Below are 57671 nucleotides of genomic sequence, written 5' to 3' on the forward strand. Positions count from 1 at the left end.
TTCTCAATGATCGAAAGCATGCTGGTAAACTGCGAGAATAATAATACGCGTCTGCCGTTTTCCTTTGCGGCATGAATCAGATCCTTTACTTGATCCAATTTTCCTGATCCGCCTTCATAGCCCTCAATAAAGAGACGCGGATCATCACAGATTTGGCGTAAGCGGGTCAGTCCTGCTAAAATGCTGACACGTTGCTTACGGAATGTTGCAGAGTCCATTTGATCGACCTCTTGGCGCATCCGCTTAAGGTATGCCAGATAAACAGTCTTTTGCTCCTCTGTCAGACTACTCAATACATTCGATTCAATTCGTTCCGGCAGTTCCTGCAAGACCGTATCCTTGTCGCGTCGTAAAACAAATGGTTGGATCATCTTGGCGATCTCTGAAACAGCTAATTGGCGGAAACGGCCAATCGGCGGGAAAAATCCCGGCATAACTGTTTGGAACAGTGACCACAGTTCTTCCAGATTGTTTTCAATCGGTGTACCGCTCAACGCAAAACGATGCGGTATCGATAAATTTCTTAAGGCGCTGGAGGTCTTGGTTGAAGCATTTTTCACCATTTGGGCTTCATCAAGGATCATGTATTGATACCCCATTTTTTCATGCAGGTCAATATCTTGTCGCAGACTGGCATACGAAGTAATCACGATCTCCCCCGCCTCAGAAAGCAGCTGCTCTCTTTCGCCGCGACTTCCTGAAATAACAATAGATTCCAAACTAGGAGCGAACTTCTTGATCTCTGCCTGCCAGTTATACACCAGACTTGCAGGAGTCACGATCAACGCTTTGATCGGCTGCTTCATCTTCTCAGCTAATAAGAAGGTGATGACCTGAATCGTTTTCCCAAGCCCCATTTCATCGGCTAAAATGCCACCGAAGCCATAGTCGCTCAGCATTTTCAACCAACGGAAGCCGGCTTCCTGATAGGGCCGCAAGGTTGCTTGAAGATTGTCCGGCATGGCTGCTTGATAGTTTTCTGGATGGGTCAAGTCCTCTACCATCGCAGTAAAGCTTTCGCTGAACTGGGCTTGTGGATTATCCTTCAATCGCTGCTCCAGCATAAGCCCTTGGCTCTTCGGTAAACGAATCAAGCCGTCTTTGGCACTGATTTTCTCCCGCAGCTGATTGATCATTTCACTGGTTTGTTGAAAGACCTCCGAATCAAAGGAAAGGACTTCTCCATTTTCCAATGCGTAGAAGCGATCCTTTCGCAACAAGCTGTTGAGCACCTGATCGATCTCATTATCTTTAATCCCCGTTACATCGAACTTAATATCGAGCCATGAGCCCTCTTGATTCACTTCGATCGACGGCTGAAATTCCTCGCCATCCAGGAATAGCTGTCGTAGTTTTTTCCCCATACGAACTTCAGCGTAACGCCTGAATTCCTCAACCTCTACTTTAAAGAAGTAATAAAGATTATCCTTGACCGGCAATTTTTTCTCAAAGCCAGTATCGATTTTTTCGTAGCGGTAGGTATCAAAAAGGTCTAAAATTTGTTTTTCCTTCTTGCGATCCCTTAATATTTCAACATTGTTCGGCAGCTTAGGCTGATGGGCTTCATTCGTAGAAAAGTAGGCATTGCCATAGTGAAACTCCGCTTCGGCCTTGATCATTCCTTTGATTTTTCGAAAGATCACTACCGCCCGCAATGGTTCTTCCTTCATAATTTCCGCTACATCCTCTGAGATGATCACGCGTCCGATTTTCCGCAAATAGGGAAAAACTTCCGTAAACAATTGTGAAAGCTGACGCTGCTCATAGGCAATCACTGGTTCCTTCAGCCGTTTCATTAATTGCTTCAGAGTGATGTATGTGTCCTGCTGCTCGTGAGTCATTAAATAGTAGGAATTTTCTACAAAGCCTAAGAAATAATTGCTGTAGTAATTCGTAAAGCCATCCTCGATCGTCAAGCCAAAATCATTTTCTCCACGTTTTTCTAGAGTGAAGGACAATGGCAATTCTTGACCTTCATGGACTTCTGAATACGTCTTTTCCCCCAAGCTTATGCTCAAGTTTCCCGTCTTTTCCATCGCCTCCAGCAACTCCTGCATACGATGAACTGGTAATAAAAGATAGCGCTTATCTAGTTTGCCCTTGACCTGCAATCCTGCTTTGCCCAACAGCTGATAGGTCTCACTGATTCCTACAAGATCCTCGATCAAGTCGCGGCATTTAGGATCAAAGGCCCCTGCCTCGATTTGAAATTTGTATTGTTTGTTGACTGTATAGGCCGAATCCGTTTGATAAGCGTGCAGAAAATCATACAAATTCTTCACGATATAGCTGCGCTTGCTGACATTACTGCCGATCCGCAGGGACACAGCTAAAACATCCAGCTCTGGATGATAAGGATTGGTTGGGATCGCTTCTACTACAAATTCAACAAATAAGGACTGCAGCGGTTCTGCTTCCTTCGCCAAGCGAGAAAAGCCCTGATTCAATAAATCCGCAAAGGAAATACTGCTTTCCATCTTCTTCGGCAATACTGTTTCTGGCTTGATCACGCGAGAGAGTCCCTTTTCTCGTAAATACAACTCGACTGCCACTGTATGCTTGCAATAACCATGCTCTTCCCAATATGGACAAGCACAAATATCATTTTCTTTTCCACTGCCATCTAAATCAACCAGATAAAGTTCGCTGCCTAATACTTCACCATGCCAAACGCGTCGAGCCGGATCTGCCTCAACGGACAAGACTCGCCCCTCTTTCAAGTAAGTTCTGCCGCGTTCGATCACTTTTTCTGGAATACTCCATCTCATTTACGCTTCACTCCATCCTTCTAGCTGGTAACGAATGCTACTGCGTCCCGTTCCGCTAGTTTCCACAATAATTTGTTGTGGGATACGTTCTTTCAATTCTCTGACGTGACTGATAATGCCGATCATCCGTCCCGCATTTTCAATCCCCTCTAAGGCTTCCATCGCCATCTCCAGCGCCTCTTCGTCTAAGGAACCGAAGCCTTCATCAATAAATAGCGCCTCGATAGCGATCCCGCCTGCTTGATTCTGAATCACTTCAGCTAAGCCCAATGCCAAAGACAGCGCGGCAATGAAGCTTTCGCCACCTGACAAAGTATGAGAGCTGCGCGCTGCGCCCGCATTGTCATCATACACATTGATCTCTAACCCGGTATTTCCTTTAGAGCGGCCGGTTTCTTGCTTCAGCTCAAAATGATAGCGTCCCTTTGTCAATTGATGAAGCTGCTGATTGGCACTCTGCAGGACCTCTGCCAAATACCATTGTAATACATAACGCTCTAGGCTGATTTTTTGCGGGTTGTCCCCGTTCATTGTTTGATACAGCTGGATCATTTGGCTCAGCTCATTCAATTGCTCCTTGCTTTGATCCTGCAGGGCCTCAATTTTTTCAATCAGCTCGCGCTGCTGCCGCAGTTGATTTTCCTTAGTATAATACTGCTGTTGAAATTGAGTAACCTCCGCCTCTTTTTCCGCCAGTAAAATTTGCATGGGTTCCAAATCAGGCTCCTGCTGCTCCTTGATCGTTTCGGCTAAGCGCTCCTGCCGATCCTTTAAAACTACAAGCTCTTGATCAAAAGCGGTGATCGCTTGTTCCAGCAGAGATAGATCGATTGGGGGCGCGGCTAATTGTTCGATCGCCACTCCCGCTTCCGCTAAGTGCTCCTGCAGCTGGTCTCGATACTTTTTAAGACCATCCGCTGTTTCCTGTTGCTGCTTAGCTAACAGCTTTTGATTTTCCTGTAAGCGAATCTGCTCCTGCTCGATTTCTTTCATCCGCTCTTGATGTACTCGCAGCTGCTTACGATAGTCATTTAAGCTTTCCGTTAACTCAGTAATCCGTGCTTCTAAAGAAGGCAACTGCCAATCGGCCGTCTGTTCCTCTAGACTAGCCAGCCTGCCTTGTAAAACCTGAAGTTCGCCATTAACGGTAGTCAGATTCGCTTCTACCTCTGCTTTTTGCGTTTGATCCGTTAAGATTTCTGCTATCAGCTGCTGAAGCGCCTGATTGCTTTCTGAGAGTTCCCTCAAAGCATCAGCCGTTTCCTTTTGACGTTCACTAAGAAACGTCTTCAGCTCTACCAGTTCAGCGGCCACCTCTAAGTGATAATAGTCTTCAACAGTCGTTTGGCAGCTTTTCACTTGTTGCTCCAGTGCCTCCTGAGCGGCCAATCGTTCATTTTGCAATTGGTCAAAGGCCTTCATCGCTACTTCATAGCGGGCTTCCGCCTGTTCTCGGATAACTTCCAACTGTTTGATCCGAGCCTCCTGCTGTTCAAGCGCAACCTGCAGCTGTCCCAAATTATCTGTTGACAGCTCAGCATGCTGCGCGGGATCAGGATGCTCCTTCGATCCGCAGACCGGACAAGGTTCGCCAGGCAGCAGATCCATACTTAAGCGAGCAATCTCTGCCGCTGCCCACTGACTTTTTAAGCTCTTGTAGTCAGCCGTCTCACTTGTTAATTGATTGCTGGTGCGGCTGGCGGTCTCGACTAGCTGAGCCAGCTTAATCTGCTGATCCTCTTCTTCCTCCTGCTGTTCAAAAATCTGCCTATCCAGCTCTTGCAGATGGGCGATTTTTTGCTGGAACTGTAGCTCTTCATAGCGGCGATCCTGCCAAGCTTTTTCAGTATCCTGTTTAGCCTCCAGCGCCTGTTTCTTTTCTTCGCGCGCCTTTACCTGTTCATTCACCTGAGTCAGACGAATTTGCTGCTGCGTCTGTTGGTTGAGCAGTTCTGTTTTTTGTTCTAGCAGCTGCTCTCTTTGCTTCACTAAAGGTAAAAAGGATTCCAAGCTTTGCAGCTCTTTCTCCTTGGCTTGCCAGTCTGCCTGATCCTTTTCAAACACTGCCGCTTGTTTCTGACAATCCCCGTAGTGTCGTTCCAGCTCTTCGGCCTTTTGGTGATTTTCATTTGCCGCTTGTGTTTGCTGAATCTGCCGCTTTTCTAATTCTTGCGTTCGCTCATAGGTTGGGCGGATGCGTTCTATTTTTTTCGCTTGAGCGAATTGCCGTCTGTTTTCTTCTTGCTCAGGAATGCGTTCTTCTAATTGCAAAAGCTGCTGCTGCGTTTCACGTGCTTGACGGAAGCTCTCAGCAAGCTCCTGCGCCTTTTGAAGCTTTTGCTGCAGCGCCTTTTGCTCAGTCTGCTTTTCAGCAAGTGCCCTTTGGCTTTTTGCCAGCTGCTGTTTCTCTTCCACTAAATAATCTTTAGCCAGATTTAAGGACTCCTCATAGGTAGCCCCCTTTTCACACACGACCTGCTGAAATAATTGGTCGATTCGTGTCGTCAGTTCGCCAACCGCTTTTTCGAGCTCCAGCTTTTGCAGCTTTAGATTATCAGTCAAATTACGGTAAAAATTCGTTCCGAACAAACTGCGCAAGACGGTTTCTTTCTCTGTACTGTTGGCGTTTAGGAAGGTTCGAAACTCGCCTTGGGGCAGCATCACAATCTGACGAAATTGATCCTTTTGCAAATGCAGAATCTGATAGATCACTTCATTCACCGCATCTACCTTCGTATACGCCTCCGCCTCTTGACCTGCGTCATTAAAAATACTTAGTTGAACCTTTTGATTTTTTGTCGTTTCGCCTTTGCCGTTCTTTTTGGCTAAGGTCTGCTTCGGCCAACGCTCGATAGAATAAAGCCGTCCTTGGTGCTCGAATAAAAATTGGACACGCGTTTCCTCCGTCGGTTCGGCAAAGGAGGAGCGAATCTCATTCGACGAGCGCACCCCTCCTGAAGCATCCCCATATAAGGCAAAGGTGATAGCGTCAAAAATGGTGGTCTTACCTGCACCGGTTTTCCCGCTGATCAAAAACAGCGGCGCTTCAGACATTTCTTCAAAATCCACTTCTTCACGCAGAAACGGACCAAAATTTTCCATAATGATTTTTTTTGGAAGCATCAGCTAGCGCCTCCTTTTTTTAGAATCGAATACAGTCCCTCTTCGATCCAATTTTTTTGCTGAGGTGTCAACTCATTTTGAGAAACTTCCGTAAAGAACTCCTCCGTCAGTGCAATCGGAGACTTTTCCTTGATATTCTCCGTTTTTAACCGTGTTTCGACCGCAGTCTCAAAGCCATTCGCTCGTTCCACCTGAATGATACGCGGATAAACCTGCCGCAGCTGATTCATCAGATTAGGGATCACTGCTCGATCCTCCAAAAGAATCGAGAGATAGTTCTCACGATCGATCGTTGAGTAAAAGGACGGCGTCAGCAATTTTTCAAAATCGGCCTGCAGCTCTTGAACTTCATGGAGCGGCGTCAATTCTCGAAATGAAAACGCCCCTGTTTCGGTCTCCACGATCCAAACGCCTTTTACCTGATCCTTTTCCGAAAGGGAATATTTTAACGGCGAGCCGCTGTAGCGTGCATTTGCCATCTTCAATGCATCCTTGCCGTGCAGGTGGCCTAGTGCCACATAATCAAAGTCCTCCAATAGCACGCCATTGATTCCATCAAGACCGCCTACCTCAATCTTGGTCTCAGAATCCGTCTTGCTGCTGCCTGCCACGAAAAAATGACTCACTAAAACATGCTTTTTCTGCGGATCAAAGCTTTCTTTAATTTTCGCGATAACTTTCGGCATGGCTGCCTGAATCGTCCGCAATTCTGGGTCTTCAAAATAAATACGCGCATCAACTGGTTCGAAATACGGCAACAGGAAAAATTGCGTATCCTTCATTTCGATCGCTGAAAAAGCTTCCTGCAATCGAGTATGAAGATGAAAATTCGCCTGATTGAACCAAGGAGCTCCCGTGGCCAAACGCGTAGCGCTGTCATGATTGCCTGAAATAGCTAATAACGGAAATTGCTCTGTCAGATTCCAATCTGCGATGGTTTGATTTAATAACCGAACGCTATCCTCAGAAGGGACGGAGCGGTCGTATAAGTCGCCTGCGATCACAATGGCCTCGACCGCTTCCTCCTTCGCGATTTTTTTGATTTGATCAAGAATGTATGCTTGATCTGGCAGCAGGTCATAGCCGTGGAGTTTCTTTCCAATATGCCAGTCAGCTGTATGTAAAACTTTCATTGATCCACCCTTTTCCTATTTTAGTCCTTCCCAAAAGTATAACACGATTTCCCATTTTTTTCTGCTCGGCAAGCGGATGTTGTCCCATAAAAGTCTTTCTCTTCAACGCATTTTAGGCTACGATAAGTGAGTGCAACAAAAAAAGGAGGAAGCTGTGTGCCAGTTGGTATTATTATTAATTCATTTTCAATTATTATTGGTGGTCTCTTAGGCGGGTTCCTAGGTCACCTGCTCTCTGAGGATTTTAAGGAACAGATTACGTTGATTTTTGGTGTGTGTTCGATGGCGATGGGAATTCCCAGCATCAGTCAAATGGCAAATATGCCTGCCGTGATCCTAGCTATCATTTTGGGAACTTCGCTAGGGCTGCTTTTACAATTCAATCAAAAAATCAATGGGGCGGCTCTGCTGCTGCAAAAACCGATCGCTAAGTTCCCGCAACCAGCGTTGAAGCTGTCCTACGATGATTATCTGAGTACTCTTGTGACAATCGTCGTCTTATTTTGTGCCAGCGGAACTGGAATTTTCGGCAGCCTGACAGAAGGTATGACGGGAGATCATACGATCTTGATTGCAAAATCAATTTTAGATTTCTTTACTGCCGCTATTTTTGCCTGCAATATCGGCTATGTGGTTTCTGTGATCGCGATTCCGCAATTCATTATCTTCTTCGGTCTATTTTTGTTTGCGACAGTCATTTTTCCATTAACTACTCCCGCAATGATTTTGGATTTCAAAGCCTGCGGCGGATTTTTAATGTTAGCGACCGGCTTTCGCATGATCAAAGTCAAGATGTTTCCTACCGCCGACATGATACCAGCGATGCTCCTTGTGATGCCGATCAGCTGGATTTGGTCGACCTGGATCATGCCTTTATTTGGATAAAGAAAAAAACGCTGAGAAATCAGCGTTTTTCTTTGGCAACATATTTATAGTTTGGATCGATCTCACGGTCAAGCTGATCAAAAGCACCTTGTACCCGTCTTTCTACTTCAGCTAAGCCTGCTTTGTCCATTTTTTTGATATCTGAAATATCAATAGGATCGCCAAAACGAATAATCACCGGTGTTCGTTTGAACAACTGCGAAAATTTCGTTGGCCCTTGATACACAGAAGGCACGATCGGCTTTTTCGATAAACGAGAAATCAAGGCCATCCCGCCCTTTAATTCTGACGAGTGGCGCGTTCCGCTTGGAAACATGATCAAGCCTTTATCGGATTCCTTTAACATCTTCACTGGCCGCTTCACAACACTAGGCCCCGGCTTATCCCGATCCACAGGAAAAGCGTTGAGATGAACCAGAATGAAACGCAGCACAGGATTTTTGAATAGTTCTGCTTTGGCCAAAAAACTGAATTGTTTTGGCGATGCGCCAAGTGCCATGTAGACTGGGTCCCACCAGGTACGGTGAGGAGCAACCAAAATATAATTTCCTTCTGGTAATTTCTCTTGATTTTGATAGTGAGCATTGCCATTCACAACAGCTAAGATTGCTCGAGCGATTACGCGAATAAATTTAAAAAACATTTTTTCTTCCTTTCAGTTACCTAACTAAACGTAGTATAATACAACAGTATGATTTTTTTAAGGGGGCAGAAGAAATTGTTAAGAAAAGGTGAACGAATCGATCAACTTTACGCAGAGGATATCCAGATCATCCAAAGCTCCGAAGTCTTCTCTTTTTCCATTGATGCTGTTTTATTAGCCAATTTCGCCCGTGTACCTAAACGTGGAAAAATCATCGATCTTTGCGCCGGAAACGGTGCGATCGGTCTTTTTTTAAGCCGTAAAACAGCAGCGGCCATCCATCAGATCGAATTGCAGCCGCGCCTAGCTGACATGGGGCAGCGCAGCATTACTCTGAATCATCTAGAAGAACAGCTGACCATGCATGAGCTGGACCTGAAAAACACCTTTGATGTCTTCAGAGCGGACTCTGCTGACCTAGTCGTCTGCAATCCGCCTTATTTTAAGGAGCTGCCTGCCAGTCAAAAGAATCCGAATCCCCACCTGGCGATTGCTCGTCATGAGATTCATGCCACCTTGGAGGATGTCGTTAGTGTCTCTGCAAAGCTGTTAAAAATGAATGGACGCTTCGCGATGGTTCATCGGCCCGACCGTTTTCTGGAGATTGTAGATTGTCTGCGCGCAAATCGCATCGCCCCCAAGCGAATCCAATTCGTTTATCCCAAACCAGGCAAAGAAGCAAATACCCTGCTGATCGAAGGGATCAAAGACGGCAAAAGTGAAGGACTGCGTTTTCTTCCACCATTATATACTTATGATCAATCCGGCAGCTACTCTGCCGATCTACAGGAGATGCTTTATGGCAACTGATCAATTTTTTTACGTATTGCTTTGCAACGACAAAAGCTTTTACGGCGGCTATACGACGGACCTAGCCCGTCGTTTAACCGAACACAATGCTGGTACTGGTGCAAAATACACCCATCCACAAAGTCGCCGACCCGTTCAAATGATTCATGCCGAACGCTTTGAAACACGCAGTGAGGCGACCAAGGCCGAATTCGCATTTAAAAAATTACCCCGCAGACAAAAAGAAAAATACCTGCGAGACAACCAAACAAAAAACGTTTTGTGAACTCACAAAACGTTTTTTTCTTTCTATCTATACGCCTTTTAAAATTTCCTTTGCAATCAAGTGGCAATAATGCGTAGAGCCGACATCATTCGGATGAACCTGATCGTCATAAAACCAGTCTGGATGATCATTACTGAAATCATACCAGTCAATCAGATGAACGTTCTTATATTCCTTCGATGCCGCTTCTAAGTTGGCATTCACATCATTTTGCCAACGACGAGTCGGAACATGGGTGTTGATAATAAAGACTTGATGCTTATTCCCCAAAACATTCATGATTTGAGCAAAATCGTCTTTACTAAATGCTCCGTTCGTACCTAGACTTAATAAGATCGTATCGCTCAACTCGCCCTTATCCTTCAGGGCCTGCAGCAATGGCGGACTATCCTTTAATTGTCGACCTACTTCGCCATCAACGACCATTTTAGGGAAAATTTCTGTCAGCCCTTTTGAACCAGCCAACAAGACAGAATCGCCAAATGCCGTCACCTTCAAGTTTTTAGCCTTAGTGATTTCACGATTGCTTAAATCATATTTGTCTGCTAGACTTTGCGGCTGCTCAGCGCTGCTGGCTTCGCCAGATTGAGCCGTACCGCTAGAATCCTCGACTGGAGGCTGCTCCGTTTTATTTGCAGCTTTTTTATTTTGTTCGATTTGCTTTTGCAAGGCCTGCTGATTCGCATCAATACTATTGGTCGGAGCAATAATCACCCCTACGACTGCGATCAACGTAATCAAGCTGGAGAAAATGAACCCGATTTTTCTGCGGCTCTTGATTGGCGCCCAAAATGATTCCTTGAGCGTCGCAAAGGTCTGGCGATAATTGAACGAACGTAACGGGCTTTCTACATAGCGATAAGACAGCTCCGTGACAAAAAGAATCAAAATAACTTCCATGATGGTATGAAGAAACGTATGATTCGCTACATTGACCTTTGCTTCATAAAAGATCATCACTGGGAACTGGTATAAATAGATTCCGTAGCTGCGTTTTCCGATCCAAGTAAAGACTGGATTCGTCAGCCAGCGATTCCAGCTGGCACCCGGATGAGCGGTGATCGCAACTAGTATCACACTCAAGAGACTCACTAAGAACATCCCGCCATAATAAACAAACGATAGATCATCTCGTAAAAAAAGGAATGCTAGAATCAACAATACTAGTGAGCCTAATCCGATGCCGTTCAAAATCTTCTTGGCCTGCGATGGTATTTTCGCCTTCAATCGTGTGCTTGGCCAAATGAACGCCAAAGCGCCACCCAATAGAATCGAAAACAACCGCGTGTCTGTTCCATAATAAACACGAGTAGGATCTTGTCCCGGTACAAATAGGACGGCCATCAAAATCGCTGAGAAAAGCGCCGCTCCTAGTATTCCCAGAAAGACTTTCCCCTTATTTTTCACCAGCTTCATCAAAAGGACAAAAACGATTGGCCAAAAAATGTAATTCTGCGTCTCGACAGCCAGTGACCAAATATGCGTAAATGGAGACTCGCCAGAAAAACGATCAAAATAGGACATGCCGTGATTGATCTGCCACCAGTTATTTACATAAAACAAACTGCTGATGACATTGCCTCGCAAATTATTCAAAAGATTTCGCTGAAACAATGTTATGTACGCTGAAGCACCGACTAGCATCGTGACCAATGCAGGATACAACCGTTTCATTCGACGGTAATAGAACTGCTTGATATCGATACGCCCGGTCTGCCTCCATTCCTGTACTAATAAATCCGTGATCAAGTAGCCTGAGACCACAAAAAAAACAGGAACCCCTAGATATCCGCCCCGCATTTGCGTAGGCATTAAGTGATATAATATTACGCCAATTACTGCCAAGGAACGAATCCCGTCAAAGCCAGTAATATAGCGACTATGCTTTAGTCTTTTTCCCATAATTTTACTTTCCAACTTTACTATAGAATGTCAAATTAACTATACGTATAAATTTAGCAAACTGCAACATTTTCTCAATAAAAAAAGCATTTCCTAAAAAAATAAGTTTTAATCACTATACTTTTTGATTAGAAAGTCTGATTCTGCCAAGTCTTCCCTAAATAAGACCGCTGTTCCTCCTTCTCATGTTGCAGCAAAGCTTTGGGATAGAACATAATCCTTTTTACGAACACCTTATCCCTCATTTCGAGCAGGTTGTGAAGGATGCGAAGACTCCGTTATCGGCTTATGCTACAATAAAAGGAATATGAGAGGTGGGGTTTTGTGGGGAAAGAATTAGCAGAAATGGGAGCGTTACTTCCTGAACTGGTTTATTGTGTTTTGGTTGTTATTGGCTATGTTGCTTTGCTGAAGGGGTTGAGTAAACGACAAAAGCAGCTCGCTGTGAAACACAAACAAAAAAACCAAGAATTTGCAAAACGAGCGAAAAAAGTTGTCGCCAAACATATTAGGAAAGAAGCAAAAAAAGAAAATATTCATAGAGGTAATGGCAAAGGATCTGATAGATATATAGAGACTAATTATGTATATCTGGATGTATATGAATACCTCATTAACAATAGACGGTACGAAGTGAAATATGCTGGTAAAGAGATTGATTATATTGAAGAAAGAGAACTGTATTATGAGGAAGGCATACCAGAAAAAGTATATGCTTCAATAGATATGTATCAACCGCATTTCTTAAGTAAAATCCGCTATTTTAAATTGAAAATTGTACTAACTATCCTCTATCTTGCGCTTGTCGGTTTTATCGGACAAGCACTCAATATCTTGTAATAGTTGCCCAAGTATAAAACTTTAAATCCCTCTTAAGCAAAAGGGATTTGAAGTTTTTTTGTACTGAGAAAACGAAACGTTCCAATGAAACGAGTCCATTACTTTTGAGTGAGAGTTTGCCCATACTGGACAAACAAAAAACGTGTCGAGAAATAATCTCAACACGCTTTTCCCTCTTATTACATCCCATTTCGTGGAATTTTTTTCTCCCAGGTCTTTGTATAAATGTGTTCCTCATTTTCTGAGACATCCATTTGACCCTTTAAATAGAAATAGTCTTTATCAGAATGCTGTGTCGTCCAAATATCCGCATTTGTCCACCAGCCTTCCCGTCCGATCCGCATATTTTGCGTAATCAAGTAATGGGCAGATAACGGATCACGATTCGATACAGTCAACTCTCGTTTCAAATTGTGCTCGACAGTCATATCAATCTCATCAAATCGATAGATTCCTTCTCCGAACACCCCGCCGATTCCGTTAGTCATACAGGTCCATGCATCATTTACTAAGTCATAGGTGATTTCTCGTTCAACTTTTCCTTCTGACAAAACAGTGATCGGCGTCAATGCTGCTGACTCTGGCGGCTCTCCAGGTCCCTCGGTATCTTCGCCGCTAAAGATCGGCAATGAGAACAGGGACTCTTTTAAATTCAGAGTCAATGAATAATCCTCTGGCATCGGCCAGAACATTGGCCAGGCATTATTCGCCAAGGATAGACGAATCCGATGGCCTGCCTTGAAGCGATGTCCGCAACAATCCAAACCAACCAAGGCCGAAACTTCTTCTCCCGGAGTTAATGGAACCACTTTGTCATGTCCTTTTAAATGGGTCAAATTCATAACCCCATAAGATACTCGTTCAGAGGAACCATCTGGCCCAACATCGCAAAGAGAGGCATAAATCATCGCGTTTGGCTTATCACTGGATAGCTTCAGCTCCACTTGAGGATAACCAAAAATTTCCAAATCCTCAGATAATACTTCAGAATCAAAGGTCATGGACAAACCATTATCAATGCGTTGATCCCCTGGCGATTCACCAGAAACTCCGGCACCCATCCACTCATTTGCCAGTAGAGTATGGGCTAATGGGGTATGGAGAAGGACCTTTTCTTCTTTTGGCTCACGTTCTTCAATTAGTCGGCCATAGGTCAGCTGATACTCTTTGAGTGAAACAGCTTTTGACGGCCAATCCTCGATCGCCACCCAGCGCCCATCACTGATCGGTCGGTTCGTTGAAGGCGGCATACTGTTTTCAATCCACGCTTGAATCATCGGACCATCTAACACACCATTTTCCTTCCCTTTCAACCAATGATCCCACCAGCGGACGCCTTCTCCTAAGAAATTGATGGCAGGCTCAGGGATGCCGTCATGGGCATACACATGTGCCCACGGTCCCAAGATTCCCTTTTTCGGAACATCTACATGTTGAAGCAAGCTCAATACCGTATTTGTATACGAATCAGCATACCCATCCACTGCAAAAATCGGTACTTCGATCGCACTGTAATCTTCACAAACTGAACCGTGCTGCCAATACTCATCCCGCGTTTGATGCTCTAACCAATCTCCCATCCAAAGCGGCATATTTTTTAAACGATTCAGCCACATCTCACGCCACCGCTCACCTACTATTTCTGGATCAATCGCCCGCGATTGATACCCAAGCATAATCGCTCCCCACCAGAAATTATCATTTAAGACAAGTCCGCCTTTATAATGAATGTCATTATTATAGCGATCATCTGTATAGCCTACGACCATGACCGCCTTTAATGCTGGCGGTCTTCTAGCAGCAATTTGCAGGGAGTTAAAGCCGCCCCATGATTTCCCCATCATAGCAACCTGCCCATCACACCATGGCTGCTTACTGATCCAATCAATAACTTCCAGAGCATCATCCTGCTCCTGCTTCAAATATTCATCTTCTAATAGACCATCCGACTCGCCTGTTCCGCGAATATCCACTCGAATAACATTGTAGCCGTGGCCTGAAAAATAACCATGCATCGGATTATCCCGTCCACGAGTTCCATCTCGCTTTCGGTAAGGCAAGTATTCTAAAATCGTTGGCAAAGGCTCTTTTGATACTGGGAGCCACAATCGATACGAAAGCTTTGTCCCGTCAGATAATGTGAACCAATCGTTCTCAATAATTTTTACTTCATAAGGAAATTCTGTAATGATCTTTTTCAAAACTTTATCCTCCCATACCTCTTATTAGTTATTCCTTGATCGCTGCTTCTTGTGCCTGAACCTCTTCTTTTAATCGCATTTCCTCTTTGTAAGCTTTTCCGTAAGTTCGATGCCAAATGATACATAAGATCGCACCGATTACTGCCATAATGATCATCAATGTAAAATAAATAAAATAACCAGAATTTCCAGCGTATCGGTCCAATACATTTCCGGCAACTAATGGCGCAAAGACTTCTGGTAAATACCCGAGAGTACTTGCCAAACCAATCGCTATACCTGACAGCCTTAGAGGAATCTTTCCCTCTGACATAAATGAAAAGAACAAACCATAATTGGAAAACATTGCTAAGTAGACAAGGCTTGCTGCTGTAATCAACAGAATCACTTGGATTTGTCCGCTCAATCCTGAAACGAAGATCATCAACCCTGTGCCTATCGCCATTACAATAAAACCGCCCATCATGATCGTGGATTTACTAATTCTATCTGCTAAAAAACCGCCAACAGGTGCGGCGACAAGTCGACAATACTGTGCCAGCATGCTGACAATCGCTGCAAACACCGCCGAGGTACCAATAATATTCGAAGCATACGGTGTAAAATAGTAAATCGACATATTAAAAGTATAGCTGGTGATCATCATTCCAATAATCAACCAAAGCGCAGGCATTTTCAGCACATCAAGAATATCCTTTAATTTCAGTTTCTCTTCCACCCCTGCTTCTTTCATTGGTGTAGGTTCTTTTACTAAAAATAAGAATGCCAAGCCGCATAAAATCGGAATGATCGAATAAAATATGATGATCCAGCGTAGCCCCATCGCTTCCGTCAATTGCTTTTGGAAGAAACCAAAAATAGCCGTAGCTACTGCCATATGGATGACGTTGGTGATTCCCCGCGTCCCCTCAAATATGCCATAAGCTCGACTTTGTTCATCTTCATTGGCTTGCATACGTACGATTTTCAGCAGTGCAGGCCAGAAGGTCAATAACGATGTGACTCCCCATAACGCATAAATCAAAAACAATGCAATATAACTTGTAAAGAACAGATGCAAAAAACCGCCCAAACCAGTCGCGATCAATGAACCGACCATCAACTTTTTCGCTGGAAAACGGTCTGCCAAAACACCGCCAATCAAATACGACACTAGTCCCATAAAACCATAAGCACTTCCAAGTGACCCCATTTGAGTATTCGTCAAATGATAGGTCGCCACATACGCATCATAATAATAATTTCGAAAATAGGCCAGTCCATAAATAATTGATCCAGCTATCGCCAACAATACTACGGTTAAAAAATTCTTTCGCAACCCTTGTTTCAATTCATTTGAATCCATAACCTGCCCTCCTAATGATTTTTCCGCTTCACATTCTTCCAGACGCTCCTTACAATGAACATACGCATAAAAACTAAGTTCTCCCGACTGTCTTAACCTTTTCTTAATAAAATCGTATCACTATATCAAATGTATAACAATATGAAATAGCGATTTTCAAGAAAAGAAATTGACCACAAAGAAAGGCTTCGCGAACTTGCTCAGTTTTTGAGCACCAAATAGGTACTGTTCCACATCAACGCCAAAGTACGATCGCTGTGGCTCACAGCAATAAGACCAAAATAGTTTTGCTTATTACCGATAAAGCAAGTTCGTGAAGCCGGACATGGATAGACCTGCTTTGTAGTCAAAAAAAAGCTGAGACAATCGTCCCAGCCTTCAATCCATTGATTCTTCGTAAAACCGACCCATGATGCGTACATTCTCTGAGATACTCACAAAGGCATCTGGATCATTTTCCCGCATGATTGATTCTAATAATGGCAGCTCAAAGCGTGTGACAACAGTAAACAGAACCGTCTGTTTATCGTGCTTATAAGCCCCTTCTGCTTCATTGATGATTGTGATGCCCCGACGCATCTGATCTTGAATACTAGCAACCACACGATCTGGACACTTGGTCACAATCATGACCTGCATCTTACGCTGCTTAGTATAAAGAGCGTCCGTCAGCTTCCCACTCATAAAGATCGCTAAAGCAGAGTAGAACATATACTGCCAGCTGAATAAAATTCCAGCCATCAGCATGATGATGACATTAAAGATGATCGAGATCGAACCGACGGAACTACCTGTCCGTTTGCGGATCGTGATACTCAAAATGTCTAAACCACCAGAAGATAAACCGTTTTTCAAGGCAAAACCAATGCCGACACCCATAATCGCTCCACCGAAGATCGCACAGATGATCGGGTCCTTCGTCAAGGTCGTCTGTGGGATGATATGGATAAAGAAAGATGTCAAGAAAACTGTGATGAAAGTAAAAATCGTAAACTTATGACCAATCTTAAACCATGCTAAGAAAAATAATGGCACATTGATCAAAAACAACGTGATGGAGACTGGTACGGTGAAGCCGATCACGCGATGCGACAAAGTCGTTAGAATTTGCGCAAAGCCCGTGGCGCCGCTGGAATAGATGTGTCCTGGCTGGTAAAAAAAGTTTACGGCAATCGCCGCTAAGAATGCATAAACAACTGCGACAGATAATCGGGTGGCATAATCGTGGTGCGGCCACTCCTCTATCTTCTTTTTCATCATGTTATGTCCGCCTCATTTCAAAATTTCACTCACATTATACGTATTTTCATGAAAAAAAGAAAGCACCTGCCATGGCGGCAGGCACTTCTCTTAGTATATTCTTAGAGTTATGAAAATTTTTGAAACGGGATAGGGCAAAACATATCCTTTAATTTTTACTCTTCGATGTCAGTCACGTTAATATTCAACTCATAAAGCTGCAATGGTGAAACCGTGCTTGGTGCATCAGACATAGGATCTGCTGCTTTACCATTCTTAGGAAAGGCGATGACTTCACGGATATTGTCTTCACCAGCAAGCAACATCGCAAAACGATCCAGACCAAGGGCAATTCCGCCGATTGGAGGGAAGCCATAATCTAACGCTTCTAATAAGAAGCCAAATTGTTCATTGGCACTTTCACGAGTGAAGCCCAGTGTTTCAAAGACTTGCTCTTGCAGCTCGCGAGTATTGATACGCAATGACCCGCCGCCTAACTCGTACCCGTTTAAGACGATATCATACGCCTGTGCATAAACTTTTTCTGGATGCTCCTTCAAGTTCGCAATGTCTTCTTCCATCGGCATCGTAAATGGATGGTGAGCAGAAACGTAACGGCCCAACTCTTGATCAAACTCAAATTGAGGCCAATCAACAACCCATAAATAATCAAAACGATTTTCATCGATCAAGCCAAGCTCTTTACCGACTTTTGCACGTACTGCTCCTAAAGCAGTCACAGCAGTTAAGAATTGATCCGCCGCAAACATCAGCACGTCGCCCGCTTCTGCGTTCGTCGCTTTTTTCAAGTCTTCACTGACCCCGCCCATGAATTTCGCGATCGGTCCAGTTAATTCACCGTTTTCGTCAACCTTGATCCAAGCCAAGCCTTTGGCACCGAATTGACCAACAAATTGACCCAAACGATCCAATTCCTTACGTGAATATTTGTCAGCAGCACCTTTAGCGTTCAATGCTTTAACCACACCGCCATTGTCTGAAGCCATACGGAAGACTTTGAAATCCGTCGCAGCAGCGATATCTGTTACATCGATCAATTCCATGTCAAAACGTGTATCCGGCTTGTCCGATCCGTAACGTTCCATCGCTTCATCCCAAGTAATTCGTGGGAATGGCAAGGTTACTTCCACACCGCGAACATCCTTCATGACTTGTGCGATCATCGCTTCTGTATATTCTTGAATTTCTTCAGCCGTTAAGAAGCTGGTTTCAATATCAATCTGAGTAAATTCTGGTTGACGGTCGCCACGTAAATCTTCATCACGGAAGCAGCGAACGATTTGATAGTAACGGTCAAAGCCGGCAGTCATCAATAATTGCTTCAAAATTTGCGGTGATTGCGGCAGCGCATAAAAATGGCCGGCATGAACACGTGACGGCACCAAGTAATCACGTGCGCCCTCTGGTGTAGACTTCGCCAAGTAGGGTGTTTCAATATCTAAGAAATCATTATCATCCAAGAAACGACGCACAGACTGAGTCAAACGATGACGCATCATCAAGTTTTGTGTCATTTTTGGACGGCGCAAATCCATGTAACGATATTTTAAGCGAACTTCATCGCTGATGTTTTGTTCATCTTCGATTGAGAACGGCGGTGTTTTTGCGCTGTTCAAAATAGTGATGTCTTCCCCTTTAACTTCAAAATCACCTGTCGCCATTTTTTTGTTGACAGAGCCGGCATCCCGACGGATTACTGTCCCAGTGATTTCCACAACAAATTCGCTGCGGCATTGATCCGCAACCTCCCAAGCGGTTTTTGATTCTTCCGGATTGAAGACCACTTGCACGATACCTTCGCGGTCACGCAGGTCAATAAAGATTAAGCCGCCTAAATCACGACGTTTTTGTACCCACCCTTTTAATGTTACTTTTTGATCCAAATACTCCTCGGACACTCGTCCGCAATAGACTGTACGTCTAGCCATTTTTTCATTCCTCCATTTATTTAAGTAATCTCCCCTTTTATAGGTAAGATTTATTTCAGTTAGTCAAGCTTTGGCATGGTCATTTCATCATAGATTGCTGCGAAATCTTCATAAATAGCTGCTAATGGGAAGGCTTTTTCTTCCCTAGTAGCCGAATCCTTCACATTGATCACCCCTTTTGCCAATTCATCTTCTCCCAATGTTAAGACAAGCTTCGCCCCTTCTTTATCAGCGGTCTTGAATTGAGCTTTGGCTTTTCGTCCCATAAAGTCACGATCAGCAGAAAAACCAAATCCGCGAATCGCTTGAACAACCTTCAAGGCTTCCAGATTGGTCGATTCACCAAGTCCCACTACATACGCATCTAGACCTGCTGCGCTCGGGATCAACACGTCCTCTTGTTCGAGAGTCAATAGAATACGTTCAATTCCCATCGCAAAGCCGATACCTGGTGTTTCCGGACCACCCAGCTCTTCAACTAAACCATCGTAGCGACCGCCGCCGCAAATCGTTGTTTGAGCACCCATTCCCGGTGCATCACTCATGATTTCGAAGATCGTGTGATTGTAATAATCCAACCCACGGACCATACGGTGATCGATTTCGTAAGCAATATCCAGGTATTCCAACGTCTTGGTAACACCTTCAAAATATTCTTTTGCGTAATCACTCAAGTAATCTAAAATGCTTGGTGCATCCGCAACGATCGGCTGATCCTTGCGATCCTTGCTATCTAACACACGCAAAGGATTTTCGTGTAAACGACGACGTGAGTCTTCACTCAATTCTTCTTCATGAGCTTCAAGATAAGTAATCAACGCTTGACGATAATTCGCCCGTGTCTCCTTATCACCCAAAGTATTGATCACTAGACGCAATTGATTGATTCCTAATTGTTTAAAGAAGTCCATCGCCATCGCCATAATTTCCACGTCTAAGCTTGGATTCTCACTACCAAAGGCTTCAATACCAATTTGATGGAACTGACGCAATCGCCCTTTTTGCGGACGTTCATAACGGAACATCGGGCCAGTATAGAAAACCTTGTAAGGCTTCTTGAATTCTGGTCCAAATAATTTATTTTCAACATATGCCCGTACAATCGGTGCAGTTCCTTCAGGACGAAGGGTCACATGACGATCTCCCTTGTCGTGAAAGTCATACATTTCTTTCGATACAATATCTGTAGTATCCCCTACGCTGCGAGCAATTACCTCGTAATGCTCAAAAATCGGCGTACGAATTTCTTGATATTGATAGTCGTTGAACACTAGACGCGCTGTCTCTTCAACAAACTGCCATTTTTCGCTTTCTCCCGGTAAAATATCATTGGTCCCTTTTGGTCGCTGATAACTCATGGTTGGTCTCCTTTTTCCTATTAATGTATTTATTTTTCTTCTCAGAAAAATAAGTTTGATGGTCAAGCCGTATATCATTCTGCTAAGTGTGTTAATCCTCAGTTAGCCTTTTCTTGATGTTCTGACTAAACGCTTTTGTATTCTGCGAAAAGCAGAACTGACATCCTTTTTCCTATTAGTGTATTTATTTTTCTTCTCAGAAAAATAAGTTTGATGGTCAAGCCGTATATCATTCTGTTAAGTGTGTTAATCCTCAACTAGCTTTTTCTTGATGTTCTGGCTAAACGCTTTTGTATTCTGCGAAAAGCAGAACTGACATCCTTTTTCCTATTAATGTATTTATTTTTCTTCTCAGAAAAATAAGTTTGATGGTCAAGCCGTATATCATTCTGCTAAGTGTGTTAATCCTCGGCTAGCTTTTTCTTGATGTTCTGGCTAAACGCTTTTGTATTCTGCAAAAAGCAGAACTGACATCCTTTTTCCTATTAATGTATTTAATGTCCTGACTTGTTAAGGTAAGAAATGAAACTGGTAAACTAGCAGCTAGCTCGTACTATGGAAATCATTTTTCTAAAAACCAGAAAAATGAATTTATCCTCGTACGCATATCATCACGCTAAACTGACTGAGCAAAAACAGGTTTTATCATGGTGATACATATTTCCACTGTTAATACTGCAAAAAGCGTGACTGACAAAAAAGCCCTTGTTCGAATGAACAAGGGCGAAAGTTTCGCGGTACCACCTATTTTTAAAAAGAGTTCTCCTCTTTTTCTCTAGCAATTAACGCTTGCGTAACGGAGCGGCTTTGCACGCACTCATCTCCAGACTGTCTTTCAATTACTTCTCACGAAATTGCTTTCAGCCAAGGCAATTTTTTCTGTACGTTTTTTGGTAATTTACTGGTTCCTTCATAGATATTTCATTGATGTTTTTATCTCTTCTTAAGCTACTAAAAAAAACATCGAAAGTCAAGTGATTTCCAGGCTATATCTGAATAATAAAAAAGAATGGTCGCTTTTTTCCATACTTTATTTTAAACTTGAAAAAGAATGAGCGTTTCTTTAATGAAACAAAATACAAGGAGTGGAAATTAAATGACTGATGTACGAGTTGGAAAATCACAAGTCTACGCGAGTGCCCTTGGCTTGGGTACCAATGCGGTAGGCGGACACAACCTTTATCCTAATTTGACCGACGAAATTGGAAAAGACGTTGTTCGTACCGCTATTAACAATGGCATTACTTTGCTGGATACGGCTTTTTCTTATGGGCGCGGACGTTCTGAGGAATTGATCGGAGAAGTTTTACAGGAACCGGAATTTGACCGCTCACGAGTAATCGTAGCAACCAAAGCCGCTCATGACATGCAGCAGGATGGCAAATTCAATAATTCACCAGAATTTTTGCGAAATGCCGTAGAAGCCGCTCTGCAGAGACTTCAAACAGATTATATTGATATCTTCTACATCCATTTTCCCGACGAAGATACGCCGAAAAATGAAGCGGTGGCTGCTTTGCATCAATTGAAAGAAGAAGGGAAAATTCGTGCCATCGGAGTCTCTAATTTTTCATTGGAGCAGCTAAAAGAAGCCAATCAAGACGGCTATGTCGATATCGTCGAGGAACGCTTCAGCCTGATTCACCGAGAGCATGAGCAAGAATTATTCCCATATCTAAAGGCAAACAATATCAGCTTTGTCCCATACTATCCATTAGATTCTGGCCTGTTAACAGGAAAGTATGACAAAGAAGCCCACTTTGAAGATAGTGATTTACGCAGTAAAAATCCTGACTTCAAGGGAGAACGCTTTGCAGCAATTATTAAAAAGGTTGACCAATTAGCACCAATCGCGAAAAATTATGATATGACCATTACCCAGTTAGTCTTAGCGTGGTATATGAAGCATCCGCAAATCGATATCGTCATCCCTGGAGCAAAACGTCCAGACCAAGTCGAAGCAAATGCCAAGGCAGTTGATATTCGATTAACCACTGAGGATTTCGATAAGATCGATCAACTATTTAAATAGAAGAAAAAGAATCGCTTTTTTCTTTAAATCATGTAAAGACGAGTACTTTGGTGCTCGTTTTTTTGCGTATTATTTCCTAATTGGGGATGAAAAGGAGTACCATCCTCAAATCAAACACGCAGCTACACCTTGCCAAGTAGTTTTTTGATTGTATATTCCCAGCTTTTCTTCTCGGGTACTTGCTTACTATGCTCCTCAGCTTTGTCGAGCCGCCTGTTGGAGGTCTGCGATTCTTGCGGATTCTCAGCGGTTTTCTTTATATGAGGACTCTTTGCCGCAATAGGATTATTCGCGAATGCCTTCGTACTTCCCTCACTTAGCGGCAAATTCTCCAAAAGTGAGCGCAGTTTGTCTGCTTGATCTGCCGTACCTTGATCGAGTGGCTTTTGATTGATACGTTCATTTGAAGACTTTGAAGTCAGCTCTTTTTGTTCAGTTTGCACTGAAGTCTGTTGTCTGTCCTCGGTCGACTCCAAAGCAGGCGATTCTTCCTGCTCTTCTGGATCGGCTTCGTGCCACGCATCAATACTCGATAAAACGCTTTTGAATTTCACGTATTCTGCAAAACGACGAACTCCTGACGCTTGGAAAATCGTTAAGGTAGTCAAAATTTCCAGCACTTCGGCGGTCTCACCCTCCAATCCTCGAGAAACACGTTTTGTATCTCGCAGTGTCCACGTGTAGCGTTTCCCATTCGTATCTTTAAAAATCGAGACAAGATCAAATTGAAAATCGGATTTTTCAGCCGTTTCTAGGGCCTTTTTCTCTAATAATTCTCTATATAAACAAGTTTCCTTGGTAAACTCATGATATTCTTCTTTACTCTTAAATAGACGATGGATGACCGTTTGCCATTCTTCCTCACCGGAAAAATAGTTCTGAAAATAGACACAGTGACGGCGCAAGCAATCATCAGGTTTAGCAGTTAAGTAGATCTCGCGGATAACCTCTGGAAACATGAAGGAAAAATCTACAACCGAAAGTGCGTCGCGAATCAGAAGAGCTACAGCAGTCTCAACAATCTCTGCGGCATTTCTTGTCTGTTCATAGCGCTGAATCACACGCTTCTCCAAACTCTTTCTCAACATACCAAAAATTTGTCTTTTCCCTAATACCGCTTCCTTCATTTATTTCATCCTCCATCCATTAGTCTGTAGTTACTATCTTATAATCATTACTATGTAACCGTTCACAACGATATTTTATACATAAAATAACTCGGTTGTAAATAGGTTCAGCTAAGTATTCTTATCCGTAAATTTTTATAAAGCTTTTGGGTAATAACTTTTCAGACTATTTACTATCTTTATCATTTGGATTATCAACTTAAAAAATAACTATTAATTATGTACTGTGTTTAGCAATGCTTCGTCAGGAACGTTTATGTATTTTTTTCAAATAGACTGAGTAATCTCAATTTCTGATTATGACATTTTTTCTTAACAAAAAAGATACCGCCTCGTTAAAAAAGGCAGTATCTTTTATCAGAATGCTCATCCATTTTTCCATCATTTAAGCAGAAATGCTGAACCTCTATCCTCTTTTATTTACTACGTTTTTCTCTTTCCCAGCTAGAAAAGCCGCAAAATTGTCTACAGCGATTCCCATCAAGCGGGTCCGTGTCTCCAACGGTGCCCAAGCAATATGAGGCGTGATAAAACAATTTTTTGCTTTTAACAATGGGTTATCTGCCGTCATCGGCTCTTTCAAAACGACATCAACTCCCGCTGCATAAATTTTCTCCTCATCCAACGCTTTAGCCACTGCTGCTTCATCCAACAGCCCTCCGCGTGCAGTATTCAACAAGATGACTCCGTCCTTCATTTGCTGGATTGCATCCTGATTGATCATTTTTTCCGTCTCTGAGGTTTGAGGGACATGCAGACTGATAATGTCTGCTTGTTGATAGAGCTCTTCTAAGGAAACCTGACGCAGCCACTCAGCCTGCGACTCCTTTGGTCGATGATTCCAATAAATGACATTCATATTGAAAGCATGAGCGATTTTCGCGACTGCTTGCGCAATCTCGCCAAAACCGATCAATCCTAATGTTTTCCCTCTTAACTCCATTAACGGAGATTTCCAATAGGTGAAATCAATGCTTTCCTGCCACTCTCCTTGGTGTACAGATTGGTTGTGCAGACCAACTTGGTTCGCGATCTCCAATAACAATGCAAACGTGGACTGCGCCACGGCATCGGTTCCATATGCCGGAATATTTGTGACTGGTATCCCTCGTTTTCTCGCTGCCTCTATGTCTACAACGTTATACCCTGTCGCGACCACACCAATATATTTTAATTGAGGCACAGCTGCCAGAACGACTTCATCAATTGGTGTCTTGTTTGTTAGAATCGCTTCCGCATTGCCGATCCGTTCAATAATTTCCTGCTTATCAGTATAAGAAGTCCGGTCATAAACCACGACTTCTCCATATTCTTCAAAACCCTGCCAGCTTAAATCACCTGGATTCAACGCGCGACCGTCTAATACAACAATTTTCATGTGATCCCTCCATCATTCATTTCACTAAACAATAGCATTGAAATTTAATTGCTGTAAAGAAAATTCCTTCATTATTTGAGCCGATTCCATTAAATTATATGAATACCTTTTTCCAAAGTACGGAAAAAGGAGCCCAGCATCGTACGCATATCTTTTTTCTAACCAGCTAAAGCAGGAAGAAAAAAACTGACAACTAGCTTTTATGATCACTTCCCATGTGATCTAACCATGCTTCCCGTAAATTGATAGATTTAAAAAATTTATGCTTCCCTCGAAACCGCTAAGCTACGAAAAGTTGAGCTCACAAAACAAGCCTGGAACAATCAAATGTCTTTGATCGTTCCAGACTCTAAGAATATAACCGCACAGATCAACCTTTTTGGGAAACCAAATTCTCGACCGTCCTGCTTACTGGTGGCTGATTGATAAAACAGTAATTGCAAAAACTTTCTATATATAAAAGTGATGCTGTAGCGGACTTCCTCAAATTAATAAGCGCGTGCGATCCAAACAGTGTGTTTCGCAGGCTTTCCACTAACGATGTCGACTGTTTTTTCAACAGGCGGGTTAAATGGAATATTTCGTGTCGTGAAGCCAGTCTCTTCTTTGATCTTAGCTTCAGTTTCATCGCTGCCATCCCAACCAATCAAAACAAATCCTGGGATTTCACCGGCTTCTTTAGATTTTTCAATGTGTGCTTTCAATTCATCTAAAGTATCAATATCAGTATGTTCATTCGCTTCATAGCGTTTTTGCGCACTTACGAATAAACGTTTTTGCATAACATCTAGTTGTTCCACGATGTAATCTTCGATGCTGTCTAATGACACGGATTCCTTGTCATCAAGATCACGCATTTTGATTACGGCTTGATTGTTCTCTAAGTCGCGAGGGCCGAATTCTACTCGTAATGGCGCACCCTTTAATTCCCATTCGTTGAACTTATAGCCTGGTGTGTTGTCTGTTTCATCGATACGAACACGCAAGCCTTTTTCAACTAACGAAGCTTTTAATTCGTGCAATTTATCAAGAATCGCTGGATTCTTTTGCCAAGGTCCAACTGGAATCAAAATCACTTGTGTTGGCGCTACTTTTGGTGGTAATACAAGTCCTTGTTCGTCCCCATGAACCATGATCAATGAGCCGATCAAACGAGTTGAAATTCCCCAAGAAGTTGTGTATACATGCTCATGTTCGTTATTACGGTTCAAGAATTTAATGTCGAAGGCTTCCGCAAAATTCTGACCAAGGTAATGAGACGTTCCTGCTTGGACGGCTTTCCCGTCACGCATCATTGCCTCTACAGAATAAGTATCCACCGCTCCGGCAAAACGTTCAGAAGGTGTTTTTTGTCCACGATATACTGGGATCGCCAATGTGTCTTCGATCAACGTAGCATAAGCTTCTAGGATACCCATTGTCCGTTCACGAGCATTTTCTTCTGATTCGTGTGCCGTATGACCTTCCTGCCATAAAAATTCTGACGTACGTAAGAAAGGCATCGTCTTTTTCTCCCAACGGAAAACGTTCGCCCATTGGTTGATTTCGTAAGGAAGATCACGGTAAGAATTGATCCAATTAGAGAAGGCATCCCCGATCAATGTTTCAGATGTTGGACGCAACGCATATGGCTCTTCTAACTCCTCATCGCCGACCTTCGTCAACCATGGTAATTCTGGTGCAAAACCTTCTACGTGCTCTTCTTCTTTTTCCAAGAAATGTTTAGGAATCAGCATTGGGAAGTAGACATTACGAATGTCTTGTGTTTTTAGGTATTTGTTAAAGTCCTCTTGAATATGTTCCCATAATTCCCAGCCATCTGGTTTAAAGATGATACAGCCACGAACAGGTGAATAATCCATTAAGTCAGCTTTTTGGATTGTTTGTAAATACCATTTTGAAAAATCTTCTTTTTGTAAGTTTGTCATTCATGCTTCCTCCTAAAAATAAAAATAAAAAAACCGTTCCATCCCTACAACTTGTAAGGACGAAACGGATAATTTCGCGGTACCACCTTGCTTGGTCAGACTATGCCGACCCAACTTTCAGCTCCAATAACGCTGGAGTCGCGTGCTGCTTTCACAGCAATCAACTTTGGTAGGTTCATAAATCTCAGAGGGCGTGTTGATCTTTCAGACGGTGAATCAACTCTCTGCTGCCGATAAAATTTATTACTAGTCCAAATGCTTAACACCATATTAAAGACTTCTCATCAAAAATGCAAGCCCCAATTTCAAATTTTTTTCTAATCTTCTGGAACATAGCGTTCTTCTAGACGGCTCATCCACCATCCTAAAGCCGCACCTAAAACACATAAAACCGCACAACCAAGGAATCCAAGGAAGCCGATTCCGCTATAATCTGTCGGTACAATCATGACCGTTGAAGCAAAAACAATCCCTAAAATAAAATGATACATCGGTGCATAATAACGGCTGAAAACCCAATCCATGACCTTCGATAAGCTCAAGACCGTCACTAATCCGCCGATTCCAATAGGAATGATGACACCCATATCAACTGTTTTGAAGCCATCGGCCATCGCCTTATACATGCCCATATACACTAAGAAGTTTGAAGGGCTGAGACCTGGCACGATCAACCCTAAACCAATTAACGCTCCTGCGATCATCCAAGTGAAAAAGTTTTGGTCAACAGTACCAAACAAGCCAGAGCCCTTCCATAAGAACAAGAAGCCGACAACAAAACTAACAGCGATAATCACATAATCCTTTGTTCCTCGCCCTTTCTTTCCTGCTTCCTTCCACAAGGCCGGCACTGTTCCGATGATACAGCCGACAAAGAACCACAGCATGATCGTTTCAAACTCGCCCAGCAAGAAGCTGACCGCAAATGAAAGTACGAACACTCCTGTTAAGCCGCCTAGACCGACTGGAATGAAAAATAAGACATTCTCTTTAAAGTTCTTTGTAATGTGCGCCAAAAATGAAATAATCCGTTCATAAATACCAAATACTGCTGCCAGAGCTCCGCCGCTGACACCTGGTAGAATAAATCCCGAGCCGATGAACATTCCTTTGATGAAGCGTAAAAACCAGTCGCTTTTATTCGGCTGTGTTGCTTTTTCGTTTTCCATAAAAAAATAAGTCCTCCTAGTTCATTTAAAAGAGTTCATTCTTCACAATGGGAAAAATGAATCCATCTGTTGTTACATATACTACTTTATTGCCTAAAATAAAATGGGTATTTCTTTTGTACCTTAGCAGTGTACCGATAAAAAGTAGGCGGCGCAAGACCATCTAGCGGCTAGATAGAGAAAACTTAAAGAAACTTTTGAGATTGCGACAAAATTTTATTTTCTGTTAAAAGTTATTTTTTCTCCTTAATTATTTTACTTATTTTGAATCGACCGCCTACCAAAGCAGCTGAAGTGATAAAATAAAAAACGGAGCTCAAACTGACTGCTGAGCTCCGAATCCTTTTAAATTTTACTATAAACCGAATCAAGATACTCTTGACGCTCTTCCTCCGTCAAATTTTTCACTGAGCCGATATGATACCAAGAAATATTGCGCATACCAATATCCTCTAATGTGGTTGTCAGCTGATGTTTGTAGCTTCGGGTGCAGCGCTGCTCCAAGCTTTCCGTAGGCTGGTCAGAGGTGGTGAAGACTACGACCGAATCGACGGATAACAAAGGCTGAATACCGTTGCCGCCATCAAAAAAAGCGAAATCATTTAGCAGTACTTTATCAAGAAAGCCCTTTAAACTTGCCGGTGAGCTGTACCACCAAATGGGAAAAATCAATACCAACTGTGTCGTTTCCCGCAGCAAGCTCATGTAATGCAACACCAATGGATCTAAAACGGAGCCACTTTGGTAAACGGCCAATTCCTCTTGCTTCATGACTGGATCAAAGCCGTCTTTATTTAGATCGATCACCTGATAGATTTTTTGGTCTTGGTCCAGACCTGCGACCAATTTGTTCAGGACACCATGATTAAAACTGCCCTTCCACGGATGATCAATAATCAATGTTGTTGTCATTTTCGTCTCCTCTTTACCCTTTTTATCAAAAGTAGCACAAATTCATTACATTTTGATTTCAGTTACATGTCAAACAAGCTAAGAACATGATAAAGTTAAGTTATAACTTAGAAGAAATACCCTTTCTTTTTTTACAAAGACACCCGTTCAAGGAGCGGATTCTCTACCAGAAAAATAAAATCGATCCACTGATAAAGGAGTGATTGTTTGAAGTACATACCTAATCTATTGACCATTTTTCGCATCCTAGCTTCCCTGTTGATACTCGTCGTCTCCGATCGTTTCTTCTTTCCACTTTATTTCTTTGCAGGAGTGACAGATATCCTCGATGGCTGGATCGCTCGAAAAATGAATTGGATGAGCGTTTTTGGCACTTTTTTGGATAGTATCGCTGATTTGATTTTCTTCATTGTCGTCGTGCTAAAAATAATTTTAACGATCAAATTGCCGGCATTTCTATTGTGGGGCGCGCTAGTCATCGTCCTGATTCGCTGTCTCACTTATTTAATTGGCGCCCTTCGTTTCCATCAATTCGCCAGTCTGCATACCTATCTGAACAAATTGACTGGACTGTTGCTCTTTTTGTCTCCGATTATTTTGCTCATCATTCCGGTCACTCCTTTTGGGATCATTCTTTTGATTTGCGGCTGCTTATCCGCTATCGAAGAGTTTTTGATCGTATGGACTACTAAAAAGCTGGATAAAAATGTGCCGACGATTTTTCATAAACATTAAACTGTCTCATTGCATGATACTTTTCTACTGGGTAAACTAGTCATAGGACTTACGCGCGTAATGACTACTAATTGGACTGTTAGGAGGTGGCCCTCATGGCAAATGAGGATCAAAAGGATTTCAATGCAATGCTGAATGAAGATAAAGGAATGCCGAAGATGCAGATTGTCACCGATGAGGCGACGATCAAACGCTATGGCGGAACAAAGATGTACTTCGCACCCCCATTGGATTATGATGCGCTTATGAAGAGGATTCCTTATGGCAAAATCATTACTACCAGTGCGATCAGAGACTTTCTAGCCAAACAAAACGGCGGTGACTTCACCGAGCCAATTACAGCAGGCGCTTTTATCTCGATCGCTGCTTGGGCAAGTGAACAGCGTGACACAGACCCCACACCTTATTGGCGAACATTAAAAGCAAAAGGAGAGCTCCAACCGAAGTTTCCCGGCGGTGTGGAGGCGCAAATCGAAAAGCTTGAAGCTGAAGGTCATACGATCATTCGCCGTGGAAGAAAAAATTTCCGTTATTATGTTGAAAATTACGAAGAATCAATGTATGAGTTATAGCCGTTTTCTTTACGAAGACGGTTTTTTTATTGTATTTTTTTGCTCAATTTATTTGCACTTTTTTTGTGATTCAAGTCATGAAAGGCTTTTCCTTGATTCACCCTACAGTGCATATTTTTATTATATATTTTCCTACTTAGATTCGATAAAATGGTTGATAGGATAGGATTTTTGCGGGATATCCATTTTATTTAAAGGCTTCAATGCGCTCCCAGAAAACATTCTATTTTTCAATTTCAAACAGGAGGAAAACGATGGAGATTAGTGAACATACGCTCGCAGATTATTTGCTTCAACGAACCACCCTTTTCAATAAAACTAGTCCCCTCATCGTGACGGCTCTTTCCAACGAAAAGGACAAATACGTTGATGGCTATTTGAATTATCTTTATATCCTCAAACAAGGCAATAAAAAATACATTACGAAGCATTCAAAAACGACCGTCTCCAGCGGTATCGCACTAGCTCCGATCGATCCTAAACGGAATTATTTGGAGTACATGACCTATCAGCTGCGAGCCGGTTTAGCTCCCCAGATGGTTCCTGAAACCTATTTTGCCGATCCCGCAGCCCATCTTTTTGTTATGGAGGATCTCTCCTACTTAACGGTCTTGCGCTTTTCACTTTGCCGCGGTCAGCAATTTCCGCGTTTGGGAAAACAGGTCGGAGAATATCTTGCTCGGACACATTTAGCAACGTCAAAAATGAAGCTCTCCCCCGACTATTGGCATGCGTTAAAAAGCTATTTTCAAAATGGCGACATGCGGATCATTATCACGGATTTCATTTTGAAGCCGCCGCCAAGAAATGCTGAACCGAAAACAGCCTATGAAGAAGCACTGCTGGATATTCTGGATGCAATTTTAGAGGAGCCTGTCATAAAGCAAGAGTGGAACACCTTGATTGAACGTATTTCTACTAAGGACGAGTGTTTGATCCATGGCGATTTTCATTCTTCCAATATTTTTGTTTCGCAGAATTCTTTTAAAGTAATCGATATGGAATACACCATGACGGGACCCTTTTCCTACGATATCGGCTATTTCTTAGCCAACATCCTGTCTCAATATGCGGCCTTCAGTATCAAAGGCGATGCTTCCATGTGTGAGTTCCTATTGCAGGTCATTAAGGATACCTATAAAACGTATTTTACTTATTTTTCAGACCATGCAGCTGGGGCTCAGAAGGACTGCTTCTTAGAAATTTTACAAGATTCGCTGGGCTACTTGGCTATGGCTAATATCAATCGAATCGCCAATTTGGGAGAATTTCCAGATTTTGATTGCTTAGCTAGTCCTGAAAAGACATTCTTGGCAAAAGGGCTTTCCATGATGCTGGCACAAGCATTGTTCAAAAAGCGCGGACAGCTCTCAACCACTGAAGCGGCTTGCCAATTGATCCAAACAACCCGAAATAATTTTTTACAGCAATTAATCCTATAAAAATGTAACCGCTCTTATTTAACTTAAAGAAATGAGGAACGAGTATGCTATTGGAACAAATCACTTCGGCCGGTATCGTAGGCTGCGGAGGCGCAGGTTTTCCTACTGCAGTCAAATACAATACCGAAGCAGAGTATTTTATTATCAACGCAGCAGAATGCGAACCGCTTTTGAAAACAGACCACTATGTCATGAATCATTATGCTCAAGAGTGTGTTCAGGCCATCGCAGCGGTCGGACAATTATTAAAAGCCAAGCACCTAGTGATCGCAACAAAAGGCCATTACACAAAGGAAATCGCGGCCTTGGAAAAAGCAATCCAAGAACAAGGAGCGCCAATCTCAATCTTCAAAATGAAGAACTTTTACCCAGCAGGTGACGAACAGGTCATGGTTTTTGAGGTTACGGGACGGACGGTTCCGCCGGGAGGGATTCCGATAGAAGTCGGTTGTGTCATCTCCAACATTTCCACCATGCTTAATATTTACCAAGCGCAACAAGGAATAAGCGTCACTCATAAACTATTGACCATCACAGGCGCAGTCAAAGAACCGAAAATCTTAGAAGTTCCGATCGGCACTTCTTTTGATGACTGTTTGGCTTTAGCCGGCGGCGCGACGATCGATGATTTCATGTTTATCAACGGCGGTCCAATGATGGGGAAAACGGGAACTAAGGAAGATTTTTCTCAACAGGTTGTTACGAAAACGACTTCTGGGATCATTATTATGGAAAAGCGGGACTTTATCTATGAATTGCTAGAAAAAGAGATCCCTCAAATGATCAACAAAGCCCGAACCTCCTGTATCCAATGCCGCTTATGTACCGAGCTATGTCCTCGTTATCAAATTGGACATCCAATTCATCCGCACCGCGTGATGAGGCATCTGACGATCACGGATATACCTGATGATATTGATGATGACCCGATTTGGAAGGAAGCACTCCTATGTTGTGAATGCGGCATTTGTGAAGCGATCGCTTGTCCAATGGATCTGCTGCCGCGTCAGGTCAACATCTATGTGAAACAGCGCTTAGCAGAAAAAGGGATTCGCTATCAGAAAGATGATAAGCCGCTCACTCCAACTTTGATGCGTGAGTATCAACAGGTTCCACCAGTGAAAATTTTACTGAAGGATGGACTGAAGCAATACGCTGATTTAAAAGTGGAAGAACTTCATAAGCATGAAGCAAGCAGCGTCAACATTCCACTGAAAATGCATATCGGAGCACCTTGTGAGCCAGCAATTCAAGTTGGCGATCAAGTCAAGGTTGGCGATTTGATTGGAAGAAAGCCTGAGAAAGCGCTGGGGGCAGATATTCATGCCAGCATTGCCGGCACAGTAACTGCTGTAGCTGAAAGTATTACAATTGAAAGAAGGGGCAACTAATGAAAATAATGGATACGATCGGATTTTTAGAATTGAACAGTATCGCTAAGGGAATCGAAGTCGTGGACTACATGCTGAAAGCCGCAGACGCGACATTGATCATGGCACGAGCAAGCTGCCCTGGAAAATATTACATCATGATCTGCGGCCAGGTTGCGGCGATTGAACGTTCGATGGAAGTCGGAGCTGAGCTTGGCGGTCGTTATGTAGTAGGTCAGCTATTGATTCCGCGGATTCATCCTGCTGTGATTCAAGCGATCAATATGACCAAAGTTCCTGAAAACATTCAAGCGGTTGGTGTGCTGGAATATTATTCAGCGACAGGCTCGATCATTGCAGCAGACTTCGCTGTCAAATCAGCGGATGTTGAGCTTCTAGCTATTCAGCTCGGCACAGGCATCGCTGGAAAATCCTTCGTTACATTGACTGGTGATGTGGCCGCAGTAAAAGCAGCCGTCGAGTCAGGCGCAAACGGCGCCCAAGATCAGGCGATGCTCATTAACAAGATCGTCTTGTCTAATCCGCGCCCAGAGCTGATTGACAGTCTTCTCCAATAATAAAAAATACCATGGACTCAAATTGAATTGAACTCCATGGTATTTTTCTGCCCTAAATTCTCACCAAAGAGAGCTGGATGCAAATGCCTCCAGCTCTATCTGTTTGTTAATTAGATTAAGTCAAACGTATCTCTGACGATCATCAATTCTTCATTCGTCTCAACTACTAGTACCTCTACAGAAGATGCCGCCGAACTGATTCGTTTGCTGTTTTGCTGATTTTGGTTTTGATCGATCTGAATACCAAAGAAAGTTAAATCCTCACAAATCATCTGACGGATCTCTGAAGAATTTTCACCAATTCCCGCAGTAAAAATCAACGCATCGATCCCATCCAGCTCCGCAGCATAAGCCCCGATCGTTTGTTTGACACGACCGACAAACATGTCCAAAGCTAATTTCGCTCGTTCATTGCCCTTTTCAGCCTCGCTGATAATATCTCGCGTATCACTGCTGAATTCAGTCACGCCTTTAAACCCGGATTCAGCATTCATCAATTTATCCATATCGCTGGCAGAAAGATTTTTTTCATTTTGCAAAAACGGAACAATCGATGGATCTATATCGCCGCATCGCGTCCCCATCATCAAACCTGCCAATGGCGTGAAGCCCATTGATGTGATCACTGATTTACCATCTTTGATACCACAAATACTCGCCCCATTTCCCAAATGACAAGAAATGATTTTTAGCGACTCCAGTGGTTTTTCGAGATAGCTGGCTGCTTCTGAAGCGACAAATTGATGGCTAGTCCCGTGAAACCCATAGCGCCGCACGCTATCTTCTTCATAAAAACGATAAGGCAATGGATAAACATAATTCTTCGCCTCCATCGTTTGGTGAAAAGAGGTATCAAAAACGGCAACTTGCGGACAGTCCGGCAATTCTTTTGCCAACGCTTCGATCCCTACGACGTTTACAGGATTGTGCAAGGGCGCTAATTTGCTTAGATCCTTGATTTTCTTTAGAGCCTCTTGGTCAACCAGGCTGGATGTTTTAAAATCCTCCCCGCCATGAGCAACTCGGTGCCCTACGCCAGAAAGCTCATCTAAACTGGTTAAGACGCTTCTTTCCAGCAAAAAGTGCAATAGAAAATTGATTGCTTCTTCATGCGTTTTCCCCTTAACCGATGTTTTGACTTTTGTCTCCTTCATCGAATAAGAAAAAATCATTTCATCATCTAATCCAATCCGCTCAAATAATCCTTTTATTAACAGCTCTTCCTCTGGCATCTCGAATAATTGAAACTTCAACGAGGAACTGCCGGCATTGATGGACATGATTTTATTTGCCATATTCTTCCCCCTTGCCAATAGTGAGATCCGTCCTTTTGCCAGTAAGCAGCAGGCGAATTCACCGTAATAAGTTTATCCGATTCCTTTTACTAATAAAGTTGCAATGCAGGCACCAATGATTGGTCCAACGATTGGAATCCAAGCATAGCCCCAATTCGCATCACCCTTATTTGGAATTGGCATCAACGCATACATCAAACGCGGTCCAAAATCACGACAAGGATTGATTGCATAGCCTGTGGTTGATCCTAGAGATAGACCAATACCAATCAAGACAAATACAAGCATCAATGGCTGCAATCCTGGAGGAATATCAGCTGGCATTAATTGAATCGCTAATACAAAGAAACAAGTAGCAATGATTTCACTAACTAAGTTTAATGCTGTGTTTGGAATTGCTGGTCCAGTAGCAAAAATTCCAACGCTGTTTCCTTCTTCCACCGTTGTTTGTTGAAAGTGCGGCCAAAAATGGATCGCAGCAATCAATGCCCCAACAAATGCACCCGCTACCTGAGCGATAATAAATGGCGCTACTTGTCCCCACTCAAAGGAACCCGCTACGGCAAAACCAATAGTCACCGCTGGATTCAAGTGACCAGGCGAACCAAAATGACCACTGCTCAAAACTCCCAGCATAACCGCAACACCCCAGCCCATTGCAATATACAACCAGCTAGCGCCAACACCCTTTGCCAGGGTACCTTTCAAATTGACGGAACAACCGACACCTGAACCAAAAAGGATCAGGACAACCGTACCAAAAAATTCACCAAATACAGGACTATTCATCATGAGACCTCCTTATTCTTTTTAATGTATTTATTTTTCTTGCAGAAAAATAAGTCTGATTTTCATGCCGTATATCATTCCTCTAAACCGCTCATATTTCAGCTAGTTCATTTTTATTTCCTTGCTTTTTTACTGAAGTAATCTGCGAAAAGAGGAACTGACATCCTTATTCTTTTTAATGTATTTATTTTCCTTGCAGAAAAATGAATACGATTTTCTTACCATTTATTATTCTTATTTAATAATCTTGCGATAAATCTCTTTAATTTCTTCTTTCGTAAACTGAATTGGATTGGTCTTAAATGTTGTATCATTTAATGCATTGTTTGCGATGGCATCCTCAGCCAGTAATGCGGCATCTTCTTGAACACCAAAGCTATTCAATTTAATCGGTGCTTTGCACTCAATAGCCAGCTGCTGAACAGCTTGTGACAGATTCGAAACAGCCAAATGATCTGGCAGGCTTGGTGGGCAAATACCCAATTTACGTGAAATTCTCGCGTAATTCCTTCTTGTCTCTTTATTCTTGCTGTTCGCTTCTATCACATAAGGGAGCAGCATCGAATTGGCTAACCCATGGGGAACTTTAAAGTTTGCTCCTACCTGGTGGGCAATCGCATGACATACCCCCAGACCAGCAGCATCAAAGGCCAGACCAGCTAGTGTCGATGCCTCATGCATCTGAACCCGAGCCTCTAATTCCATGCCTTGATTCACACAAGTCGGCAAATACTGAAAGACCAATTCTGTCGCCTTTTCAGCCAAAGCATTTGTGTAATTTGTTCGATTGACTGAAGCCAATGATTCAATCGCATGAGTCAATACATCCAAACCGCTGAAAGCTGTAACCGATGGCGGGCTGGACATGACCAAGCTCGCATCTAAAATCGCTTCGTGAGGAATGATTGCCTCATGAAAAATCGGATACTTTATTTTATTTTGTGTGTCTGTTATAACAGAGGCGCTTGTTACTTCCGATCCGGTCCCGCTAGTAGTTGGTATAGCAACAAAACGCTTCACCTTATTGCCAGTCGTTCGTTTGTAGAAAAACAGCATTGCTTTCGCTGTATCGATCGCAGATCCTCCGCCAACGGCGATGACCACTGTCGGCTGAACTCTCGTCATATTTTCGATTCCCTGTACGACAGTCTCGATCGGAGGATCTGGGATAATATCAGAAAAAATCTCAACACTGTTTGTCCGCTTCACATAACCTAAAATTCTTTTTAAGCTATCAGACTCAGCCAGATAAGGATCACATACAAAACAGAGGGTCTCCTTTTCAAACTGCTGCAGCCGTTCAAGACTGGCAAAGCCAGAATAAATTTCCGGCTTCATCGACCATTTTTTCAAATAGCTTTCCCTCCTTTCTCCCTAACCAAGAGTAAGTTTTATACTTGATGTATTTCACGCTATCATTTTTGCATTTACTGCCTGCTCAAATGAATAGCTGTCTCTTGCGGATTCTTAACGAATTGAAAACCCATCGGTCAGCACACAACGGCGCTTCCGAGCAAAATCTCGAGCTGAAGTTGTACACTCTCCCGTAGGTGTTGCGATCGTGAAAGTTGTTGGTCCTTCTCCACCAAAGCCTAATCCCGCAAAGGATGAGCCGTTTTTAACAAAAATCGATGTTTGGAATTTCTTCGCAGCCAGATTCATCCGTCCAACATTTTGGGAATGCATCGTTGCGGTATGATGCCGGCGATTTTCAATCTGCAGCGCAGTTGTTAATCCTTCATCAAAATCCTTTACCGTAACAACCGGTAGAATCGGCATCAGCATCTCCTTCACAACGAAAGGATGGATCTTATCTGCGCGTAGAATAATGACACGCACATCAAAGTCTACCTTGATACCCGCTTCGGCTAAAATATAATTAGCGTCTTTCCCAATGAATTTCCGGCTCGGCGCGCCATTTTCCATGATTGTCATATCAACCATTTTCTGGATAACAGCTTCATCTTGAACCAGATAAGCGCCCTGCTTTTCCATCTGAAGGATCAGATAATCCGCTACCTGCTCAACAACGACGACACTTTTTTCTGCTGTACACAAAATATTGTTGTCAAATGATGCACCGATCACGATATCCTTCGCTGCTTTTTCAATATTTGCTGTTTCATCAACAAGTGATGGCGGGTTGCCTTCACCAGCCGCAATAACTTTTTTCCCGCTCTTCAATGCTTGGCGTACTACACCCGGTCCGCCTGTAATTGCCAACAACGGCACATCAGGATGAACCATCATTTCTTGGGCTGCTTCGATTGAAGGCTCAGCGATCGTAACAATCAAGTTTTGAATACCACACGCCTCATAAACAAACTCATTCAATTTGCTTACGACCCAGCGTGAGATTTTCTTCGCTCCTGGATGAACGCTGAAATAGATTGCATTACCCGCTGCCAGCATTCCGATTGCATTACAAATCACCGTCTCTGCTGGATTGGTGCTCGGTGTGACGGCTCCGATAACACCATAAGGCGACAACTCATAGAGAGTCATTCCATTGTCTCCAGTCAACGCTTCTGTACGCAAATCCTCCACGCCTGGCGTTTTATCCAAAACTAGCTGGAGTTTTTGCAGCTTGTCTTCATAACGCCCCATTCCAGTTTCTTCTAACGTATCACAGGCTATCTTTTCAATATGCGGTCTCATCCCGCAACGAATCGCTTCAATCACTTTTCTTCTTGTTTCTAAGGTTTGATTTTCATAGCATTCTTGGGCAAATTTTGCCGCATGAATCGCTTCTTCAACAGTCTCAAAAACACCAAATTCCTTCGCCGGAGAGGTTGTTGTTTGAGCTTCTTGAAGAATTTTAACGATCAATTCCTTCATCTCTTCTTCACGCATGTCAAATCTCCTTCAACTTCTCTAAACCTTTTTGAGCGATCGCCATATCTTCTTCAACTGCACCGCCGCTGATACCTAACCCGCCTAAAACCTTACCTGATGACTCTTTTATTACAAAGCCGCCGCCAAAAGTAACGATTTGTCCGTCCGTTAAGGTCTCTAACTGATAAAGATCTCCTGCCGGCTGAACCAGCTCTTTTAATTCATGAGTGTGGGTCTTCATCGCAACAGCCGTGTATGCTTTTTTTTGCGCTAGAGCTTCACTGACTAGGAGTGCTCCGGCCATTCGATAAAAGCTCACAAGACTGCCAGTCTCATCAACAAGCGCCATTGAAACAGGAACAGCTATTTTTTCTGCTGCTTCTTCACAGGCTTGAAAGATTTCATGATGTCTGCCCAACTGACTCTCGTGTATCTGAGGACGGCTTCGTTCAAGATAACGCCGCAAAATCTCATCTACCAATTTTTTTTCATCTCCACGGTGGTCTTCCATTCGAGCAAAGATATAAAGACAATCAGATAGCCGATTAACAAATTTCCTTACATCCTCCCGTACCTCCGCAGAATCCGATAAATCTGTCAGCAGTCGTTCACCACGTCGGCAAATAGCGCGTGCCACATGGAGTTGTGCTGCCGAAAGGGTTTGACCCGGTAAAATAAAGCTATGCAGCTCAGGCAAGCGTTTGGTGTATTGATCGATCCATTCTTCCATCTGCTGAATGTCGCCAGCTGAAATCAATGTGCTCTTTGCTTCTAGCTTGAGGAGATCTTTTTCTGTTGCAATCTCTGCATTCAATCGGAATAATTTTTGCTGAACCCATTCCAAATGCTGGATTGTCTCAGGATCCTCTGCTAGCTTCTGAGCAACACTGACCTGCGCGCAACATTCGTCAAATGTTCCGTAGGTATCGACTCGCAGATCTGATTTTTTTACTCTTGTTCCATCAAAAAGGCTTGTTGTTCCTTTGTCTCCCGTTTTTGTATAAATCGCCATATACTTTCCTCAGCTCCCTAAAAATCAAACGTGTCAATAATTCCAACGATTGCATAATCAACAGCATCTGAAGAAGTCGAAAACAGTTTTCTGGCAGAAGAACCGCTGGTCAACAAGACGTAATCTCCAATACCAGCCCCTACTGTATCCGCCGCCACTTGCTGGAAGCGGATTTCCTGCTGCTCGGAGTTAATCGGTTGGATGATCATTAATTTTTTTCCCACCAATGATTCATCTTTTTGGGTCGAGACTACACTCCCAACTACTTTTGCCATCAGCATAGGGTTGAACTCCTTTCTCTAATTAAGGATGATTTTTCTTTTGAAAAATCTCCGCTTTTCGTGCCGTATACCATTCTACTAACTTAATTTTCACGTTATTCTAGCTTCCCTTGAAATTAGTTCTTCTTCATTAGATTCCTGCGAAAAGTAGAACTGGCATCCTTTTCTACCACAATGACTTTCTTTTCCTGTAATCGATCCCTGGCCAAATCTGTCACTAATTGATTAGCAGCCAACAGCAAAATGTCGTTTTGCGTCAGCATAGCGATTTTTTGATAGGTGATCACTTTGTTAGGAAATAGAAAATATTGTTTTCCTTGGTTGTTCAGCAATTTCACACTGCACTCGTTGAATAATTCATTTGGAATCAAATCCGTGTTTGAAAAAGCCAGTTCGAAGGTCAGGGAACAATCATAGTTATAGCTCTGATACAGCCATTTCACTAGAGGATCCTGATCATCCTTCTTGATGAACCGCTCTAAAAATAGGATATCTACTTCGGTCAAATGAATATGCTTATTGTATAAAAAGCCGCTAATTCCTTGATTAATATGGGAAGGCGTACGACAAGAAAGAAATAAGGTATTTTGTTCTCGCTGATTGATGATTGAAATAATACGCTCAACTAACTCGTCCATATTCTTACTCCCAATTCTTATTGCAGACAATCGTTGCTCTTTCAATTGGAACGCTGTTTTACATTCACTACCTTAATCGATGATTGGAATGGAAGACATCGCGATTCCAATTGGTGTAACAAATTGAGGATATTTTGGTTTATAAACCTTTTGGTCCAAATAATTGGAAAACTCTTTTTCAAATTCAGACAGATAAGAAGCTCCGCCAACGACATAGATTGGATCTGTTGGATGCTTTTTCAACACATTGGCAGTAATATCCGCCATTCGTTGAATCACCGGACGACAAATAATAAAATTTTCTCGATCACGTGCTGGATCTCGTTTGATCTGCTCGGCCTCTTCGATGGAAATTTTATTATTTCCGGCGATCACTAGTGTCATATGGGTCCCGCCGGTAGGCTCATCTTCTACAATAATCGGCTGACCATTCTCAAAGATGCTGATCCCCGTCGTTCCACCACCAACATCCACGACCGCTCCTTCATCTACACCTAAAACTAAAGCGGCTGCGGTTGGTTCGTCGACTAATTGATCCGCCAGCATGTTCGTACTCTCGATGACATTCGCCACCACTCGTTTATTATTGCCGACGGTTCCCGGAGGAATTGCACCTGAGGCCGCCTTCAAAGGAAAACCCAGCGTTTCCTCCGCTTGAGCACGCAGTCGATTAACGATTTGAACGGATTTTTGATAATCAACGACCAGTCCATCGCGAATGACATCCGCATACTCAAAGGCACCAAAAATCGGTCGATCCTTTCCATCTAAAACAACCAGTACAATAGAGGAAGTACCTAAATCGATTCCAACTTTATAGCCATCTTCAGGATCGAACTCCTCAGCTTGTTTTGTATTCACAAGTTCATGAAAAGATGTTAATAATTGATTGGCTTTTTCGATTGATTCCATACTTCCTCCTTTGGATTATTCTTTAATAATCCGTCCTCGTGTATTTGGCTGTATATCTGCAGCGTTTGCTTCATCTGTATCTACATGCATTTCTAAAACAAAATTCTTTCCGGGACGCAACTCAACATCGTTAAATAGGACTCTACGCGCTCCTTCAAAAATTTCTACTGAAACAACTTGACCCTCTTTTAAGTTTAAACGTTCCATATCCTGATAATTTAAATGGATGTGGCGCTTTGCCACAATTGCCGCTGGAATCGTCAACTCAGCTGCTTCACTGCGAATCGTGATTTCAACAGCATCCTCTAAGTTACCAGATAAACGAATCGGAGCTTGAATTCCCAGAGTTCGTGCATCGGTTTTTGAAATCTCTACCTGTGAACGTTTCCGTAAGGGGCCTAAAATACGAGCCTTTTTGATCTCTCCTTTAGGTCCTATCAGAGTCACCGTCTGCTTCGAAGCGAATTCTCCCGGCTGTTTTAATGGTTTCAAAGGCTCGATTGATTCATTTGGAAATAGAATGTCAAAATGTTCTTCCGTTAAATGTATGTGTCGGTTAGAGATGCCAATTGGAAATGTTTCTGCTTGCATCTCCAATAACACTTCACGAACAATTTTTCTAATTTCCTCAATGCTAAAATTATTCATTGCCTACTTTAGGCACTAAAACGTCATCAACATCGTGATGCGGTCTTGGGATTACGTGAACGGAAACCACTTCTCCCACTTTTTCAGCAGCCGCACTTCCGGCATCCACTGCTGCTTTTACTGCACCAACATCGCCGCGAACCATAACGGTAACTAAGCCTGAACCAATTTTTTCAGTTCCAACTAGTGTGACATTTGCCGCCTTAACCATGGCATCGGCCGCTTCAACCGCACCAACTAGTCCCTTTGTTTCAATCATTCCTAATGCATCATTCATGTCTATTCCTCCTATTTCATGTCAAAGAAATTTTTTACCACAGAAATCAATCCTGTCTTCAAGTTGTGTATTCTCTTCCATCTATTTTTTCTTTTTGGAATCTGAAGATTTTTTTGACCCTTTAGGTGGATTTTTTTTCTTCTTTGGTTCCTCTTTAATCGGTTTTTCTTTGATTTCCTCTTCTTTACTGCTCTCTTCCTTGAGTAGTTCATCAATCACAGGTGGTTCATTCGGCTGCGGTACCTCTTCAATTTTCTCAGTTGGCAATTCCGCAGGTTCATTCTCCACTGGTGCTTTCTCCAAGCTTTCAGCAGGTAAATCAGAGGTCTTTTGTTCTTTTGCAAAGAAATATTTTTGTAAATTATTGGCTGGGCGAGGAATCACCAGTGCTGATAGATACACATTGTTTGCGACAGCTTTTGCTTTACCAGCGTCTACAGCAGCCTTCACTGCTCCGACATCGCCAGCAACCTTCACTGTCATCCAGCCGAAGCCCTTTGCTTTTTCGACGCCTAAGAGCTCGACATTCGCTACCTTGACCATCGTATCTGATACTTCGATTGCACTAGCCAATCCTGTTACTTCGACTAAGCCAATTGCTTGTTTCATATTTTCACCTCCATAGGATCAATTGATTTGAATGGCACACCCTTTACTAAACGTGCCGCATTCCCGCCAAAGCTTTTCAAAATCAACGGCGGACAAGTTACAACTCGTTGAATCGATTGATAAGGAGTTTCTGGTGCCAAATTTTTATAATGAAGGGCGGCTTCATTATTAACATATCCGATTCCAACATTTAATGAAGACGTGTTGGCCGCTGCATACGCAGCCTCTGTCGCAGTTGGAAAATCTTTTTGTTCAATCACAAAAGGAATCTTCTCTTCCTCCAAGCCATAAAGGATGTATTGAATATCATCCGTCGAAGCCGTTTTAGAGAAATAGATCAATACTATTGGTCGCACATTTAAATCAAGCTCCATCGAATCCCTCCCTCAAATAGGAAAGGATCAACCCAGTTGCAACAGCATTCCGCGGTCCTTCGATTTGTCGAATATTTCCGCGGCCTGCTACTAGCCCACAATGAGACAGGGCGTTGGTTACGATCTGCGGGATTTCAAAATCCAAAGCTGATCCTCCAACGATTACCACAAATGGAATATCGCGAATACTTCCAGTAGGACTGACCCTGCGAAGCGCCCGCAACGCATTGGTTACAAAAACGCGTTCCTTCGCGGTTTGCCGAATCAATCGGATCTTCTCGATTGAATCATCACCTGGTATTGGTACAAACCCATCAGGCGTTACGACAACTACTTTTGCAAACAATACCGGATCTAGCGGATCATCAAAGAATTGAACCGAGCCGTCTTCGTGACGGATATAGAAAATATTTTCCACTTTTGCTAGAGGATATTTTTTGATATCTTCAGCTAAATAGACATCTTCCAAGCCTAATTCTGATTGGATCAGCATTGTCACCATGTCACCGGCACCAGCCAGATGTGTCGCCACGATCGTCTCATCTTTTTTAATGATGGAGGCATCGGTTGAACCAGCGCCTAAATCTAAAATTGCCAATGGAGCTGAAGTTCCTGGTGTAGTCAGAGCGCCTAAGATAGCTGCCTCAGCCTCCGCACCGCCAATTTCAACTTTGATTCCTAGATCTTGCTGAATTTCATCTGCAATTTTTGACATCTGCAAATGATCGGATTTAACCATAGAGGCGATTCCGACTGCTTGTTCCATCGAAAACTCTCCGGCTAATCCACCCTTGACACTGATCGGTACAAAGGTGTCGACCGCTAATAAATCCTGGATAAAGATTTGGTTGACTGGGCGATCAGTTAGTTCCGCCATCGTTAAACGAACCTTCTCTAACATACCGCCAACGTTCGTTCCAGATTCTCCGGTTACATTGTCAATCACGTCGAAGGCCGAAACAGCCTCCATGATTTTTTCAGCGCCCGCTGAAATCCCAACCGTACTACGACGATTTCCGCCAGTAATCTCGATTTTTCCGGCAGGGATCGTTCGTGCTTTGACATCGCCCTTTGGCGTCTTTATGACTACAGCGGAACGATTTCCGATTAAGGCACGTGCAACAGGAACAATGTTCTTAGTTGCCTCAGAATCAAGATCAAAAACCGTTGCGATCCCATAAGGGTTTGACAATTGTGAAACGCCGCGGCCTGTCTCAGCAACTTCGACTGCAGCCAGCATATTGACAGGAACCTTATCGATATAAGAAACTTCATCAACGATTGGAATTTTTTTTGTTAAACGATTGTTTACCAAAACCCCATCATCGGATTGCATGATGGCCGCAGTGATGAGATAACCATTTTCAACGAAATGATTGATCCGACGAGCAACATCATCGAAATCAAACGTCTTCTCGATAATCAAAATATACGGGGTATCCTTCTTGCCCAGCTTTTCGATCTCAGCAAAACGAAGGGTCGTTCCGACTCCCAGTCCTAACCCGCCGGGTGTTTTAGGATTGTGACCGATCATCGTTGATTCGGTGATGATCGTCTCGGTGATCGTTTCCATTGCAACATCGCCAATTACAGGAGTTGCTTCATTGATGCGTATCAAATCGATTTCTTCGACTTTTAATCTATTTTTTTGACAGGCCTCGTTGATCGCCTTATAGATACCAAATAGATTTTTCTTCGTTCCCTTTACTCCAGTCGTTTCCGCAATTGCTGATTCTAGGAATCGGACATGTTGATGGTCATCAATTTCAACCAAAGCAACTTCAGTTGAGGAATTTCCAATATCAATCCCAATTACACGTTTCATCATTCATTGCTCCTCTTCCTGAATTTCCGAACTAGAAATTAGTTATCACCTTTAAGTTTTTTCCGTTTTTCATAATGCGCAGCCGCTTCACGAACATAAGCCGCACTGATTTTCGCATCATATTTTGTTTCTAACTCGCTCGCGATATCTAACAGCTCTTGTTTACTTGAACGGTAAGGTCGCAAAGCATTATACATTTCCAGCACTCGTGTATCAGGAACAGCCGTTAACTCAGATGCACGGTCGAAGTTGTTAGCGATCGTTTTTCTACCTGCACTCGTTGCAATTTCTCCTTGTGCTTTCAAAATGCGCGGAGTGATTTTCAAATCGTCAGGTGTTAATGATCCATTCAATACATTTTCTAAAGTGATATCGTCTAAGGTCTTGCCTGTTTTCGTTTTGATCCAATCAGGATGATTCTTTGCGATCGGATAATCCGCAACAGTTGCTGCTCCAGAACTTACTGGATTTTCTGATGCTGCGGGACTTGCACCATTATTCATATCTTTTAAGATTCCTCGAACCAAACTCTCGATAGATTGCTCATTCATTCTAGTCACCTCACTATAAAGTTACAGAAATTTCTTCTGCTGGTTTTCCGATTACTACGTGTTTTGTTTCCTTAATATGGAGCAAAGCTGACAAAGCTTGATATTTCGGCCGCGCCATTTGATCGTTCATCATTGGTACTGGATTTGGTGACTCGCCTTTGGCATATTTTGCAGCATTTTTCCCAATAGACCGATATGTTTCTAAGGTAATCAGTGGCGCTTGCGGGAAGAGCTCTAGATTGGATAAAGGCTGCAAATCTTTTTGGTGAATGATTGCCGTGCCTTTTGATTGAATCGACACACAAACACCTGAGCCTGATAATTTATCTCCCTCAACCGCTGCGAAGGCAACGTCAGAAGTACGATAAACTTTAACCACTCGAGCCTTTAATCCTTCTTCTTCAATGCCCGCGATCACTTGTTTTAAAATATCTTTGTGGGGAACACCAAGAATATTCGTTGTTTGTGATTCTGCATATGCCGGTGCTACAGCAATAACTACTTCATCCTGAGAATTTCCTGGTTGAGCAACCCCAACAGATTTAAACCAATCGGATGATGCTGCAGGTTCTGCCTTTGGTTGTTCAAAAGCAACAGGTTGATCTCCAGTATTCGCTTCCATTTCTGTTAGAACTTCTTTAATAATGGAGCGTAAAAGATTTTCATTCAGTTCTGTCATTTTTACTCCTCCTTAAATATCTTTCGGATTGATTGCTTTAGGGATCGCTTTTACTTTTTCCCATTCTGAACCGTCAAGTCGGTAACCTGTTCCTGGTCCAGCATAATCATTCTTGTCGTTGACAGCAGAGATAACATTCCAATCCGCATCAAATATTGAAGAAGTTTGTAAGAAATCTCCAGCTACACGTTGTTTCAAAAGATTGAGCAAGCTTGCTGCCACATCTTCAAATCCGCTTTCTGACAATCCTTTTACAAGATCCAGCCCAGTCTTACCTTGAGTGAGTAATTCTTGTGCTGCTTTAATATCTTGAACCATGTCACGTTCCGGCATGTCTTGTGATCCGCGAGCATACGTTGCTGCTTCAACCTCTTCATCTGTAATCGTTGGCAAGCCTAATTTTTCAAATAGACCTTGTAAAGCTTTCGCTGCTTTATTACGAACCGCAATTACATCTTCTTCACTGACTGGTCGTAAACCGCCGTCTACTCTTAAGTCACGTTGGATGATATTGTAATCATCGAAATCATCCGCATCAAAGTTGGAGCCGGCAAACATATTGTCGTAGTTTGGTGTTGCCGAGTAACCTGATGAAATGAAGTCTGTTCCCGGTAAGAATTGCATTAATAAGCGTGCAGTTCTGCGGATATCAGAATGTGAGAAGGTTTGGTCATTTCCTGAAGCAACTTCCAAGTCAAGCAGCATAGCAATCAGGTTTTCAGCTAGAATAGCGCGAATTCCTGATGGTACTGCCCCTGGAACTCCGATACAGCTGATCGAACCATTCTGCAAGCCTTGAACGCCGGCAGCTTTTGTTAAATAGATACAACGAGTTTCCAGATAAAGCATTGACTTGCCTTCTGCATAACCCATTTGTACCTCTGATCCAGTTCCAGAAGTAAAGCGCATTTTCAATCCGCGGGAGGCATAACAAGATGCTAAGAACCCTTTAGACCAAGGAGTGTCATCTCCATCGGTAAACACTTGCTCAGTCCCATACACAGAGATTGTTTCTGCATAAGCTGTAAATCCGCGCATACCCAAATCAAGCTCTGTCGCTTCTTCTAATGAACATTGTGTCAAGACACCTGGACGGCCAGTTTGCGAGCCGACCATGATCGCAACCGCGTTAAACGGCGCGTAGCGTGCTACAGCTACTGTTGTTTCTTGTTCGTCAAATCCGCGCAAAGCACCTTCAGCCGCATCGGCAGCGATTTGTACCGGATTATCTCGAACGTTCGTCACGTGAGATTGGGTTGTCGGACGACGACGAGCACGCATTTTTTGTACAGCCATCATCATTTCAACTACGTTCATATAGCCGACTACTTCATTCAATTTCCCTGGTGTAGCAGCAGTCGTTAACTGTACGATTTCTTCTCGAGAAATATTTGGATCAACGATTTTATTCGCTAATTCTTTAGAAGGAATTGCCATTACTTCTTCTGTGCGAGTCAAATCAATTCCGTATTGAGCAATATATGAATCAATCAAATCAAAATCGGCTTTGTCTTTTCCATCAAGCTCAACTACTTCACCATTGAGAATCTTGATACTTGGCTTAGGGTCATTAGGACTTTGCATCGCAATTAATCCTTCTTCTACCCATTCATCCACGAAACCATCTTGATTGACCGGTCTTTTTTCTAGTTCTTCAAATCGTTTTGATTTCATCTATTTTTCACTCCCACTCTTAAATGTATGATGGTTGATCATTTTTAGGCGTGCTTCCCATGGTTCCCAGTAATTGACAACCAATGTCGCGAGCCGAGATGATCGCCTGACGAACAGCACCTGAATCTCCTGTAATTGTCATCGTTACCTCATTTGAGAAACTTTGCCCATTTTGCGGTGTTGCGTAAGAAACTACGTCAACATTCGCTGATTTCAATGCCGTATCAGCCATTACAACTCCAATTGCGGCAGGAGCACCAACTAAAATCCCAAACGCTTTTCCAACTGGGGCGCCAAAAACCTTATTGCACGCATAACTTGCACGAGCTGTATATTGACATTCAATATGTCCAGCTTCGTTGCCGTATACGTCTCCGAAGGTACGTGTATCTACTTCTTTCAAAGTAACTTCTACCGCACGCTTCACATCAGATACATCGTCGCCGCCAAAGATTACGATCGAACCATGACCAGCTCCGCCTTTTGTATCACGAGGCATTTCAATCAAGATAACTTCAGTATTTGTTGCCTTAACAGCTTCATCAGCAGCCATAATATGAGGTCCGGCACCAGTACGAGCGCCTACAATTCCGATTGAACGATATTTTTTCTCTAATTTCATTGTTTCTAATAAAGATGAGTCTACGTTGGCAATTACTAAACCAATTGTGTCTCCAAATTCTGTAGCACCTACAAATTCTGTCAATGCACATTGCTTTTCAATCATTTTTCGATCTCCTCCGTTTGTGGTTTTCATCTCATTTCCTGTTTCCATTTTTGCGAGCACGCGCTTCATGATCTCTTCGATCTTTTGATCTGTGTTTGCCATCAGCTATCCCACCCTTTCTATTCTGACTTAGGGAGCAAGCCTTCAACTTCAGTATGTGGACGTGGAATAACATAATTAGAAACAACTTCTCCTACTGCGTCAGCTGCAGAAACTCCTGCATCAACTGCTGCTTTTACTGCACCTACATCTCCTCGTACCATAACAGTGACTAATCCAGAACCAATTTTCTCCGTTCCAATTAAGGAAACATTCGCAGCTTTTACCATTGCGTCGGCTGCTTCAATGGCACCAATCAACCCCCTAGTTTCAATCATTCCTAACGCTTCCTGTTGCATAAAACATTCCTCCTAATTTTTTGATAGCACTTACATTTATTATGATAAACAAAAAAGATAGAACAAATTTGTCCTATCTTTTAATCCGATTATTTGGAATATTAAAATTTTGTCGCTGCAATGTGTCAAGACAACGTCAAATAAGCCTTAATCAACTATCGATTAAAGTTACAAAATAGCAAAATTTTGTCTTCTGCTAGTCAAAATAATGTTATTGGTATGAACTAGATTTAAAATGAATTTAGGTTCTGGTAGAATGATAGATGACTAGGAGGCGCTTACATGGAAAATATCAGTACACTGAATTCGCAAAGTTCCTTGCAACTTTCCAAAACAATCCAAGATTTTGCTCTCGCTGCAGATTTTGGCTCGGTCCTTGTTGACATACATGGAAAGGAAACTTCCGACCTGTATAACTTCTCCCCTTTTTGTCAGATAATGCGTTCTAAGCCAGAGTTCAAATCTCTTTGCCAAAAATGTGATGCCTTTGGAGGCTTGGAGGCCTCAAAAAATGGTAACCCTTGTATTTATCGTTGCCATGCCGGACTTACAGATATTTCATTACCTATTATTCGCAATAATCAATTAATCGGCTTTGCATTATTTGGCCAAGTAGAGATGACTGATGACGCTGAGAACCCATTTACCCGTATCCATCCGATCGTTACTCACTGGGAATCTTCCCCAGAATTACGTCAAGCGAGAAAGAAAGTCAAGACTGTCAATACGACTCAAATTGAATCCGCGGCTGCCTTATTAAAAACAATTGGCGATTACCACTTTAATGATAATGATCCACGAGAGCAGATTAAATTTAACTTTCACTCGAATAAAAAAGAAACAAAAGACCCTATAAACTCAAAAAATGATGAAATTCGTAAAGCTATTTCTTATATTGATACCAATCTAACCACCAATTTAACCCTTGAGGATGTTGCTAATCATGTTTACCTGAGTCAATTCTATTTCAGCCGTTTATTCAAAAAAGAAATCGGTGTCAGCTTTATTACCTATTTGAATCAACAAAGAATTGAACAGGCAAAAGTTCTTTTAACTCAGTCGAGCCTTAGTATCAAGTCTATTTCACAAAATATCGGCTATTCGCAAACCAGTTATTTCTGCAAAATATTTAAGGAACTTGTTGGCATGACTCCCGTCAATTATCGAAAAATAAAATAGCCTCTATACTAAACAGCCGGATTTCGGCTGTTTTTTTTACAACAGCTAGCTTATTTTCGTATGCATACGATTTACCATCATCAATGATTTCTTTTTTCGCTATATAAATAATAAACAGTGGAACTCGCAAAAAAAAGTGAGGTGTCTGGAAGACACCTCACCAAATAAACGTCACTTGGACTATTCATGGTGAAATAATTCTCCCAATACAATTATCTCGGCAAAAGGAGAGGTATCCTGACTTCGCTTCATCCTCCATCTCGCCTTCCCGAAAGTGGCCTATTGAGATTTTGTCCGCGCATACAGTAGAAAGGGTCTGCCAAGGATTCGCACCTTGTTCCCTGCTCCAAATGCTCTTATTCAATTATTCACGAGTACATGATAACTCAGAATAGATATGTTGTCAAAACTCATTTGTTAATAAGAATTCTTTCAAATCTGTAATGCCTGATTTATTTATGGAAGATAATGAAAATATTTTTTTAGCACCAGCTAATCGTAATCTTTTTTGCGCCAGCTCAAACTCAGCTGGACTATGCTCCAAATCAGTCTTCGTAATGATCCCGATCATCGGTTTCGTAAAGCGCGAAGAAAAACAAGGAGGAAAATAATTCTGCTTACTCGCAATGCTTTGAACGAGAGCAATACAATCAGCTTCAACTGCTGAGCTTACTAAAGCATTGTAGTAAAAACGGTTTTCCATGAATTCACCCGGTGTATCAATCACATTATCGGTAAAATAAACCTGCTGTGTTTTATGATATTTGATTTCCCAATCATTTAGAATCTGCATCAAGGTTGTTTTTCCAGAGCCCGTCTCTCCAATAAAAATGACACGCTTCATATTTATGTCCTGGTGATTTCTGCAACATCAAAATCTAAAATCGTTGCCAGTGAATTTGTCACTTGCTTCAATGCGAATTCTACAGAAGATACTTCCCCGATGATCACCACTGCTCCACTAAAACGATCCATAAAACCAATCGAAACATTCCCTGATTTTTTGGCAATATCCGCGCCAATTATTGATGCTTCACTTGGCGTAATCGTTAAGATTCCGATCGCATTACCGGTATGTTCAAGTCCAAGCTTTTCAAAAACCTCCTGATTGGCATGAGGGATCAAATGAGCAAGTGTGACCTGTTTCCCCGGAACATATTCTTGAATGGAACGCTCAATATTTCTTTTTTCACTCATAACAGTCACTCTCACTTTCATAAAAAGTTTAGCATAAAAAAATAGCATAGTTTTGTTCTGATACAACAAAATTATGCTTTCAGATTTTTTGATAAAAAAAGCCTCTGCCGCTTTTGGGCAAAGGCTTTATTGCTTATTTACTTAGACGTTCAACGTCGCGAGCAATCATTACTTCTTCGTCGGTTGGGATAACATAAACTTTCACACGAGAATTTTCAGTTGAAAGTTCTGCTTCTTTGCCGTGGATGCTCTTGTTGATTCCTTCATCAATCTCAATACCGAACCAAGTCATATTTTCTAAAACCATGCGACGAACAGGATCCGCATTTTCTCCAACACCAGCAGTAAATACGATTGCATCTACACCATTCATCACTGAAATGTATTGAGCGATATATTTACGAATACGGTCACAATAGATATCCAACGCTAATATCGCATCTTCGTTGCCTTCTTCAGCACCAGTTTCGATATCACGCATATCGCTTGAGATGCCTGTTAGACCCAATACGCCCGATTTTTTATTCAAGACATCGATCATTTCATTGATATCTTTAATTCCTGCTTTTTCCATCAAATATGGAAGTAATGAAGCATCGATATCCCCTGCACGTGTCCCCATCGTCAAACCAGCTAATGGTGTGAAGCCCATTGATGTATCCACTGATTTGCCACCTTCAACAGCAGTCACAGACCCGCCGTTTCCGATATGAGCTGTAATGATTTTTGTTTCCTCGATTGGTTTGCCTAGCAACTTAGCAGCGCGCTCTGAGACATAGCGATGACTCGTTCCGTGGAAACCATATTTACGAGCAGAATAGTTATCATAATATTCTTTAGGAATACTGTATAAGAAATTAGTCGCAGGCATTGTTGCATGGAAAGAAGTATCAAAAACAGCCACACTCGTTACATTTGGTAAAATATGGCGGAAAGCTTTGATTCCCATTGCATTAGCCGGATTGTGTAATGGCGCAAACTCGCTTAGCTCTTCAATTTTTGCTAAGACATCGTCATCGATCAAAACAGAATCCTTAAAGTATTCCCCACCAGCTACTACACGATGACCAACACCAGTAATTTCATCAAACGACGCAATAATTTTTAGTTCAAGCAATTGATCTAATAACATTTGAACCGCAACTTCATGGTCTTTAATATCCAAAATTTGTTCAAATTTTTGTCCATCGCCATATTTGATTGTGAAGATTGAATCATTCAAGCCGATCCGTTCAACGATCCCCTTTGCGATGACTGATTCTTCAGGCATTTGATAAAGCTGCCATTTTAGACTTGAACTACCTGCATTGATTGCAATTGTTTTTGACATTTTAACTCTCCTTTATAATTGGATTCCCTTTTGCTCACTTGAGCAGTTTATAAATTAGAAGACTTCCAGTCCTCGAATTTTTTAAAGAATTCTGTTACTTTGGTTGGATCTTTTAATGACGGAAGGTGAACTAATAACACTTTTTCTGCTTGTTCAGCCGTCTCACCCTTTTTCTGAAGCAATAAAATACTTTTGCGTGAATGCTCTGATATAAATAATTCATCTGGCAGTTGAATGATTCCTTGCAGCAATACTTCATTCTTCAACCATTTTTGCAATAACGGTCCTTGCTCTGTTTCAAGGAAATTACTTGGCACTAAAAACAGGCCAAAGCCATCTGGTTTAACATAATTCATCGCTTGCTCCATCAATAGATGATGCGCATAGCTATGTTCCTTTTCAGAGTGAGTCGCAAATTTTTCGGCCTGCTGGTCATTCGGGTAATAGCCCACTGGCAGATCACCGATAACATAATCAACTGGATCGACTAATAAGTCTTGCAGACTATCCTGATGGAACAATTTGATTTCTTCATCCATTAACAGACTATCCGAAGCAGCAATCGCGAGCAGCGTTTCGTCATTATCTACGCCGATCCCCTTAACAGAATAATTCGCCGCTTGTAGATTAATCAGTGTCGTCAGTAAAAGATTTCCCATACCGACAGTAATATCTAAAATTTCTAATGGTTGTTCCTTTTTCAACGTCAACTGTTCAATCAAAAAGACAAATAAAAAACCAATACTATCAGGCGTCAATTGATGATTGGGCTGTAAACCTTCAGTTTTTGAACCTTTTAGTAAAACCAATTGCGTTAATTTGCGCCAATCTTCTTTCCCTAACTCTAATCCCAAAAGTTTTTGATAAAGTGTCTCTACTTTTTTTACAGTAGCTTCATCTGGCTGTTGATCAAGCACACGTACTTTTGCATTGTCAACTAAGTTCTCCGTATTTTCGATGTAAGCGTCAAAAAAAGAAGTACTTAGTGAATGTTGCAACGCGATGATCGCTTCTTCCATCAAAGAAAAAGCTGTTTCTATTTTTTCTGGATTCATCTTGCACCTCACTAACTAATATAACACTCACGATACCTGTTCTATTTTAGCGGACATGTTCCAATTAATCAATCGCTTTCTTTCTTTTATTATTGATTTTCTAATTCAGCATAAAAGTATCTTTTACAATATATCTGCCGATATTTGCTTGATCTCATGACCTATATCAGTTCGAGGAATTTGATGTGCTATTTTTTTCATAAAAATGATATGTTTTCTTTTTAATTTTCACTATAATCTTTAATTGAGTCTGTTCCGTTTCAAAGGTTATCTCGCCTTTGTTGAACATCCACGTGCCTTTTTTAACATTCAATTTGGGATAATCTGCTAGAAAAAGTTCTTTCGCGATTTTTGCCTGATACAGTTGCTCTGTTCGTGACACTAAATCTGCTGTTTGGTGATAGCTGGTCGTTAAATTCAGCACTAAAAAGCTAAATAAAAAAATAGCCAAAAGCACAGAGAGCAATACTCCGCCTTGGCTATTCAAAGATCCATGTACCTTCTTTTTGTTTTCCATCAGTGAAGGTAACGACAAAATCCACTCCATGATTTTTTTCTTGGCAAACAAACTGCTTCACTCCTGTCAATAATGGCTGGTTCCCGCCAGATTGTCTTTTGATAATTCTTTTATTGACCTTCTGTATGTTTAATGGAACCATTTTCCCTTTATCTTCTATTTTAGTTAAGATTTCATGTTGCGTAGCAGCTATGTAGTCTGCATCAGCTAACTCATTATCTAATTGAAGTAAAAATATTTCCCATTCCAGCTGATGATACCCGCTCAACGCCTGTTCCATTTTATGGGCATGCTGGATAAGACCCGATAGCAGCAAAATAATGCCGCTAAGCATCAATAGCGCAACTAAACTTTCTAATAATGTAAAGCCGTTACTCCTTAACAATCAGAATCCCTCCTTGTTGATTTGATGCTCGTCCTTCTTTTAAGGAAACTTCGATCTGGGATTTTTCCGGCTTTACAGAATGTAGACGACAACGTCGCGTTTCAGTATAAAGATCGCGATAATTTGTGAGACTGCTCAGTCGTTGCTGACTCTCCCTCTGCATCCCAACTGTCACCTCTACATAACTGGAAACAATCACCATTAAAATTGCTAGACTAATCAAGCTCTCTAACAAAATATATCCCTTTTCATTTCCGCTCAAAACGACCACTCCCCATTTGAAATTGATAGGTGATTGGACCACCATCAGAAAAAACAACCTTGGGGATGTTCCCATTCCCCGGCTGATCAGTAGAAATATTCCCTTTGCCGGCACTAAAAAAAATGGTGTCCTTGCTTTCTAGTTGAATTGACTGCGGAATCTTTAACTGTTTCCATGCTAGTTCCGTGTGAATAGTATAAAATATGATCATTTGTTGATTTTTATGAAGCTCTATACGAGTGCCGCGATGATCTGTAATAGCCACTTGCTGAAGATGCAAAACTGATTTCTCAAATTGATAGTAGAAAAAAGTCTTCTCCAGCTGCTGCTGCCATTTTTTAAGTGCTACTGTCGGCAATAAAACAAAACTACAAACCAGTAAGAGTACAATTAACGCTTCAACTAAAGTGAAACCAGCTTTATTATTTCCCTTTATCCCGCTCATAGGCTTCATACTGCTTCTCCTTCACATAGCCTTGATCAATTAATTCTTGTTTGCTAGGTGCTCTACCGTGATCTAACTCAAAAACTTCAATTTGGGTCTCGACAACTTTTGCGATAGCCGAATCACTCTTCTTTGTCGCACTGTCCTTTTGATTGATCAGCTTAGGAACAAAGAGCAGCAACAGCAAACTAATAATGAAAAGAACAACTAACATTTCTAACAATGTAAAACCGGATACTTTCTTTTTCACAAGATTCCCTCCAAATTCGTTAAAGGCAGAAGCATCGTTAAGTACAAACTAACTATTAAAAGTGCCACGATCAAGAAAACAAGGGGCTGCAGCCAAGAACATAAGAATTCTAATTGATTAAAAAAGCGGCGCCAGACTAATTGACTGTAGGTTAATAATTCTTTAGCCAAATTCCCTCGGGCTTCGCCTTGGAAAACAATTCGGCTGAATTCTTTTGTTAAAAAAGGATACTTTTTTATTTCCTCCGCTAGGGTATTCCCCTGAGCTAAACGAACTTTCAGATCAGCAGCCATTTCCTGCATTAATGATTTGCCTTCAATTACTAGCAAACATTCAATTATTTGATTCAACTCTAAGCCTTGCTGAAAAAGCTTTCCCCACTCCAAAGCAAAATAAGCAGAATAATAATTGCTGAATAATGTACCGATCAAAGGTATTCTTGCTAAATAACCAAATCTAGCTAAATAAGTATGGCGCTTTCCAAAAGACCGCCAACACAAAAGAAGGAATAGTAAAAAAGCAATCATTCCCAATCCAATAACCGGTACTGATTCAATCAACTGTACTGAAAAATCCCCTGCTCGTATCATTCCGCTAGCTAACAATTGCGGCAATAAAAAAAAACGCATTCCTAACAAAATTACTATTAAAAATATTAGTAAAAGAAGCGGATAAGAAACGGCTTTGAGAAAATTTTCTCGTTGACGCTGCACTAATCTCATTTGTTCCGCAATACCTAATAATGTTTGCGCTAAGTCCCCGTGAGATTCAGCCAATTCAATTTGTAAAATCTGATCATTCGAATAATTCAATTGGTTAAAGCTCATGGCTAAACTTTTTCCTTGATGAAGATCCCGTTGAACCGAATCTAAAATTAATGGAAGAAAAAGATTTGCGTTAACAAAAAAATCAAAAGACTGCTGTAAGCTGAAGCCGTTTTCTAATAAATCACCTAATAGATGAACAAAATCAATTCGTTGCTTTCTAGTTAATTTGGTTCTATTCCACACGCCTCGAGACCCTCCTCCCAAGTAAATAGCAGGTCATCATGATAAAATCGATAGCTAGTTAATAAGCCAATCGTTTCATTGAGCGACAAAAGCTCCTGATAAACAATTCCCTGTAAACATTCCTTGAGTAGCGAAGCTTCACCGCCTAGCTCTATTACCCTTGCGTGAGCAGTTTCTAAACTGGCAGCATGCAAAGTCGCGAAAACGCAATGTCCTGTCAGGGCTGCTCTGATTGCACCTTGAATTGTCTTCGTATCACGTATCTCTCCAATGATTAATACATCCGGATGGTGTCTCAAGGATAATTTGATCAATTCGTCATAGCTCTGGTAAATTTTTTCGTTTACCTGCAACTGCAGGAAATCGGGTTCTTCAATTTCTACTGGATCTTCTATGGTCAGTACACGCCCCTCTATTTCTCTTGCCAACTTATACATCAAAGTCGTCTTACCTGAACCAACAGGGCCGCAAAACAAGTAAAGCCCTCTCCTCTTTACCTGCTTTTGAAGGATGCTCAATTGCTCTGGCAGATGATAAACTTCTTTGCTATGACCAAATTGATGTAAAAAACGAATAACTAAACTTTCACGATGCAAATAATCTCCTACGGTAGAAAGCCTTAACCTTTGTTCCCCATGAGGCAAGGAATAGGAGATCGCACCCAATTGTGCCTTTCTTTTTTCGCTAACATCCATTTGACCCAGATACTTAAAACGATTAATCAGCTGCAATGCAGTAACCACACACATTTCATTTTTAACATAGGATAGATTTGAGTCTTCACGCTCATAGAAGGAGCCTCGGCGAAAAAAG

55 protein-coding genes, 1 riboswitch and 1 other annotated feature (2 of these 57 only partly in view) are annotated in these 57671 nt (G+C 42.2%); of the genes, 11 read left to right on the plus strand and 44 right to left on the minus strand.

Going from position 1 to position 57671, the window contains the following annotated elements; genetic code table 11:
- The 3 genes in view from IGI67_RS06885 to IGI67_RS06895 are tightly spaced (each overlapping or abutting the next) and all read right to left on the minus strand, a layout consistent with a single transcriptional unit that may run on beyond the window.
- On the minus strand, positions 1–2768 hold the 5' portion of the coding sequence (locus IGI67_RS06885) for an SNF2 helicase associated domain-containing protein (RefSeq protein WP_429957214.1). It extends 412 nt beyond the left edge of the window; the window shows 2768 of its 3180 coding nt (coding positions 1–2768); it begins with the start codon at positions 2766–2768; its stop codon lies beyond the left edge, outside the window.
- On the minus strand, positions 2769–5891 hold the full coding sequence (locus tag IGI67_RS06890) for an AAA family ATPase (protein ID WP_429957215.1): 3123 nt from the start codon (positions 5889–5891) through the stop codon (positions 2769–2771). It lies immediately after the preceding gene.
- Complete coding sequence (locus IGI67_RS06895; protein ID WP_429957216.1) at positions 5891–7024, minus strand: exonuclease SbcCD subunit D; 1134 nt, start codon at positions 7022–7024, stop codon at positions 5891–5893. Before IGI67_RS06895 ends, IGI67_RS06890 begins: the two co-directional genes overlap by 1 nt.
- Positions 7025–7180: 156 nt before the next feature.
- Between IGI67_RS06895 and IGI67_RS06900 the strand changes: the two genes are divergently transcribed.
- A complete protein-coding gene (locus tag IGI67_RS06900; RefSeq protein ID WP_429957217.1) occupies positions 7181–7909 on the plus strand; it encodes a DUF554 domain-containing protein in 729 nt (242 codons plus the stop codon).
- A gap of 19 nt (positions 7910–7928) precedes the next feature.
- Here IGI67_RS06900 and IGI67_RS06905 read toward each other — a convergent pair whose 3' ends face one another.
- Entirely contained in the window at positions 7929–8552 is a 624-nt protein-coding gene (locus IGI67_RS06905) for a lysophospholipid acyltransferase family protein (RefSeq protein ID WP_429957218.1), read from the minus strand.
- Between the two features lie 75 nt (positions 8553–8627).
- On the opposite strand from IGI67_RS06905, the gene IGI67_RS06910 reads away from it, so the two are divergent.
- Together IGI67_RS06910 and IGI67_RS06915 are read left to right on the plus strand one after the other, a co-directional pair.
- Complete coding sequence (locus IGI67_RS06910) at positions 8628–9362, plus strand: tRNA1(Val) (adenine(37)-N6)-methyltransferase (RefSeq protein WP_429957219.1); 735 nt, start codon at positions 8628–8630, stop codon at positions 9360–9362.
- The gene (locus IGI67_RS06915; protein ID WP_429957220.1) at positions 9352–9627 is read left to right on the plus strand and encodes a GIY-YIG nuclease family protein; all 276 of its coding nucleotides are present in this window, start codon (positions 9352–9354) and stop codon (positions 9625–9627) included. The genes IGI67_RS06910 and IGI67_RS06915 overlap by 11 nt, the downstream gene beginning before the upstream one ends.
- A 27-nt stretch (positions 9628–9654) precedes the next feature.
- Here the strand turns inward: IGI67_RS06915 and IGI67_RS06920 are convergent, their stop codons facing one another.
- The gene (locus IGI67_RS06920) at positions 9655–11529 is read right to left on the minus strand and encodes an acyltransferase family protein (RefSeq protein WP_429957221.1); all 1875 of its coding nucleotides are present in this window, start codon (positions 11527–11529) and stop codon (positions 9655–9657) included.
- 324 nt (positions 11530–11853) lie between these two features.
- Here IGI67_RS06920 and IGI67_RS06925 point away from each other — a divergent pair, with 324 nt between their 5' ends.
- A complete protein-coding gene (locus IGI67_RS06925) occupies positions 11854–12369 on the plus strand; it encodes a hypothetical protein (RefSeq protein WP_429957222.1) in 516 nt (171 codons plus the stop codon).
- 179 nt (positions 12370–12548) lie between these two features.
- On the opposite strand, the gene IGI67_RS06930 is transcribed toward IGI67_RS06925, so the two are convergent.
- From IGI67_RS06930 to hisS, 5 genes are all read right to left on the minus strand, one after another.
- Complete coding sequence (locus tag IGI67_RS06930; protein WP_429957223.1) at positions 12549–14570, minus strand: CocE/NonD family hydrolase; 2022 nt, start codon at positions 14568–14570, stop codon at positions 12549–12551.
- A 28-nt stretch (positions 14571–14598) separates the two neighbouring features.
- Complete coding sequence (locus IGI67_RS06935) at positions 14599–15915, minus strand: MFS transporter (RefSeq protein ID WP_429957224.1); 1317 nt, start codon at positions 15913–15915, stop codon at positions 14599–14601.
- Between the two features lie 378 nt (positions 15916–16293).
- Complete coding sequence (locus tag IGI67_RS06940; RefSeq protein ID WP_207110533.1) at positions 16294–17172, minus strand: YitT family protein; 879 nt, start codon at positions 17170–17172, stop codon at positions 16294–16296.
- 158 nt (positions 17173–17330) lie between these two features.
- Positions 17331–19103, minus strand: a complete 1773-nt coding sequence (gene aspS, locus IGI67_RS06945; RefSeq protein WP_207110472.1) for an aspartate--tRNA ligase — start codon at positions 19101–19103, stop codon at positions 17331–17333.
- A 59-nt stretch (positions 19104–19162) separates the two neighbouring features.
- Positions 19163–20461, minus strand: coding sequence for a histidine--tRNA ligase (gene hisS / locus IGI67_RS06950; RefSeq protein ID WP_429957225.1), 1299 nt, complete (start codon positions 20459–20461; stop codon positions 19163–19165).
- 716 nt (positions 20462–21177) lie between these two features.
- Positions 21178–21384: a binding site (T-box leader), on the minus strand.
- Between the two features lie 173 nt (positions 21385–21557).
- On the opposite strand from hisS, the gene IGI67_RS06955 reads away from it, so the two are divergent.
- Positions 21558–22493: an aldo/keto reductase gene (locus IGI67_RS06955; RefSeq protein WP_429957226.1), complete on the plus strand. Its 936-nt coding sequence runs from the start codon at positions 21558–21560 to the stop codon at positions 22491–22493.
- Between the two features lie 122 nt (positions 22494–22615).
- On the opposite strand, the gene IGI67_RS06960 is transcribed toward IGI67_RS06955, so the two are convergent.
- From IGI67_RS06960 to IGI67_RS06980, 5 genes are all read right to left on the minus strand, one after another.
- A complete protein-coding gene (locus IGI67_RS06960; protein ID WP_429957227.1) occupies positions 22616–23620 on the minus strand; it encodes a hypothetical protein in 1005 nt (334 codons plus the stop codon).
- Between the two features lie 406 nt (positions 23621–24026).
- Positions 24027–24998, minus strand: a complete 972-nt coding sequence (locus IGI67_RS06965) for a D-2-hydroxyacid dehydrogenase (RefSeq protein ID WP_429957228.1) — start codon at positions 24996–24998, stop codon at positions 24027–24029.
- A 488-nt stretch (positions 24999–25486) separates the two neighbouring features.
- Positions 25487–26926, minus strand: a complete 1440-nt coding sequence (gene proS / locus IGI67_RS06970) for a proline--tRNA ligase (protein WP_429957229.1) — start codon at positions 26924–26926, stop codon at positions 25487–25489.
- A 317-nt stretch (positions 26927–27243) separates the two neighbouring features.
- On the minus strand, positions 27244–28095 hold the full coding sequence (locus tag IGI67_RS06975; protein WP_207110488.1) for a DUF368 domain-containing protein: 852 nt from the start codon (positions 28093–28095) through the stop codon (positions 27244–27246).
- 345 nt (positions 28096–28440) lie between these two features.
- Positions 28441–29007, minus strand: coding sequence for an NAD(P)H-dependent oxidoreductase (locus tag IGI67_RS06980; RefSeq protein WP_429957230.1), 567 nt, complete (start codon positions 29005–29007; stop codon positions 28441–28443).
- Between the two features lie 207 nt (positions 29008–29214).
- Between IGI67_RS06980 and IGI67_RS06985 the strand changes: the two genes are divergently transcribed.
- The 5 genes from IGI67_RS06985 (at position 29215) to IGI67_RS07005 (ending at position 33704) form a co-directional block, all read left to right on the plus strand.
- Positions 29215–29742: a CDP-alcohol phosphatidyltransferase family protein gene (locus IGI67_RS06985; protein ID WP_429957231.1), complete on the plus strand. Its 528-nt coding sequence runs from the start codon at positions 29215–29217 to the stop codon at positions 29740–29742.
- 95 nt (positions 29743–29837) lie between these two features.
- Positions 29838–30314 (plus strand): MGMT family protein, encoded by a 477-nt coding sequence (locus IGI67_RS06990; protein ID WP_207110491.1) that lies wholly within the window; start codon positions 29838–29840, stop codon positions 30312–30314.
- Positions 30315–30568: 254 nt separating this feature from the next.
- Positions 30569–31756 (plus strand): phosphotransferase, encoded by a 1188-nt coding sequence (locus IGI67_RS06995; protein ID WP_429957232.1) that lies wholly within the window; start codon positions 30569–30571, stop codon positions 31754–31756.
- A gap of 44 nt (positions 31757–31800) precedes the next feature.
- Positions 31801–33147, plus strand: coding sequence for a 4Fe-4S dicluster domain-containing protein (locus IGI67_RS07000; RefSeq protein WP_429957233.1), 1347 nt, complete (start codon positions 31801–31803; stop codon positions 33145–33147).
- Entirely contained in the window at positions 33147–33704 is a 558-nt protein-coding gene (locus IGI67_RS07005) for a BMC domain-containing protein (protein WP_207110494.1), read from the plus strand. Before IGI67_RS07000 ends, IGI67_RS07005 begins: the two co-directional genes overlap by 1 nt.
- 110 nt (positions 33705–33814) lie before the next feature.
- Here IGI67_RS07005 and IGI67_RS07010 read toward each other — a convergent pair whose 3' ends face one another.
- From IGI67_RS07010 to IGI67_RS07095, 18 genes are all read right to left on the minus strand, one after another.
- On the minus strand, positions 33815–34999 hold the full coding sequence (locus IGI67_RS07010; protein WP_429957234.1) for an acetate/propionate family kinase: 1185 nt from the start codon (positions 34997–34999) through the stop codon (positions 33815–33817).
- Positions 35000–35071: 72 nt separating this feature from the next.
- A complete protein-coding gene (locus IGI67_RS07015) occupies positions 35072–35788 on the minus strand; it encodes an MIP/aquaporin family protein (protein ID WP_207110496.1) in 717 nt (238 codons plus the stop codon).
- Between the two features lie 234 nt (positions 35789–36022).
- Positions 36023–37141 (minus strand): 1-propanol dehydrogenase PduQ, encoded by a 1119-nt coding sequence (locus IGI67_RS07020; protein ID WP_429957235.1) that lies wholly within the window; start codon positions 37139–37141, stop codon positions 36023–36025.
- A 114-nt stretch (positions 37142–37255) separates the two neighbouring features.
- Positions 37256–38641, minus strand: coding sequence for an aldehyde dehydrogenase family protein (locus IGI67_RS07025; protein ID WP_207110498.1), 1386 nt, complete (start codon positions 38639–38641; stop codon positions 37256–37258).
- 1 nt (position 38642) lies between these two features.
- Entirely contained in the window at positions 38643–39635 is a 993-nt protein-coding gene (locus IGI67_RS07030) for a cob(I)yrinic acid a,c-diamide adenosyltransferase (RefSeq protein ID WP_429957236.1), read from the minus strand.
- A gap of 17 nt (positions 39636–39652) precedes the next feature.
- Positions 39653–39916: a EutN/CcmL family microcompartment protein gene (locus tag IGI67_RS07035; RefSeq protein ID WP_207110500.1), complete on the minus strand. Its 264-nt coding sequence runs from the start codon at positions 39914–39916 to the stop codon at positions 39653–39655.
- 116 nt (positions 39917–40032) lie between these two features.
- Entirely contained in the window at positions 40033–40554 is a 522-nt protein-coding gene (gene pduM, locus IGI67_RS07040) for a PduM family microcompartment protein (protein ID WP_429957237.1), read from the minus strand.
- Positions 40555–40626: 72 nt separating this feature from the next.
- Positions 40627–41466: an ethanolamine utilization protein EutJ gene (gene eutJ, locus IGI67_RS07045; RefSeq protein WP_207110502.1), complete on the minus strand. Its 840-nt coding sequence runs from the start codon at positions 41464–41466 to the stop codon at positions 40627–40629.
- Between the two features lie 15 nt (positions 41467–41481).
- A complete protein-coding gene (gene pduL / locus IGI67_RS07050) occupies positions 41482–42114 on the minus strand; it encodes a phosphate propanoyltransferase (RefSeq protein WP_207110503.1) in 633 nt (210 codons plus the stop codon).
- The gene (locus IGI67_RS07055) at positions 42107–42391 is read right to left on the minus strand and encodes a BMC domain-containing protein (RefSeq protein WP_242550480.1); all 285 of its coding nucleotides are present in this window, start codon (positions 42389–42391) and stop codon (positions 42107–42109) included. The genes pduL and IGI67_RS07055 overlap by 8 nt, the downstream gene beginning before the upstream one ends.
- 81 nt (positions 42392–42472) lie before the next feature.
- A complete protein-coding gene (locus tag IGI67_RS07060) occupies positions 42473–43000 on the minus strand; it encodes a BMC domain-containing protein (RefSeq protein ID WP_429957238.1) in 528 nt (175 codons plus the stop codon).
- On the minus strand, positions 42997–43374 hold the full coding sequence (locus IGI67_RS07065; protein WP_429957239.1) for a glycerol dehydratase reactivase beta/small subunit family protein: 378 nt from the start codon (positions 43372–43374) through the stop codon (positions 42997–42999). The genes IGI67_RS07060 and IGI67_RS07065 overlap by 4 nt, the downstream gene beginning before the upstream one ends.
- Positions 43364–45199 carry a diol dehydratase reactivase subunit alpha gene (locus IGI67_RS07070; protein ID WP_429958619.1) on the minus strand — a complete coding sequence of 612 codons (1836 nt, stop codon included), beginning with the start codon at positions 45197–45199 and terminating at the stop codon, positions 43364–43366. The genes IGI67_RS07065 and IGI67_RS07070 overlap by 11 nt, the downstream gene beginning before the upstream one ends.
- Before the next feature lie 38 nt (positions 45200–45237).
- On the minus strand, positions 45238–45750 hold the full coding sequence (locus IGI67_RS07075; RefSeq protein ID WP_207110506.1) for a diol dehydratase small subunit: 513 nt from the start codon (positions 45748–45750) through the stop codon (positions 45238–45240).
- Between the two features lie 13 nt (positions 45751–45763).
- Positions 45764–46429, minus strand: a complete 666-nt coding sequence (locus IGI67_RS07080) for a propanediol/glycerol family dehydratase medium subunit (protein ID WP_207110507.1) — start codon at positions 46427–46429, stop codon at positions 45764–45766.
- 12 nt (positions 46430–46441) lie between these two features.
- Positions 46442–48103: a propanediol/glycerol family dehydratase large subunit gene (locus tag IGI67_RS07085; protein ID WP_207110508.1), complete on the minus strand. Its 1662-nt coding sequence runs from the start codon at positions 48101–48103 to the stop codon at positions 46442–46444.
- Positions 48104–48122: 19 nt separating this feature from the next.
- Positions 48123–48932 (minus strand): propanediol utilization microcompartment protein PduB, encoded by an 810-nt coding sequence (pduB, locus tag IGI67_RS07090; RefSeq protein WP_207110509.1) that lies wholly within the window; start codon positions 48930–48932, stop codon positions 48123–48125.
- A 17-nt stretch (positions 48933–48949) separates the two neighbouring features.
- The gene (locus IGI67_RS07095; RefSeq protein ID WP_010746546.1) at positions 48950–49228 is read right to left on the minus strand and encodes a BMC domain-containing protein; all 279 of its coding nucleotides are present in this window, start codon (positions 49226–49228) and stop codon (positions 48950–48952) included.
- Positions 49229–49510: 282 nt separating this feature from the next.
- Between IGI67_RS07095 and IGI67_RS07100 the strand changes: the two genes are divergently transcribed.
- Positions 49511–50407, plus strand: coding sequence for a PocR ligand-binding domain-containing protein (locus IGI67_RS07100; RefSeq protein ID WP_429957240.1), 897 nt, complete (start codon positions 49511–49513; stop codon positions 50405–50407).
- A gap of 209 nt (positions 50408–50616) precedes the next feature.
- Positions 50617–50790: riboswitch (cobalamin riboswitch) on the minus strand.
- 20 nt (positions 50791–50810) lie between these two features.
- Here IGI67_RS07100 and IGI67_RS07105 read toward each other — a convergent pair.
- From IGI67_RS07105 to comGA, 11 genes are all read right to left on the minus strand, one after another.
- Complete coding sequence (locus tag IGI67_RS07105) at positions 50811–51251, minus strand: EutP/PduV family microcompartment system protein (protein ID WP_207110511.1); 441 nt, start codon at positions 51249–51251, stop codon at positions 50811–50813.
- 2 nt (positions 51252–51253) lie between these two features.
- Positions 51254–51604 (minus strand): BMC domain-containing protein, encoded by a 351-nt coding sequence (locus IGI67_RS07110; protein WP_207110512.1) that lies wholly within the window; start codon positions 51602–51604, stop codon positions 51254–51256.
- 133 nt (positions 51605–51737) lie between these two features.
- Positions 51738–52934: an acetate kinase gene (locus IGI67_RS07115; protein ID WP_207110513.1), complete on the minus strand. Its 1197-nt coding sequence runs from the start codon at positions 52932–52934 to the stop codon at positions 51738–51740.
- A gap of 47 nt (positions 52935–52981) precedes the next feature.
- Positions 52982–53989, minus strand: coding sequence for a class I SAM-dependent methyltransferase (locus IGI67_RS07120; RefSeq protein ID WP_207110514.1), 1008 nt, complete (start codon positions 53987–53989; stop codon positions 52982–52984).
- 166 nt (positions 53990–54155) lie between these two features.
- Complete coding sequence (gene comGG / locus IGI67_RS07125) at positions 54156–54524, minus strand: competence type IV pilus minor pilin ComGG (RefSeq protein WP_429957241.1); 369 nt, start codon at positions 54522–54524, stop codon at positions 54156–54158.
- Complete coding sequence (gene comGF, locus IGI67_RS07130) at positions 54469–54891, minus strand: competence type IV pilus minor pilin ComGF (protein WP_207110515.1); 423 nt, start codon at positions 54889–54891, stop codon at positions 54469–54471. The genes comGG and comGF overlap by 56 nt, the downstream gene beginning before the upstream one ends.
- Positions 54878–55162, minus strand: a complete 285-nt coding sequence (comGE, locus tag IGI67_RS07135) for a competence type IV pilus minor pilin ComGE (protein WP_429957242.1) — start codon at positions 55160–55162, stop codon at positions 54878–54880. The genes comGF and comGE overlap by 14 nt, the downstream gene beginning before the upstream one ends.
- Positions 55140–55607: a competence type IV pilus minor pilin ComGD gene (gene comGD / locus IGI67_RS07140; protein WP_429957243.1), complete on the minus strand. Its 468-nt coding sequence runs from the start codon at positions 55605–55607 to the stop codon at positions 55140–55142. The genes comGE and comGD overlap by 23 nt, the downstream gene beginning before the upstream one ends.
- Positions 55576–55848: a competence type IV pilus major pilin ComGC gene (gene comGC, locus IGI67_RS07145; RefSeq protein WP_207110518.1), complete on the minus strand. Its 273-nt coding sequence runs from the start codon at positions 55846–55848 to the stop codon at positions 55576–55578. Before comGC ends, comGD begins: the two co-directional genes overlap by 32 nt.
- Positions 55845–56858 (minus strand): competence type IV pilus assembly protein ComGB, encoded by a 1014-nt coding sequence (gene comGB / locus IGI67_RS07150; protein WP_429957244.1) that lies wholly within the window; start codon positions 56856–56858, stop codon positions 55845–55847. Before comGB ends, comGC begins: the two co-directional genes overlap by 4 nt.
- Positions 56837–57671, minus strand: the 3' portion of a protein-coding gene (gene comGA, locus IGI67_RS07155) for a competence type IV pilus ATPase ComGA (RefSeq protein ID WP_429957245.1). The gene runs 98 nt beyond the window's last position; the window shows 835 of its 933 coding nt (coding positions 99–933); its start codon lies off the right edge, out of view; its stop codon occupies positions 56837–56839. The genes comGB and comGA overlap by 22 nt, the downstream gene beginning before the upstream one ends.

The sequence above is a fragment of the Enterococcus sp. AZ196 genome (assembly GCF_050498845.1).
Taxonomy (GTDB): Bacteria; Bacillota; Bacilli; order Lactobacillales; family Enterococcaceae; genus Enterococcus_A; species Enterococcus_A murrayae.

Coding starts and splice junctions, on each gene's coding strand:
- IGI67_RS06890 (WP_429957215.1), bottom strand. CDS start 5,891: ATGCTTCCAAAAAAAATCATTATGGAAAATTTTGGTCCGTTTCTGCGT.
- IGI67_RS06895 (WP_429957216.1), bottom strand. CDS start 7,024: ATGAAAGTTTTACATACAGCTGACTGGCATATTGGAAAGAAACTCCAC.
- IGI67_RS06905 (WP_429957218.1), bottom strand. CDS start 8,552: ATGTTTTTTAAATTTATTCGCGTAATCGCTCGAGCAATCTTAGCTGTT.
- IGI67_RS06915 (WP_429957220.1), top strand. CDS start 9,352: ATGGCAACTGATCAATTTTTTTACGTATTGCTTTGCAACGACAAAAGC.
- IGI67_RS06920 (WP_429957221.1), bottom strand. CDS start 11,529: ATGGGAAAAAGACTAAAGCATAGTCGCTATATTACTGGCTTTGACGGG.
- IGI67_RS06935 (WP_429957224.1), bottom strand. CDS start 15,915: ATGGATTCAAATGAATTGAAACAAGGGTTGCGAAAGAATTTTTTAACC.
- IGI67_RS06940 (WP_207110533.1), bottom strand. CDS start 17,172: ATGAAAAAGAAGATAGAGGAGTGGCCGCACCACGATTATGCCACCCGA.
- aspS (WP_207110472.1), bottom strand. CDS start 19,103: ATGGCTAGACGTACAGTCTATTGCGGACGAGTGTCCGAGGAGTATTTG.
- hisS (WP_429957225.1), bottom strand. CDS start 20,461: ATGAGTTATCAGCGACCAAAAGGGACCAATGATATTTTACCGGGAGAA.
- IGI67_RS06955 (WP_429957226.1), top strand. CDS start 21,558: ATGACTGATGTACGAGTTGGAAAATCACAAGTCTACGCGAGTGCCCTT.
- IGI67_RS06960 (WP_429957227.1), bottom strand. CDS start 23,620: ATGAAGGAAGCGGTATTAGGGAAAAGACAAATTTTTGGTATGTTGAGA.
- IGI67_RS06965 (WP_429957228.1), bottom strand. CDS start 24,998: ATGAAAATTGTTGTATTAGACGGTCGCGCGTTGAATCCAGGTGATTTA.
- proS (WP_429957229.1), bottom strand. CDS start 26,926: ATGACAAACTTACAAAAAGAAGATTTTTCAAAATGGTATTTACAAACA.
- IGI67_RS06975 (WP_207110488.1), bottom strand. CDS start 28,095: ATGGAAAACGAAAAAGCAACACAGCCGAATAAAAGCGACTGGTTTTTA.
- IGI67_RS06980 (WP_429957230.1), bottom strand. CDS start 29,007: ATGACAACAACATTGATTATTGATCATCCGTGGAAGGGCAGTTTTAAT.
- IGI67_RS06990 (WP_207110491.1), top strand. CDS start 29,838: ATGGCAAATGAGGATCAAAAGGATTTCAATGCAATGCTGAATGAAGAT.
- IGI67_RS06995 (WP_429957232.1), top strand. CDS start 30,569: ATGGAGATTAGTGAACATACGCTCGCAGATTATTTGCTTCAACGAACC.
- IGI67_RS07000 (WP_429957233.1), top strand. CDS start 31,801: ATGCTATTGGAACAAATCACTTCGGCCGGTATCGTAGGCTGCGGAGGC.
- IGI67_RS07005 (WP_207110494.1), top strand. CDS start 33,147: ATGAAAATAATGGATACGATCGGATTTTTAGAATTGAACAGTATCGCT.
- IGI67_RS07010 (WP_429957234.1), bottom strand. CDS start 34,999: ATGGCAAATAAAATCATGTCCATCAATGCCGGCAGTTCCTCGTTGAAG.
- IGI67_RS07015 (WP_207110496.1), bottom strand. CDS start 35,788: ATGAATAGTCCTGTATTTGGTGAATTTTTTGGTACGGTTGTCCTGATC.
- IGI67_RS07025 (WP_207110498.1), bottom strand. CDS start 38,641: ATGCGTGAAGAAGAGATGAAGGAATTGATCGTTAAAATTCTTCAAGAA.
- IGI67_RS07030 (WP_429957236.1), bottom strand. CDS start 39,635: ATGGCGATTTATACAAAAACGGGAGACAAAGGAACAACAAGCCTTTTT.
- IGI67_RS07035 (WP_207110500.1), bottom strand. CDS start 39,916: ATGCTGATGGCAAAAGTAGTTGGGAGTGTAGTCTCGACCCAAAAAGAT.
- pduM (WP_429957237.1), bottom strand. CDS start 40,554: ATGGACGAGTTAGTTGAGCGTATTATTTCAATCATCAATCAGCGAGAA.
- eutJ (WP_207110502.1), bottom strand. CDS start 41,466: ATGGAATCAATCGAAAAAGCCAATCAATTATTAACATCTTTTCATGAA.
- pduL (WP_207110503.1), bottom strand. CDS start 42,114: ATGAATAATTTTAGCATTGAGGAAATTAGAAAAATTGTTCGTGAAGTG.
- IGI67_RS07055 (WP_242550480.1), bottom strand. CDS start 42,391: ATGAATGATGCATTAGGAATGATTGAAACAAAGGGACTAGTTGGTGCG.
- IGI67_RS07060 (WP_429957238.1), bottom strand. CDS start 43,000: ATGAAACAAGCAATTGGCTTAGTCGAAGTAACAGGATTGGCTAGTGCA.
- IGI67_RS07065 (WP_429957239.1), bottom strand. CDS start 43,374: ATGGAGCTTGATTTAAATGTGCGACCAATAGTATTGATCTATTTCTCT.
- IGI67_RS07070 (WP_429958619.1), bottom strand. CDS start 45,199: ATGAAACGTGTAATTGGGATTGATATTGGAAATTCCTCAACTGAAGTT.
- IGI67_RS07075 (WP_207110506.1), bottom strand. CDS start 45,750: ATGAATGAGCAATCTATCGAGAGTTTGGTTCGAGGAATCTTAAAAGAT.
- IGI67_RS07080 (WP_207110507.1), bottom strand. CDS start 46,429: ATGACAGAACTGAATGAAAATCTTTTACGCTCCATTATTAAAGAAGTT.
- IGI67_RS07085 (WP_207110508.1), bottom strand. CDS start 48,103: ATGAAATCAAAACGATTTGAAGAACTAGAAAAAAGACCGGTCAATCAA.
- pduB (WP_207110509.1), bottom strand. CDS start 48,932: ATGGCAAACACAGATCAAAAGATCGAAGAGATCATGAAGCGCGTGCTC.
- IGI67_RS07095 (WP_010746546.1), bottom strand. CDS start 49,228: ATGCAACAGGAAGCGTTAGGAATGATTGAAACTAGGGGGTTGATTGGT.
- IGI67_RS07100 (WP_429957240.1), top strand. CDS start 49,511: ATGGAAAATATCAGTACACTGAATTCGCAAAGTTCCTTGCAACTTTCC.
- IGI67_RS07105 (WP_207110511.1), bottom strand. CDS start 51,251: ATGAAGCGTGTCATTTTTATTGGAGAGACGGGCTCTGGAAAAACAACC.
- IGI67_RS07110 (WP_207110512.1), bottom strand. CDS start 51,604: ATGAGTGAAAAAAGAAATATTGAGCGTTCCATTCAAGAATATGTTCCG.
- IGI67_RS07115 (WP_207110513.1), bottom strand. CDS start 52,934: ATGTCAAAAACAATTGCAATCAATGCAGGTAGTTCAAGTCTAAAATGG.
- IGI67_RS07120 (WP_207110514.1), bottom strand. CDS start 53,989: ATGAATCCAGAAAAAATAGAAACAGCTTTTTCTTTGATGGAAGAAGCG.
- comGD (WP_429957243.1), bottom strand. CDS start 55,607: ATGAAGCCTATGAGCGGGATAAAGGGAAATAATAAAGCTGGTTTCACT.